Raw genomic sequence first — 57,452 nt, forward strand, 5'->3', positions numbered from 1 at the left:
TCACACTGCGATCCATTCCCTGTCCACCCGTTCAAACGCAACCCGGATCGCAGACATGCCCCTCGCACTGCTCGCCCTGACCCTGGCGGCCTTCGCCATCGGCACCACGGAATTCGTCATCGTCGGCCTGATTCCGACTATCGCGGCTGACCTTGGCGTCACTTTGCCGTCGGCCGGCCTGCTGGTCAGCCTGTATGCGCTGAGCGTCGCCATCGGCGCCCCGCTGCTGACCGCGCTCACCGGCCGGTTGCCGCGCAAGCCGCTGCTGGTCGGGCTGATGGCGCTGTTCACCGTTGGCAACCTGGTCGCCTGGCAGGCGCCCGGCTACGACACGCTGATCGTGGCGCGCGTACTGACCGGGCTGGCACACGGCGTGTTCTTTTCGGTCGGTTCGATCATCGCCACCGGGCTGGTGCCGCGCGACAAGGCCGCCAGTGCCATCGCCACCATGTTCAGCGGCATGACAGTGGCCTTCGTCACCGGCATTCCTCTCGGCACCTTCATTGGCCAGCACTTCGGCTGGCATGCCACCTTCCTTGCCGTGTCGGCGTTCGGCGTGGTGGCGCTGGTTGGTGCACTCGTGTTCGTGCCCAGCAAGATCCCGCACACCCCGCCGGCACCGCTGCTGCGGCAGGCCCGCGTGCTGCTGCAACCGCGCCTGCTGCTGGTCTACGCCATGACGGCGGTCGGCTATGGCGGCTCGCTGATCGCCTTCACGTTCCTGGCGCCGATCCTGCAGGACATCGCCGGCTTCCAGCCGGACATGGTCGGCCTGGTGTTGCTGGCCTACGGCATCTCGGTCGCGGCGGGCAATGTCTGGGGCGGGCGCCTGGCCGACCGCAAGGGCGCGGTCAGCGCGCTGAAGACGATCTTCCTGCTGCTGGCGGCGGTACTGCTGGTGCTGACCTTCACCGCGCCGAACAAATGGCTGGTGGTGTTGACCGTGCTGGCCTGGGGCGCCGTGGCCTTCGGCAACGTGCCTGGCCTGCAGGTGTACGTGGTGCAGCAGGCCGAGAAGGTCGCGCCCGACGCCATCGACGTCGCCGCCGGCTTCAACATCGCCGCGTTCAACCTCGGCGTGGCCGGCGGCGCCTGGGGCGGCGCGCTGGTGGTCGGCCACCTGGGCCTGGCGCATACGCCGTGGATCGCCGCGCTGGTGACACTGGCGGCGTTCGGTCTGACCGTGCTGTCCGGTTACCTGGACAAGCAGGCGCCGATGGCACAACCGGCCGCGGCCTGAGCCAATCCATCTGAATCCTGAATTGTCCCATCCTCTGAACCAAGGAGTCATTCCATGAGCATCCCTTCCTTCGGCGTCGGCACGTTCCGCCTGACCGGCCAGACCGTGATCGATTCGGTGCGCACCGCGCTGGACCTCGGCTATCGTGCCATCGACACCGCGCAGATCTACGGCAATGAAGCCGACGTCGGCCAGGCCATCGCCGAGAGCGGCGTGCCGCGCGGCGATCTGTTCGTCACCACCAAGATCTGGGTGGAAAACTACGCCGCCGACAAGCTGGTGCCCAGCCTGCGCGACAGCCTGGCCAAGCTGCGCACCGACTATGTCGACCTGACGCTGATCCACTGGCCGGCGCCGGGCAACGGCGTCGCGCTGCCCGAGTACATGGCCGCGCTGGCCGAGGCCAAGGCACTGGGGCTGACGCGCCAGATCGGCATCTCGAACTTCAATATCGATTTGACGCGGCAGGCCATCGCCGCGGTCGGCAAGGATGCCATTGCCACCAACCAGATCGAACTCAGCCCGTATCTGCAGAACCGCAAGCTGACTGCGTTCCTGAAGGACCAGGGCATCGCCGTGACCTCGTACATGACGCTGGCTTACGGCAAGGTGCTGAACGACCCGGTCATCGCCGAGATCGCACGCAAGCACGACGCCACGCCGGCACAGGCGGTGCTGGCCTGGGCGCTGCAGCTTGGCTATGCGGTCATCCCGTCGTCAACGAAGCGAGAGAACCTCGCCAGCAACCTGCTGGCCCGCGACCTGCGCCTGGAGGAAACCGACATGCTGAAGATCGCTGCGCTCGAACGCAACGGCCGTGAAGTGAGCCCCGAGGGCCTGGCCCCGGTGTGGGACTGACGGCGCCAACCCTTGATTCCGCCGGTGCCGCGGCACTGGCGATGGAGACCCATGATGACTGACCAAACCGCATTCGATCCCCTGTTCCAGCCGCTGCCCCTCGGCGGCCTGGCCCTGCCCAACCGTATCGTGATGCCACCGATGACGCGTTCGCGGGCCAGCCAGCCTGGCGACGTCCCGAACGCGCTGATGGCCGAGTACTATGCGCAGCGCGCCGGCGCCGGCCTGATCGTCAGCGAAGGCACGTGGATCTCGCCGCTCGGCAAAGGCTATGCGTGGACACCCGGCATCCACACCGACGAGCAGATCGCAGGGTGGCGCAAGGTCACCGAGGCCGTGCATGCCGCGGGCGGGCGCATCTTCGCGCAGTTGTGGCATGTGGGCCGCCTCAGCCACAGCAGCCTGCTTGGCGGGCAATCGCCAGTATCGTCGTCTGCGCTGCAAGCTGAAGGCGTCAACGTGTTTATCGCCGACAACGACGGCCGCCCCGGATTCGTCCAGGCATCGAAGCCGCGCGCGCTCAGCGTGGAAGAGATCCGGGAAATCCTCGGGCAGTACCGGCAGGCGGCGCGCAATGCGATGGCGGCAGGCTTCGATGGCGTCGAGCTGCACGCCGCCAACGGCTACCTGGTCAACCAGTTCATCGACTCCGGGGCCAATGACCGCACCGATGCCTATGGCGGCTCGCTGCCAAACCGCCTGCGCTTCCTCGACGAGGTGACGCGCGCGCTGATCGCGGGCACTGGCGACAGGCAGCGCGTGGGCATCAGGCTGGCACCGCTGACCACGCTTAATGGCTGCGTCGACGCGGATCCGGAGACCACCTACACCGCCGCCGCGAAACTGCTCGGCGAGATCGGCATCGGCTACCTGCACATCGCCGAAGCGGACTGGGACGACGCGCCGCACATGCCGGTCGCGTTCAAGCAGCAACTACGCGCGGCCTTTCCCGGCGTGCTGATCTACGCCGGCAAGTACACCGGCGAACGCGCGCGCACGGCTTTGGATGAAGGCTGGGCCGACATGGTCGCCTTCGGCAGGCCATTCGTCGCGAACCCCGATCTGCCTGAGCGCCTGCGGCACGGCGCACCGCTCAACATGCATGACCGCGACACGCTGTTCGGCGGCGATGCGCGCGGGTTGACCGACTATCCCACGCTGGCTGCGGCTGCCTGAGCGTCTCAACGCAACTGTCAAGTCATGACAGGGGTTGACAGGTTCTGGTGGCGCCCCGGTGCGCCAATCGCCGCGCTGCAGCGGCGCCATGCTAGTCGAGGCGCTGGCGCTGGTCCTGGCTGAAATAGGCAAGCCGGTACAACCCCCATGGTGCCTGCGCACGGTCGCGGCAATAGCCATAGCGGAAGATGTCTTCCACCGCGGGCAGGTCATAGCGCAGGTCGGTGAACCAGACGCAGGCGGCCGTTTCGCCCGGCGGCGGTGTTGCCGGCATCGCGGTCATGGCGGAAATGGCCGGATAGACTGCAAACCGCCTGAAATCGGCAAAGTCCGGCCGCGCCCAGAGCTGCCATGCGAGCGCCCGCTCAGCCCGCGCCTGCGGCAGCTGCGGCCGCTGCGTCCACGCGATGCGCGCGGGCGGCACATAGGCCCTGGCCATCGCGGGCAGGCGCCCCAGCACCCGCCATGGCGGCACCCATGCAGAATGCCCGGCCAGGTTGACGTGGGCAACATGGTAGTCCGTCCCTGCGCGGGCGATCAGCTTCCAGTTGAATGGAGAAAACGGCTGGGGGAGCGCGTTTACGCCCTGCGCCCGGATACCGGCAGCATGCAAGGATTCGTTCGCCAGTTCCAGCGCACGTTGCCTGAGCACGCCCTGGACGCCGACATAGGCGCACAGCAGCACCATGCTCGCCAGCGCTGCCCGTGCACGCCGCTGCAGCGGCAGGCAAAGTGCCAGGCCCAGGCCAGACACCACGATACCGCTCAGCAGCGGATCGAACAGGAAGGTGGTGCCGAGGCTGAAGCGCCGTTCGGAGCCGGGATAGAAGATGCGGGTGCCATAGACGGTGATTAGGTCCAGCGCGATGTGGCTGGCCACGCCGAGGCAACTGACGGCGAGCGCTTCGCGCCAGGCCTGGCGCCGGCGCGTCACCAGGCAGAACAGTCCGGCAAGCAATGCGCCCCAGGCTGGAAGCAGCAGCAGCGAATGCGTCGGCCCCTGATGCCACTGGGCCAGGAAACGCAGCGGATGGACCAGGAAGCCCAGGAAATCAGTATCCGGAAAGGCTCCGGCGGCAGCGCCAAGCAGCAGTCGATCGCAAGTGCGGAGGCGCCGGCCGGGAGCCTCGTCCATGGGGACGGCCAGCGCAACCTGCGCGCCCATCAAGGCGTGGGTGATCGTGTCCATCCGGGCCGGGCTCCGGTGTCGCCAGGACGGCGCAAGGCCAGGCGCTCGGCGCAGCGCAGCTGCCGATCGAGCCAGGCCCGCGTGCGGCCGGCATCGGGTGAATGGTCGCGCAGCCAGCAGCCGAAAGTTGAGAGGAAGATGCCGGTCAGCACGACCTCCCCCACTTCGCGGCGCCAGCCGGATTCTGGCAGGCGGGCAGCTTCCCGCAGCCACTGCACGGTGCGGCTGATATGCAGCAGGCCCTGCACCTGCAGATGCACGTGCTCCGGCTGCAGCTTGTAGCGCAGCATCTGGGCAGTGAGTCGCCGGTGCGGGGCCAGCGCCTCCAGCCAGGCGAGGATGGCCTGCTCCAGCCGCTCGCGGTGGGACAGGGCACCCCAGCCTTCACGCGCGGACGCGCGCACCAGCGCAAGGTCCGCGCGCTCGAACCACGCTTCGGCCAGGTCGTCCTTCTGCCGGTAATGCCGATGGATCTCGTCCAGGCCGATGCCCATCTCGTCGGCGACATCATGCAGATGCAGGGCGTCCCAGCCGCTGCGCTCGCCGAGCATCACAGCGGCCTCCAGGATCCGGCCGGCCAGGGCTGCATTGTCGTTCATGGCTTTGCCATCCTCGGGAATGCGTCTCCACGCTACTTTCCAGCATAGAAAGGCAGCGCGCATCCGGGCGCCGATTTCTGCGCCATGTGCGCGATGCTGCCGAACCAGGCGCAGCGAGGAGCCTGCCCGCCTGCGCACGGTTCGGCACCTGCCACGCCAATTTCGGCTGCGGCGCTATAGACACTGCAGGCGACCGACGTACCGGGCTGATGCCTATGGCGTGACGACGACGGAGCGGAATTGCTTGCGGGCAGCCGGCACGTCCTTGCATATTCGCTCGCCGTACCGCACATCGCCGTCGTCACTGAGGATGCGGACAGCCGTCGTGCCCGGCAGCTCGAACAGGCCCTCGGGCTTCATGCCGGCGATAGCGTCCGTACTGAATGCCACGGGCGCATCCGAGCTGGCGCCAGACCACCGGTACAGCGCGAACGTCCCGTCGTCGGCCACCGGCCCGGCGGCGATCACGTATTCCTTGCCCACCCGCTCGATACCACGAATGCCTCGGCCGCCGAGGTCAATCAGGATCGGCGCGCCGAAGCGCGCGGCCTTGCCCTTGATCACGGCAGCGGGGTTGTCCAGCGGCACGAGGATCGCCTTGCCGCCGACCAGCGGATTGCGGAATCCGATCAGCAGGCCGCTGTCCGCGGCGGCCAGCCCTTCGATATTGAAGCCATCACGCTGCTCGGGCGGCAGCTTCGCGGCTGCCTTCAGCCGCAGATCGTCCAGCGCCGGTGTTGCCAGCAGATCTCGCTGCAGCTTTTTGTACGGCTTGCCCACCGGCGATACCGACAGCCGTGCCGGATCGATGTCCACCGCGAAGAATCGATGGCGCCTTCCCTTTTCCTTGCCCCCGGACGTCCGCCCGTGCGAGGAGACGATGTAGACGCGGTCACCCACCACCGCTGCGGCCTCGAGGTCGGAATCGTCATCCTCGCCGGTGCCGAGGAAGGCGTGCAGCGGAAAGTCCCGAACCGGCCGCGCCTGCCCGTTCTTGTACAGGGTCAGCACGTTGTGCTCGTTGTCCACCACCACGAAGTGACTGGCACCGAGCGCAAAGCCGGCCGACGCATCGCACAACCCGGCATAGGTTTCCACGCTCGCCGCGCCGGCGCTCCCCACGCCCAGCAGCAGGCATAACATCAGACCCGCGATCTTGCGCGCACCACGCATGACGGTTCCTCCTTTACTTTGAATGTCCTATGCCCCGAGGGGCGGATGGGAAGCAATGGATGTCTTTGACAGACTAAGGATAGGAGCCTAGGCTATAGCTCAAATTACCAACTTCCCTCGTTTTAGGCCAGCATGAAACGCATCGGACTCGTGGTGTTCCCCGGCTTCCAGATCCTGGACATAGTGGCGGTCTCCGTGTTCGAGATGGCTAACCTGGCCGCACCCAAGGCGGCTTACGACATCCATGTCGTCTCCGAGTGTGGCGGTGCGGTGAAAAGCTCGATGGGCACGGCCGTTCAGACGGTTGCGCTCGATCCGAACATCTATGACACGCTCATCATGGCCGGCGCGACCACGCCGCAGCCGTCATCGCCCAGACTCCTGCGGCTGCTCGCGCGTGCGCTCGAGCCCACTCGCCGGATGGCCAGCATTTGCACCGGCGCTTTCGTCCTGGCCGAGGCCGGGATCCTGGAAGGCCGTCGCGTGACAACGCATTGGGCCCATGCGCGGGAGCTTCAGCGGCGCTATCCGTCGATCCGGGTCGAAGAAGACCGGATCTTCGTGCGCGATGGCACCGTCTGGACCTCGGCCGGGATGACCGCCTGCATCGACCTCGCGCTGGCGCTGGTGGAGGGCGACCTGGGCCATGATGTGTCGAGGGCGGTCGCAAGACAGCTGGTCGTTCACCATCGGCGCTCGGGTGGGCAGTCCCAGTTCTCGACGCTGTCGGAGCTGGAATCCAAGTCCGATCGCATCCAGGCGGCACTGACCTACGCCAAGAACCACCTGCGCGAAGACCTGTCGGTGGAGCGGCTCGCCCATGCCGTCCACATGAGCCCGCGCCACTTCAGCCGCGAGTTCCGGTTGAACACCGGTCAACCTCCCGCGCGCGCCGTCGAACGGTTGCGAGCGGAAACGGCTCGCATTCTTGTCGAGGCGGATCGACTCACGATCGAGCGCATCGCGAGTGAAACTGGCTTTTCCGACCCGGAACGAATGAGGCGGGCGTTTCTGCGCGTCTTCGGCCAACCGCCCCAGGCGTTGAAGCGAGCGGCCCGCTCGCGACATGCAGCAGATTCGTCTCTGACGTGAACGGCTGGCTGCTGGGGAATTTTGGTTTTGCTGATGGATACGGTAGTGAGGACGCGGACTAGTCAAGCGCGCGTTCACGTCCTCGTGCCCAGCCTTAATGCGAGTGCGTTTTCGCGCCCTCAGGCACGGTGAACGCCAGTGTCACCACCTGTCCGGGAAACACGTTGTGATTGGCGTCAACCAGCGAGACCTTCACCTTGTGCTGGCCGGGCGGCAGCCCCGCTATGTCGACGGTGTTGTTGTCGCTCGGATCCGCCCACCACCATGGCAGGTCGTCGACCGTGATGTGCAGATGCCCGATGCGTGGAGATACCTTGGCAGCCGCCGGCCCGAACACGGGTGCGATGCGCAAGTTCTCCACTCGGTACTGCGCCCAGAAGATGCCGTGGGCCAGCCCCTCCGGAAGCGGGGGATCCACGATCAACTTCGGGGCGGGTTCATTCTCGACCGCGACGTATGGTGAAGCGCCGCTGATGTCCTTCGCGCTCTGGGCGAAGGCGCTCGTAGCGAGCAAGGTGCCCGCCGCGACTACGGCAAGCGTCTTGATGAGCAGGGTCATTGCAGTTTCTCGTTCAAGAGTATGGATTGCGGTTGTGCGGGTCCAGGGGCGGTTCACAATGAAGACGCGGACGCGGTACGGGTTGGCGCGAGGGACGTTCGCGTCCTGCGACTCATCTCGGCGTCCTGAACGCCGCACGCTGCTTACAGAATCTCGAACTGCACGTCGACGTTGCCGCGAAGGGAGCGCGAGTATGGGCAGGTCTGGTGGGCGGTTTCCACCAGTTGCCTCTTCACGGCCGCGTCCAGGCCCGGCAAGCTGACCTTCAGCGTCACTCCGAGGGCATAGTTGGCGCCGCCGTCAGTCTTGCCCAGCGACACCTCGGCGTCGATGGCCGCGTCCTTCGGCAGCCTGACACCCAGTTGCTTGCCGGCACTTTCGACGGCAACGATGAAGCAGGCTGAATATCCGATGCCGAACAGTTGTTCGGGATTGGTACCGGGCCGGCCCGAACCGGGCGTGCTCAGCTTGACGTCGATGGCGCCGTCACTGGAACGGCCGGCGCCTTCGCGGCCGCCGGTAACGTGGGTGTGGGCCGTGTAGATTACTTGATCGAGTTGGTTAGCCATGATGATTTCCTCACATTGGTTGAGCAATGCCCCGTTTGCCGAGGCACATATATCGCTTACGTTTTAATCGTACACGATGGATGTGATAATAGGAGATCGAACTTCGGCTTGAAGGACTAACTTCCCTCGTTTTACGCCAATGTGGAATGCACGGGTTGGACTCTATCTCTGGCGCGTGGCGCACAGTAGTCCGCGGGCTGGTTGCGCCCTTTCGACCGCTGCTTCGGGATCGTCCAGATCGCATGTCTCGCGCTGCTTCTCTTGCGCGGGGACTGGGACGGGACGACACCTTGTTGGCATCCAGCAGCATTTCGCGGGCCAGGGCCGGCGAAATGCCGGCCGGCCCATAGCGGCCAGTGGTGAGCCTCTCCCGATCGCCGGTGAGACGGTAGTCGCCACCAGCCTGTTCCGCTGGGCGGCGAAAGCCCGTCGCCCGCTACCGCGACGTATTTTCTTGAAACTCAATACGTTACGACAGCTTGTCGACGGCCGGTTTCCGAGGAACCCGGCTTCACTCCCACTCGATCGTCGCCGGCGGCTTGCCCGACACGTCGTACACCACCCGGTTCAGGCCGCGCACTTCGTTGATGATGCGGTTCGAGCAACGTCCCAGCAGCGCGTACGGCAGATGCGCCCAGTGCGCGGTCATGAAGTCAGTGGTCTGCACCGCGCGCAGCGCCACGACATAGTCGTAGGTGCGGCCATCGCCCATCACCCCCACCGACTTGACCGGCAGGAACACGGCAAACGCCTGGCTGGTCAGGTCGTACCAGCTCTTGCCGACCTGAGCCGGCTCGCACAGGCCCGCGGCGGCGTCCTGTTCGGTGGCGATGGTCTTGCGCAGCTCTTCGATGAAGATGGCATCGGCACGGCGCAGCAGGTCGGCGTAGTCGCGCTTGACTTCGCCGAGGATGCGCACGCCCAGGCCCGGGCCCGGGAACGGATGCCGATAGACCATTTCCGGCGGCAGGCCCAGTTCCACGCCCAGCTCGCGCACTTCGTCCTTGAACAGGTCGCGCAGCGGTTCCAGCAGCTTCAGGCCCAGCGTTTCCGGCAGGCCGCCGACGTTGTGGTGGCTCTTGATCGTGGTGGCCTTCTTGGTCTTGGTGCCGCCCGACTCCACCACGTCCGGGTAGATCGTGCCTTGCGCCAGCCACTTGGCGTTGGTCAGTTTCCTGGCCTCGGCCTGGAACACTTCGACGAACTCGCGGCCGATGATCTTGCGCTTCTGCTCGGGGTCGGTCACGCCGGCCAGGTGGCCGAGGAACTGTTCGGAGGCATCGATATGCACGACCTTGGCGTGCAGGCGGCCCGCGAACATCTCCATCACCATCTTGCCTTCGTCCTGGCGCAGCAGGCCGTGGTCGACGAAGACGCAGGTGAGCTGGTCGCCAATGGCGCGATGGATCAGCGCCGCGGCCACGGACGAATCGACGCCGCCCGACAGGCCCAGGATCACCTCTTCGTCGCCGACCTGTTCACGGATCTTGGAGACGGCTTCCTCGATGTGGTCGCGCATGACCCAGTCAGCCTTGCAGCCGGCGATCTCCAGCACGAAGCGCTCGAGCATCTGGCGGCCCTTGACGGTATGCGTGACCTCGGGGTGGAACTGCACGGCGTAGTAGCCGCGCGCTTCGTCGGCCATGCCGGCGATCGGGCAGCTGGGGGTCGACGCCATCAGCTTGAAGCCCGGCGGCAGGCCGGTAACCTTGTCGCCGTGGCTCATCCAGACCTTGAGCATGCCGTGGCCTTCCGGCGTGCGGAAGTCCTCGATGTCCTTGAGCAGATTGGTATGGCCGTGGGCGCGCATCTCGGCATAGCCGAACTCGCGCTGGTCGCTCCACTCGACCTTGCCGCCGAGTTGCACGGCCATGGTCTGCATGCCGTAGCAGATGCCCAGCACCGGCACGCCCAGGTCCCACACCGCCTGCGGCGCGCGCAGCTGGTGGTCTTCATAGGTGCTGGCGTGGCTGCCTGACAGGATGACGGCCTTGGGCGCGTACTCGCGCACGAAGTCGTCGGAGACGTCGTTCGGGTGGATTTCGCAGTAGACGTGCGCCTCGCGGACGCGGCGGGCGATCAGCTGCGTGACCTGCGAGCCGAAATCAAGAATGAGGATTTTGTCGTGCATGATGGGCCGATGGCGTGTCTTCCGTTGCGGGGTCGGTCACGACTTCCGTGCCGGGGCCATAGCCCGGCGGCGGCGTGATGACCGGCTCGCGCCGGTATTCTGGGGTATTCGTTGAGCGCGCCGCGGGGGCGACGCCGGGTTCCTTCGTGGTTTCCTGTTCCTTCAGCGCGCGTTCCATCTTCAGCTGGCGCTCGCGCACGCGCACGCGTTTCGCCGCGGGAATCTGCACCGCGGCAAAAAACAGCAGCACCACGGCCATGGTCGGCAGCCAGATCTTGCCGGCGCCTTCGAGCGGCAGCTCCAGGAACACCATCCAGGCAATGATCAGCATCGCGCTGGCCAGGTTCACATAGCCGGCCGTGCGCGCCACCGGCACCGTCAGCTGGCCGTTGAATGCGGCCTGCCACAGCAGCACCGACAGGCCGACCAGCGCCACGCCCAGCAGTTGCCCGAACAGCGCGGGTTGCGGCTGCGGCAGTTGCAGCGCCGCGTACAGCGTGGTGAACGGGGACAGCAACAGCAGGACGCCCAGCAGCAGGTCCACCAGGGCATCCAGAAACAGCACGGCTCGCAGCAACACCTTCATTGGCGCTCCTCGTCTTGGGCCCCGCCGGTGATGCAGCCGGTGATGCAGCCGGTGGTGCGGCAGTTGGTGCGGCTGCCAGCAAGGCTCACCGGGACAGGCAACGCCGGCGTGGCGCGCGGCCGGGGGCCAGGGTCGGGGCCGGATAGGATTCCGGTCAGGCCAGGGCGGCGCTGCGTGCATCGCACCGGACCTCGCACGCCCTGGTCTCGATAATCTCGGGTAGCGCACCGCCGCCGCGGCGGACGGCGGGCGCAACCGTTGCGCGTCAGTCGATATGGTAGTTCGGCGCTTCCTTGGTGATCTGCACGTCGTGCACGTGCGACTCACGCATGCCGGCTGCCGTGATCTGGACGAACTGGGCATTCTCGTGCCAGTCGGCGATCGACTTGCTGCCGCAGTAGCCCATCGAGGCACGCACGCCACCGGTCAGCTGGTGGATGATGGCCATCACCGAGCCCTTGTAGGGCACGCGGCCTTCAATCCCCTCGGGGACCAGCTTGTCGACGTTGGCGGTGTTGTCTTCCTGGAAGTAGCGGTCGGCAGCGCCGTCCTTCATCGCACCGACGGAGCCCATGCCGCGGTAGCTCTTGAACGAGCGCCCCTGGTACAGGAACACTTCGCCCGGCGCTTCTTCGGTGCCGGAGAACATGCCGCCCATCATCACGGTGTGGGCGCCGGCCGCCAGGGCCTTGGCCACATCGCCCGAGTAACGGATACCGCCGTCTGCGATCAGCGGCACGCCGGTGCCCTTGAGCGCCTCGGCCACGTTGGAGACGGCCGTGATCTGGGGCACGCCCACGCCTGCCACGATACGGGTGGTGCAGATCGAGCCCGGGCCGATGCCGACCTTGACGCCATCGGCGCCATGCTCGACCAGCGCACGGGCGGCGTCGCCGGTGGCGATATTGCCGCCGATCACCTGCACTTGCGGGAAGTTCTGCTTGACCCAGCGCACGCGATCCAGCACGCCCTGGCTGTGGCCGTGCGCAGTATCCACCACAATCACGTCGACGCCGGCCTTCACCAGCAGTTCGACGCGCTCGTCGTTGTCCGGACCCACGCCGACTGCGGCGCCTACGCGCAGCTGGCCGTGGTCGTCCTTGCTCGCCAGCGGGTTATCGACCGCCTTCTGGATATCCTTCACCGTGATCAGGCCGCGCAGCTCGAAGGCCTGGTTGACCACCAGCACGCGCTCCAGGCGGTGGCGGTTCATCAGGCGCTTGGCTTCTTCCAGCGGTGCGCCTTCGGCCACGGTCACCAGCTTCTCGCGCGGGGTCATCTTGGCGCGCACCGGGGCGTCGAGTTCTTCCTCGAAACGCAGGTCACGGTTGGTGATGATGCCGACGACGGTCTTGCCTTCCAGCACCGGGAAGCCCGAAATGCCGTGTTGCTGCGACAGCGCGATCACATCGCGGATCTTCATGTCCGGCGAAATGGTGATCGGATCACGCAGCACGCCCGACTCGTAGCGCTTGACGCGCGACACTTCGCGGGCCTGGTCAGCGGGCTTCAGGTTCTTGTGGACGATACCGATGCCACCGGCTTGCGCCATGGAGATCGCCAGGCGTGCCTCCGTCACCGTGTCCATGGCAGCGGACACCAGCGGAATGTTCAGTTCGATCGAACGGGACAGGCGAGTGCGGAGGGAAACATCCCGGGGAAGAACGGCCGAATAGGCCGGGACGAGCAGCACGTCATCGAATGTGAGTGCTTTCTGGACAAGACGCATAGCAAATCCTCTAGGCGCAAAAGCGAATTATACAGGAATGCGCGCCACGCTGATGCACGGCAACGGTTTTCGGGAGTGCCGTCTGCTATGCTCGTCGTCTTTTTAGTCGGGCGTAGCGAAGTATGGGAATCGGCGTATTGTGCGGGCTGCTGGCGGGTGCGTTCTGGGGCATGGTCTTCATTGCGCCCAAGCTGCTGCCGGTGTTCTCGCCGTGGGAGCTGGCCATCGGGCGCTACCTGGCGTATGGCCTGGTAGCGCTTGTTGCCGCCCTGCCGCTGATGAAGCGCATCGCCCGCAAGCTGACCCGCGCCGACTGCGTGGCGCTGCTGCGCCAGGCCTTTACCGGAAACCTGCTCTACTACGTGCTGCTCGCCTTTGGCGTGCAACTGGCCGGGGTCGGACCGACTTCGCTGATCATCGGCATCCTGCCGATCACGGTCACCATCATGGGCCGGCGCGACCACGGCGCGGTGCCGCTGTCGCGGCTGCTGTGGCCGCTGCTGGTGGTGGCCGCGGGCATCGCCTGCATCAACATCGACCTGTTCGGCGGCGGCCAGAGCGCACATGCCGCCGCGGCCGGCGACGCCGTACGGCCAGTCTGGCAGAAGCTCGCCGGCGTCTGTTGCGCCGCCGGGGCACTGGTCTGCTGGACGCTCTACGCGGTCGACAACGCGCGCTACCTGCAGCGCAACCCGCACTACAGCGGCAATGAATGGTCGGCACTGTACGGGCTGTCGACCGGCGCGGTATCGGCCGTGCTGGCCGTTATCGGCTGGCTGGCAGCGGGCGACGCCCTCACTTCCGGCGACAGCGGCCGCGACTGGCGGTGGTTCTGGATGGTCAACGCCGCGGTGGCGCTGGGCGCGTCGCTGATCGGCAACAACCTGTGGAATATCGCCAGCCGGCGCCTGCCGCTGACGCTGTCGGGCCAGATGATTGTGTTCGAGACGCTGTTCGCGCTGGCCTACGGCTTTGTCTTCGATCACCGCTGGCCGCGGCCGCTGGAAATCGCCGCCATTGTGTTGCTGATGGTCGGCGTGGCCTGGTCGGTGCGCTTGCACGCCAGCGACAAGTCTGCGTAGACTAGCGGACGATGGCGCGGAGGTCACACGCGCCACATCAGAACAGAAATACCAGGGTCAACCCGGCGCCATGCTCAGGCGCCAAGCCATCGCCCGCGGCAGACGTGCCGCGGCATTGCCTCGCGCGCAGCCGGCGGCCCAGCAGTCTTCCAGCCGCATCCGTTCCTTACCAGCCACTTTGAGACGCCTCGCCATGACACGATCGTCCGTGCTGTGCCTGCTTGCCGCCGCCGTCACCGTTGCCGCCCCGGCCCCCGCCCATGCCTACTGGCAATGGCGCGATGCCAACGGCCGCATGGTCTACAGTGACGTGCCGCCGTCCGACGCGGCGGCCAGCGTGCTGCGCGCCCCTGGCCGCCCTGCCGGCGAGTACCGGCCGGCAGAGGCGGCCGGCGCGGAAAGCGCCAAGCCGCCCGTGGCCGCACCAGCCCCCACCAGGGCCTCCAGCAAGACCAAGGATGCCCCGCCGCCGACGGCGGAAGAGGCGTTCCAGAAGCGCCGCGAATCCCGCCTGAAAGCCGCCGCGGAAGAGGCACGCAAGGAAGGCGAGACCGCCGAGCGCGACGCCCGCTGCGCCCAGTTGCGCAACTATGCCAACGGCCTGCAGCAAGGGATGCGCGCGGCGGTGGCGGGTCCGGACGGCTCGCTGCAGCACCTGAACAGCGAGCAGCGCCAGGCCGAACTGGTCAAGACCAGCGCCAGCCTCGAAAAGAACTGCACTTGAGTGGAAGCAAAAACGGGGCATCCAGCCCCGTTCTTGCCGTCAGGTCGCCGCCTGGGTGCAAGCGTGGCGGCTCAGCCGTTGCCGCGCAGCCATTTCTGGCCTTCACGCGCCCCGCCCTCGCGCAGCTTCTGCACGCGCTTGCGCCGCGCCTGCTTGGGGTCGGCCGTCAGCGTCCGGTACACCTCCACGCGATCACCCTCGCGCACCACCGTTTCGGGCGTCTTGAGCTTGCCGAAGATGCCCACCCGCATGGTCGACGGATCCACTTCCGGACATGCCTGCTGCAGCCCCGAGCCGACGATGGCCGCGGCGATCGTGGTGCCCGCGGGCACGTCGATCTCCTTCAGGAATACCGCATCGGGCCGCGCATAGCACACCGCGACATGCACGGTGCCCGCGCTCTCAGTTGGCGCCATATACCACCTCGGCGCGCTTGACGAAGGCATCGACGAACGTATTGGCGATCATGCTGAACACCGGGCCGATGAGCTTTTCGAGCAGCAGGCTCGAAAACTCATAATGCAGGTGGAATTCGATCTTGCAGGCGTCCTCGCGCAGTGGCGTAAAGCGCCACGCGCCATTGAAGGTCTTGAACGGCCCATCGGCAAAGGTCATGTCGATGCGGGTCGGGCGCTCCTGCGTATTGCGGGTGTGGAAAAACTGCTGGATGCCCTTGAAATGAATGTGGATCTTGGCGTCGAGCGTGGTTTCGGTCTGCTCGAACACCTCCACGCCACCGCACCATGGCAGGAACTTGGGATAGTCCTCCACGCGCGTGACCAGGTCGTACATCTGCGCGGCGGAATAGCCGAGCAGCACGGATTTATGGACGTCTGCCATGTATTAAGAAATCTGGCCCCCGGCCATGCCCCGCGCGTATCGTGCCAGGACATCGGCCGGTGCCGGGGCTGGTTTGCTAGAATCCCGATTTTAGCCGACGCCGGTCGCTGGCGGCACCTTGCCATGCGGCACTGCAGTGATCCGGCCCGCTTTCACCCATTGTTCCCCTACCCGCACGCATGACCATTGCAGACAACAAGAAGGCCTTTTTCGACTACTTCATCGAAGAGCGATATGAGGCCGGAATGGTGCTGGAAGGCTGGGAAGTCAAGGCGATCCGCGCCAACCGCGTCCAGATCAAGGAAGGCTACGTGGTGGTGCGCGACGCCGAGATGTTCCTGATCGGCGCCCATATCAGCCCGCTGCAGAGCGCCTCCACGCACGTCACTCCCGACCCGGTGCGCACGCGCAAGCTGCTGCTCAAGGCCGACGAGATCAAGAAACTCATCGGCAAGGTCGAGCAACGCGGCTACACGCTGGTGCCGCTGAACCTGCACTACACGCGCGGCCGCGTAAAGTGCGAGATCGGCCTGGCCAAGGGCAAGAAGCAGTTCGACAAGCGCGAGACCGAAAAGCAGCGCGACTGGCAGCGCGAGAAGGCGCGCATCATGAAGGGCGACACCAAGGAGTAGCGCCGCCCCGCCCGCACCTGCCCCGATCAGGCGGCGGCTTTCTGCCCCTTCATGATCTGCAGCGCTGACGCAATCATGCTGCTCATCTCGCCCATATTCCCGGGCACGATCAGCGTATTGCCCTGCTTGGCCAGGTTGCCGAACGCGGCGACGTACTCCTCGGCCACCTTCAGGTTGACCGCATCCATGCCGCCTTCGCTGCGGATGGCGTTGCCCACCTTCTGGATCGCCTGGGCATTGGCCTCTGCCACTGCCAGGATCGCCGCCGCCTCGCCCTGCGCCTTGTTGATCGCGGCTTGCCGCTCGCCTTCCGACTTCTGGATCGCCGCTTCACGCGCGCCCGTGGCCAGGTTGATCTGTTCCTGGCGCTTGCCCTCGGACGCGGCGATCAGCGCCCGCTTCTCGCGCTCGGCGGTGATCTGCGCCTGCATGGCGTGCAGGATCTCCTTGGGTGGCGTCAGGTCCTTGATCTCATAGCGCAACACCTTGACGCCCCAGTTGGCGGCGGCTTCATCGAGCGCGTTGACCACGCTGTGGTTGATGAACTCGCGCTCCTCGAAGGTCTTGTCCAGCTCCAGCTTGCCGATCACCGAGCGCAGCGTAGTCTGCGACAGCTGCGTGATCGCCACCACGAAATTACTCGAGCCGTAGGATGCCTTCATCGGGTCGGTCACCTGGAAGTACAGCACGCCGTCCACCTGCAGCTGCGTATTGTCCTTGGTGATGCAGACCTGGCTGGGCACGTCCAGCGGGATTTCCTTGAGCACGTGCTTGTAAGCGACGCGGTCGACAAACGGCACCACGATCGACAGCCCCGGGGTCAGCGTCGCGTGGTAGCGCCCCAGTCGCTCGAGCACCCAGGCGTGCTGCTGCGGCACGATCTTGATGCCCTTGGCGATCAGCACGATCACGGCAATAAGGATGATCAGCGGCAACAGGCCAAGCTGAAAAGCGAGCATGTAACAACCCTCCGGTCAGGAAACAGCGGTACGGCGCCGCCGGAACGGCGGCAGGCGGATGGTTGCACGGCGGCCGCCGTGCAACCTTGGATACGGATCAGCGCGGCGAAACGACCAGCGTGCTGCCGCGTACTTCGACGATACGGTAGCGGCCCGGTGCCGCGGCGCAGTTCGGCGCGAGTTCGACGGTCCAGTCAGCGCCGCGGTACGGCACGCGAGCGCGGCCATTGGCATCCCAGGCGGAGACGTCGAGTTCCTGGCCGATGTCGAGATTGACGTTGGGATCGGCGGCGGCATTGCCGCGCCGCAGCTTGCCGAAACGGGTACGGCGCAGTCCGGCGATCAGCACCGCCGCGACCAGCGCCGCGGTCACGGTCTGCGCGGCGGGCGACAGGCCCAGCAAGGCGGCGACCCCGCCAGCGGCGAGACCCACGGCCACCATCAGCAGGTAAAACGTGCCGGTATTCAACTCGACGATCACCAGCACGACCGCCGCCACGAACCAGATGTAGTACGCCATCCGAACTCCCCGTCCAATCGATTTCCGAAAACGATTCCCGGAATCGATTCGATTCCCGAAAAACAAAAACCCCGCAGCGCCAGGGGCGCCTGCGGGGCCGATTCAACACCTGACGCAGGGGCCGGTGCCAGCCGGCTGCCCGAAGGCGTGCCGGCTAATTTCGTTATTGTGACGTCAAAAGCCTCAGGAAGCCAGCTTCTGCCAGGTGTCGACCACCGAATCAGGATTCAGCGAGATCGACTTGATGCCTTCCTTGGTCAGCCACTCGGCAAAATCCGGGTGGTCCGAAGGACCCTGGCCGCAAATGCCGACGTACTTGTCCAGGCGGATGCAGGCCGAAATGGCGCGCGACAGCATGAAGCACACCGCCGGATCGCGTTCGTCGAAGTCCTTGGCCAGCAGCTCCATGCCCGAGTCGCGGTCCAGGCCCAGCGTCAGCTGCGTCAGGTCGTTCGAGCCGATCGAGAAGCCGTCGAAGAACTGCAGGAACTCTTCGGCCAGGATTGCGTTGGACGGCACTTCGCACATCATGATGATGCGCAGGCCATTCTCGCCGCGCTTCAGGCCGTGCTTGGCCAGCAGCTCGATGACCTTCTCGGCCTGGCCCAGCGTACGCACGAACGGCACCATGATCTCGACGTTGGTCAGGCCCATTTCATCGCGCACGCGCTTCATGGCCTTGCATTCCATCTCGAAGGCTTCGGCGAAGTCTTCGGCGATGTAGCGCGAGGCGCCGCGGAAGCCCAGCATCGGGTTTTCCTCGTCCGGCTCGTAGCGCGAACCGCCGATCAGCTTCTTGTACTCGTTGGACTTGAAGTCCGACAGGCGCACGATCACGGGCTTCGGGTAGAAGGCCGCGCCGATGGTGGCGATGCCTTCGGCCAGCTTGTCGACGTAGAACGCACGCGGGCTGGCATGACCACGGGCCACGCTTTCCACGGCCTTCTTCAGGTCGGCATCGACTTGCGGGTAGTCGAGGATGGCCTTCGGGTGGACGCCGATGTTGTTGTTGATGATGAATTCCAGGCGCGCCAGGCCGACGCCGCAGTTCGGGATCTGCGCGAAGTCGAAGGCCAGTTGCGGGTTGCCCACGTTCATCATCAGCTTGACGTCGATTTCCGGCATCTCGCCACGCTGGACTTCGGTCACTTCGGTTTCCAGCAGGCCGTCGTAGATACGGCCTTCGTCGCCCTCGGCGCACGATACGGTGACCAGCGTGCCATCCTTCAGGATGTCGGTGGCGTCGCCGCAGCCGACCACGGCCGGCACGCCCAGTTCACGCGCGATGATGGCCGCGTGGCAGGTACGGCCGCCACGGTTGGTGACGATCGCCGAGGCACGCTTCATCACCGGCTCCCAGTTCGGGTCGGTCATGTCGGCCACCAGCACGTCACCGGGCTGCACGCGCTCCATCTCGGACGGATCGTTGATCACGCGGACCGGGCCGGTGCCGATCTTCTGGCCGATGGCGCGGCCGCTGGTCAGCACGGGGGCGGTGCCCTTCAGCTTGAAGCGCTGCTCGGCCTTGCCGGCCGACTGGCTCTTCACCGTTTCCGGGCGGGCCTGCAGGATGTAGATCTTGCCGTCCTTGCCGTCCTTGCCCCATTCGATGTCCATCGGGCGGCCATAGTGCTTCTCGATGATCATCGCGTACTTGGCCAGCTCGGTCACGTCTTCGTCGGTGATCGAGTAGCGGTTGCGCAGTTCGCCCGGCACGTCGACGGTCTTCACCCGGCCGGCTTCGCCCGGCTTGGTGAATTCCATCTTGATCAGCTTGGAGCCGATCGAGCGGCGGATGATGGGGTACTGGCCGGCTTGCAGCGTCGGCTTGAAAACGTAGAATTCGTCCGGATTGACCGCGCCCTGCACCACCGTTTCACCCAGGCCGTAGCTGGAGGTGATGAAGACCACGTCAGGGAAGCCGGATTCGGTGTCGATGGTGAACATCACGCCCGACGAAGCCAGGTCCGAACGGACCATGCGCTGGATACCGGCGGACAGCGCCACCACGTCATGGGCGAAGCCCTTGTGCACGCGGTAGGAAATGGCGCGGTCGTTGTACAGCGAGGCGAACACGTGCTTGATCTTGTCCAGCACGTCGTCGATGCCGCTGACGTTCAGGTAGGACTCCTGCTGGCCGGCGAACGAGGCGTCGGGCAGGTCTTCGGCCGTGGCCGACGAACGAACCGCGAACGAGGCCTCGGCGCCTTCGCGCGCCGACACGCGGGCATAGAACTCACGGATTTCCTGTTCCAGGCGCGGCTGGAACGGAGCGGTGGCGACCCAGTCGCGAATCTCGGCACCGGCCTCGGCCAGGGCCTTGACGTCGTCGACGTCGAGCGCCTTCAGGCGCTGCGAGATACGCTCGGTCAGGTTGTTGTGGGCGAGGAAGTCGCGGAAGGCAAGCGCGGTGGTGGCAAAACCGCCCGGAACGCGCACGCCGGCTTCCGCCAGCTGGGAGATCATCTCGCCCAGCGACGAATTCTTGCCGCCGACGATTTCCACGTCAGCCATGCGCAACTGCTCGAACGGCAACACGTAGGCGCCGTTATCTGCCTGGTTAGTCATGAGAGCCTCAAAACAAAGTAGAAAACTTGTTGCGCATGCCCGGTATGTTGTTCGTGTTCTGTTCCCGGACTGATCGCTTGGCTAAGCAACCCCGAACTGGCGCTGCTGGACCCTGGCGCTACGGCTCTCATCGCGCAGCGCACATTGTCGACAATTCCGGACCCGATTGATTGCATGGCTTGTTGCACATGCGGGCCCCTCGCGGAATTGCTTAGCGAAAAGATCGCCGCTATTCTACCGTGCTGCGCCGCACTTTTCTGCGGAAGATTGAATCTATTTATTTGCGCAACCCCATGTCCCAGCCAGAAGCGCCCGGTACAGCGGATTCCGGGACCCAGCCTGGAACGCAGCCTGCCTCCCCGTCCACCCAAGCGACCGCGGCGACGCCCGCCGCAGCGGCCCAGACCGGCGATCGTCCGCCGGTGCGTACCGTCTTTATCGTCTCGGATGGCACCGGGATTACTGCGGAAACCTTCAGCCACTCGATCCTGGCCCAGTTCGAAATGCGCTTCCGCAAGGTGCGGATGCCGTTCGTCGATACCCCGGAAAAAGCACATATCGCGGTCGGCAAGATCAACGAGGCGTTCCATAACGAGGGTGTGCCGCCCATCGTGTTCACCACGCTGGTCAACCAGGAAGCGAACAAGGCACTGCGCCGCGCCAAGGCGATGATCCTGGACATGTTCCAGACCTTCATCGAGCCCCTCGAGAAGGAACTGGGACTGAAGTCCACCCACGCCATCGGCCGCTTCCACCAGAATGCCGATACCGAGGCGTACAAGAACCGGATCGAGGCGATCAACTTCTCGCTCGCACACGATGACGGCCAGTCGCACAAGAACCTCGAAGAAGCCGATGTGATCCTGGTCGGCGTGTCGCGCAGCGGCAAGACCCCGACCAGCCTTTACCTTGCGATGCAATACGGGCTGAAGGCGGCGAATTACCCGCTGATCCCGGACGATTTCGAGCGCGGCAAGCTGCCGTCGGCGCTGTATGCGTTCAAGAGCAAGATCTTCGGGCTGTCGATCGACCCGCAGCGCCTGACCGAGATCCGCAACGAGCGCCGGCCCGGCAGCAAGTACGCGGCGGTGGAAAACTGCCGCTACGAGGTCAATGAGGCCGAGGCGATGATGCGGCGCGAAGGCATCAAGTGGTTGTCTTCGACGCACAAATCGATCGAAGAAATCGCGACCACGATCCTGCAGGAGATCAAGGTCGATCGCGACAACTACTAAGAAAAAAGCGGCCACCTGGCCGCTTTTTTTATCGCCGCTGCCGCACCGCCTCGAACAGGCAGATCGCGGTGGCAGCCGCCACGTTTAGCGATTCCAGGCCGCCCGGCTGGGGAATGCCGACCTTGCGCTTCACGTGCTGCATCCACGCGTCGCTGACGCCGGCGCCTTCATTGCCGACTACCCATGCCACCGGCTCGCGCAGGTCGGTATCGAACACTGCGGCGTCGGCATGCGAGGACGTCGCCAGCAGCGGCAACGCCAGCCGTGGCGCCAGCGACTCCACGGTGCAGTGTTCGACGATGTTCAGGTGGAAATTGGCGCCCATGCTGGCGCGCAGCGTCTTCACCGACCAGGCGAACGCACACCCCGTTGCCAGGAACGCATGGCGGATACCCGCCGCGGCGGCGCTGCGCAGGATCGAGCCGACATTGCCCGCGTCCTGCACGCCGTCGAGGATGATGCAGTCCTCTTCGATGCGCGACGGCAGGTGGCCGGCAGGCGTCTCGATCACCAGCATCAGGTCGATGCCGTTGACCACGCCGGAAATCTGCGTGAACAGCGTATCGGCCAGCACAACCAGGCGCTCCGCGTCGACGCGCGCCAGCAATGGCGCGACCTCGGCATGGCCGTAGTGACGCTCGGATACCACGCAGGTGACTGGCTGGCCCAGTGCGTCCACATAGGCCTGGGCCAGGTGCACGCCGTCGAGCAACGACTGCCCGGCCTTGCGGCGCTGGTGGGTGGAGGTGGCCAGCGCCTTCAGGTGCTTGAACAGCGCGTTGTCGCGCGAGGTGACATGCTTCACGGTGCGTCGGTTTGCAGGGTGCCTGTCGGCGCGGCCTGGATGGGGGTGGTGAATTCGCTGACTTGGTCGCTGACTTCGATGACCTTGGCAACTGCCGTCACCGCGGTAAACATCGGACGCCGTGCCAGCGCCTCGCGCACCGGCGCGAACGTGCGGCGGTGATGCGGCGTGGCGCCGAACTCGGCCAGCGCGGCCAGATGCTGCGGCGTGCCATAGCCGACATGCGAATCGAAGCCGTACTGCGGATAGCGCTCGTGCAGCACCATCAGTTCGCGGTCGCGCGCCACCTTGGCCAGGATCGACGCGGCCGAGATCGCCCTGACCAGCGCGTCGCCCTTGACGATGGCTTCCACCGGGAACGGCACCTGCGGGCAGCGGTTGCCATCGACCTGCACCAGGTCCGGCACTACGCCGCTGGCGGCCAGTCCCTGCACCGCGCGCTGCATCGCCAGCATGCTGGCGTGCAGGATGTTGATCGTATCGATTTCCTCGACCGTGGCGAAGGCGATATGCCAGCCTAGCGCGCGTTCGCAGATCTTCTCGTACAGCGCCTCGCGCCTGGCGGCGGTCAGGATCTTGGAATCGGCCAGGCCGCGGATCGGGCGTTTCGGATCGAGCACCACGGCGGCGGCATACACCGGCCCTGCCAGCGGGCCCCTGCCCGCTTCATCGACGCCGCACAGCCGCTGGATCGCAGCGGCGGCCGGCGCCAGGTCCAGGCCCATCTGCGGCGAGGCCGCATTGCGACGCGCCATCAGACGGCCCCCCGGCTGTGCATCAGGTCCACCACTACATCGGCGGCCAGTTGCGCGGTATTGCACTTGAGGGTCTCGTGCATGCGGGTGAAATGCTCGTACAGGAAGGCGGTATTGCCCTCGTCGTTGAGCTGCAGCAGCGTTTCGCGGGCCAGCGCCTCGGGCGTGGCGTCGTCCTGCAGCAGTTCGGGCACGACAAAGCGTCCTGAAAGGATATTAGGCAATCCCACGTACGGCAGGTAACCCTGGCGCTTCATGATCTGCGCGGTCAGCCAGGGCACCTTGTACGAGATCACCATCGGCTTCTTGTAGAGCGCCGCCTCCAGCGTCGCGGTACCGCTGGCCAGCAGCACCACGTCAGCCGCCTCCATGGCCTGGTGCGACTTGCCGTCGACAATGGTCAGGCGCAGTTCCGGATACTGCTGGTGCAGTTCTTCGACAATGGCGCGCAACGGCGCGCTTGCCGCCGGCAGCACGAACGCCAGGTTCGGGTCCATGCGCTGCATCTGCGCCATCGCGGCAAAGAAGGTGGCGCCAAGATTGCGCACCTCTGACTGCCGGCTGCCAGGCAGCACCGCGACCACGCGGTGGCCGGCAGGCAGCCCCAGTTCGGCGCGCGCACCGGCGACGTCAGGCACCATCGGGATCACGTCGGCCAGCGGGTGTCCTACGTAAGTGGCGGGAATGCCGGCCTTGGCGTAGATCTCGGGCTCGAACGGGAACAGGCACAGGATGTGGTCCACCGCGCGCGCGATGGTGCGGATGCGCCCGCCACGCCAGGCCCAGATCGACGGGCTGACGAAATGCACCACCGGGATGCCGGCGCGGCGCAGCGGCACTTCCAGGCCGAAATTGAAATCCGGGGCATCGACCCCGATAAAGCACTGCGGCGGCTCGGCCAGCAGCCAGTCGCGCACCTCGCGCCGGGTGCGCAGGATCTCGCGCAGCGAGCCCAGCACCTCGACATAGCCATTGACCGACAGCGTTTCCATCGGCCAGCGCGAGACAAAGCCCTGCGCCGTCATGCGCCTGCCGCCGATCCCGGCGTACGCCATGGTATCGCCCAGGCGGGCCTGCAGCCCGCCCATCATCAGCGATGCCAGCAGGTCGCCGGAGGCCTCCCCGGCCACCATGGCGATGGTGCCGCGCCTGGCGGCGGCAGAACCGTTGCCCGTGGGCAAGCCACCCCGAATCGCGGCGTCGACCATGTGCGGACCGGTCTCAGCGCACGATGCCGCGCTGGGTGGCGGCAAGGAAGTCGGCGAACGCCTGTAGCGGCGCCGCGGTGCCGGCATCTGACTGGGCCAGCAAGGCGGCGATCTCGTTGCGGGCCTCGTCAAAGCTGAGGTCGGACTTGTAGAGCAGCTTGTAGGCCTGGCGCAGCGCGGCGATCTGGCCAGCGTCGAAGCCGCGGCGGCGCAGTCCCTCGACGTTGACGCCGTGCGGCGTCGCCTTGTTGCCGCCCTTGTCGCTGGCAGCGATCACGAATGGCGGCACGTCCTGCACCAGCGCCGAAGCGCCGCCCAGCATCGCGTGGGCACCGATGCGCACGAACTGGTGCACGCCGCTCATGCCACCCAGGATGGCCCAGTCGCCCACGTCGACGTGGCCGGCGATCTGCGCGTTGCTGGAGAACACGGTGTGGTTGCCGACCGAGCAGTCATGCGCGATATGCACGTAGGCCATGATCCAGTTGTCGCTGCCGATGCTGGTCACGCCGCGGTCCTGCACCGTGCCGGTGTGGATCGTGGTGAATTCGCGGATGGTGTTGCGGTCGCCGATATCGAGCCGGGTCGGCTCGTTGCGGTACTTCATGTCCTGGGGCACGCCGCCGACCGACGCATAGGGGCCGATATTGTTGCCCTCGCCGATCGTGGTATGGCCCTCGACCGTCGTATGCGAGCCGATCCGGGTGCCGCTGCCGATCCGCACGTTGGGGCCGACGATGGAGAACGGGCCGACGGTCACGTCGGATGCCAGTTCGGCCTTCGGGTCAACCAGGGCGGTGGGGTGGATTTGCGTCATACGTCCTGTCCTGTCTGTGTCTGGTGAAGAATGGGGCCCGTGCGCAGGGCAAAGGTTCCCGTCGGTGCCGCGCGGCCGGACGGCACGCGGCGGCCGGCCTCACTCAGCCTGCTTCACGGTGCACATCAGCTCCGCCTCGCAAGCGACCTTGTCGTCCACGGTGGCGAAGGCCTTGAATTTCCAGATGCCGCGGATGTAGCGCTCGACCGTCACATTCATGTGCAGCTGGTCGCCGGGATACACCACCTGCTTGAAGCGGGCCCCGTCGATGCCGACGAAGTAGTACAGCGAGCCTTCCTTGCGCTCCATGTCGGCGCCGAAGGTCAGCAGGCCGGCCGACTGCGCGAGCGCCTCCAGGATCATCACACCCGGCATCACCGGCTGGTCCGGGAAATGGCCCTGGAAGTACGGCTCGTTGATGGTGACGTTCTTCAGCGTCTTGATCCGCTTCTGCGGTTCGAACTCCAGCACGCGGTCGACCAGCAGGATCGGGTAGCGGTGCGGCAGCAGCTTGAGGATCTTCCGAATGTCAATGTCGGCTGCGGTCATGATGATTTCTCTTAGTCTTGTGAGGTTTGGGAGCCGGCGGATTGTCCGCGCAGGCGACGTTCCAGCGCCACCACCCGTTCGCGCAGCTTGCTCAGGCCGCGCACGATGGCTGCGTTGCGCTCCCATTCGCCGTGCGGCAGGAACGGGAAGACGCTGGTGAAATGGCCCCCGGGCTTGGTAATGGATTTGGTGATCGAAGTACCGCCTGACACTGTGGTCCGGTCGGCAATGGTCAGGTGGCCGGCAAAATTGGCCGCGCCCCCGATCACGCAGAAACGGCCGATGCGCGTGCTGCCCGATACCGCGGCGCAGCCGGCTATGACCGTATGGGCCCCGACCCGCACGTTGTGCGCAATCTGGACCTGGTTGTCGATCTTGCAGCCGTCCTCGACCACGGTGTCGGCCATGGCGCCGCGGTCGATCGCCGTATTGGCGCCAACCTCGACGTCATTGCCCAGCACCGCGCGTCCAGTTTGCGGGATCTTTACGTATTCGACCCCGGTGGCGCTGATATCGGGCGCGAAACCGAAGCCATCTGCGCCGATCACCACGCCGCTGTGCAGGATGGCGCGCGCGCCGACCACGCATTGATGGTAGACCGAGACGTTGGCGTACAGCAGCGAATCGTCGCCGATCTCCGCGCCGGCACCGACGTAGCCGTTGGCCAGGATGCGGACGCGCTCACCCAGACGTGCGCCGCGCTCGATGACCACGTTCGGGCCGATGTAGCACGACGCCGGCACGACCGCGTCGGGCGACACGCTGGCGCGCGGATCGATGCCGACGCGGGGGTCGGCATTGGCCTCGCCGTCGAAGCGCTGCGCCACGCGGGCAAAGCAGACGTAGGGATTGCGCGCGACCAGCCAGTTGCGGCCGTCGGCACGGCCCTCGGCGCGAATACGCTCGAGGTCGGCCGTCGACACGATCACGGCGCCGGCCTTTGAATCCAGCGCCTGCTGCAGGTAGAGCGGATTGGACAGGAACGAGAGTTCGCCTGCCGCAGCCTGGTCGAGAGGAGCCAGGCCAACGATCGCCAGGTCGGGATCACCCACAACCTGCGCGCCGTTCTCGGTGGCGAGCTGACCCAGTGTGGGTGTCTTCATGGCAGTACTTCCTGAAAAAAACGGTACGAAAGAACAGCGGCGGCTTACTTGCTGCCGCTGTTCAGCGCCTTCATCACCTCATCGGTGATATCGATGCGCGGGTTGACGTACACCGCTTCCTGCACGATGAGGTCGTACTTGCGCTGCTCCGCCAGCTGGCGGATCACGCGGTTGGCACGCTCGAGCACCTGCGCCAGTTCTTCATTGCGACGCTGGTTCAGGTCTTCGCGGAACTCGCGCTGCTTGCGCTGGAACTCGCGATCGAGGTCGGCCACCTCGCGCTGGCGGCGCTGGCGGTCGGAATCGGCCAGCACGGCGGTGTCCTTGTCGAGCTTGTCGGCCATGCCCTTGATCTTCTGGGCCATGTCCTGCAGCTCGCGGTCGCGCTTGGAGAATTCCTGCTCCAGCTTCACCTGGGCCAGCTTGGCCGGCTGCGAATCGCGCAGGATGCGCTCGGAATTGACGGCGGCAATGCGTGCCTCCTGGGCCATTGCCGGCATCGCGGCGCAGAGCGCGGCGGTGGCGAATGCAGCGGCGCCCAGGGATTTGACCAGTTTGGATGTTGTCATCATGAAAACAGATCCTTTTACAGAATCAGAATGCCGTCCCGATCTGGAACTGGAAGCGCTGGACCTTGTCGGTTTCCTCCCGGTTGAGCGGGAAGCCCATGCTGATCTTCAGCGGGCCGATCGGCGACAGCCACGACATGCCGAAGCCGGTCGAGTACTTGAGATCGCTGAACGAAATCGGTGCGCCTTCCTGGTAGACGTTACCGAAGTCGAAGAACGTGAACAGGCGCAGCGTGCGGTCGACGCCCGAGCCCGGCAGCGGGAAGATGAATTCCACGTTACCGATCATCTTGGAGGCACCGCCCACCGGGTTGCCGTTCTGGTCCTTCGGACCCAGCGTGCTGGTCTGGTAGCCGCGCACCGAGCCGATACCACCGGCGTAGAAGTACTTGAACACCGGGAACGGCGTGTTGCCGTAGCCGTGGCCGTAGGCGACTTCACCGTTCAGCGCCAGCGTGAACGACTTCGAGATCGGGTAGAAGTACTGCTGCTGCACGCTGGCGCGGTAGTACTGCGTATCGCCGCCCGGCAGGCCGACTTCCAGGTTGGCCTGGGTGTACGGACCCTTGGTCGGGACCAGCGCACTGTCGCGGCGGTCACGTGCCCAGCCGATCGTGAACGGGAAGTTGTTGATCCCGTCGCCGCTGTTCTTGCCGATCGCGTTCAGCCACTGCGTGTACTGGCTCGGCGTGTTGACCGAGGTATAGACCTGGGTGCGCTCGTAGCCGATGCCGAAGAACACGGTATCGACTTCCGAGAACGGCACGCCGAACTTGAAGCCGCCGCCGGCGGACACGATCTTGTAGTCCTGGTCGCCCGTGTAGTACAGGGGACGCGAGGTACGGTAGTAGATATCGGTCGAGCGGCTGATGCCATCCACCGTGAAGTACGGGTCGTACTGCGTCAGCGCGATGGTACGGAACGACTTGGCGGTGTTCACGTCCACGCCCAGGCTGGTACCGGAACCGAACACGTTGTCCTGGCGCAGGCCGGCCTGCAGCACCAGCTTGTCGGTGGACGAAAAGCCCACGCCCAGGCTGATCTGGCCGGTCGGCTTCTCGGTCACGTTGACATTCACATCGACCTGGTCGGGCGCGCCGGCCACGTCCTCGGTGGTGATGTTGGTGTCGGTGAAGTAGCCGGTCCGGTTGATACGCGCCTGCGACTGCTGCAGCTTTTCGCTGTCGAACCACGAGCTTTCCATCTGGCGCATCTCGCGGCGCACCACTTCGTCGCGGGTCTTGCTGTTGCCCACCACGTTGACGCGGCGCACGTAGACGCGCCGTCCCGGGTCGACCATCAGCGTCAGCGCGACTTCACGCTTTTCCTGATCGATGTTCGGCTGCGGGTTGATCGTGGTGAAGGCGTAGCCATAGGTGCCCAGCAGGTCGGTAATGGCCTTGGTGCTGGCGGTCAGCTTTTCGGACGAGAAGATGTCGCCCTTCTTCAGCTGCAGCAGCTTTTCCATTTCCTCCTGCTTGCCCAGCAGTTCGCCGGCCAGGCGGATGTCCGACACCTTGTACTGCTCGCCTTCCTTGATGTTCAGGGTCAGGAAGATGTCCTTCTTGTCCGGCGTGATCGACACCTGGGTCGATTCGATCGCGAACTCGAGGTAGCCGCGGTTCAGGTAGTAGGAACGCAGCGCCTCCAGGTCGGCCGTCAGCTTCTGCTTCGAGTACAGGTCATTCTTGGTGTACCACGACAGCCAGTTCGGCGTAGACAGCTGCATTTCGTCGCGCAGCGTGCCTTCCTTGAACGCCTTGTTGCCGACGATATTGATCTGGCGGATCTTGGCGACCGGGCCTTCCTCGACGTTGAACACGACCGAGACGCGGTTGCGGTCCACCGGCGTGACCGTGGTCTGTACGTCGGCAGCATAGTAGCCGCGCGCGACGTACTGGCGCTTGAGCTCCTGCTCCGCCTTGTCGATCAGCGCCTTGTCGTAGTAGCGGGCTTCGGCGACACCGACCGCGCGCAGCGAACGGCGCAGCGTGTCCTTGTCGAATTCCTTGATGCCGACGAATTCCAGCTGCGAGATCGCCGGGCGTTCTTCCACCTGCACGACCAGCACGCCATCTTCGGCGCGGATCTGCACGTCCTTGAAGAAGCCGGTATTGTAGAGGGCACGGATCGCATCGGCGCCCTTGTCGTCGGTAAAGGTTTCTCCGACGCGCACGGGGAGGTAGCCAAACACCGTACCCGGCTCGACGCGTTGCAGGCCCTCAACGCGGATGTCCCTGACGACGAACGGATCGGCAGCCCAGCCCGCCGGGCTCCAGGCTGCAATAACGGCACTCGCCAGCAAGCCTAGCGAAATGCGCTTATGTCTGATCAATGTTGATCCCCTCTTTGATTCCATCCAGGATTTTCCATGCCTCGTGGGACCGCGCATGGCAATGGCGCCCCCTGGCGACGGTGTCCGACGACACGACCGCCCCCTTGCCGACATGCGTTTCTAGCCGTTCGCCAGAAACATTCGGCTGACGTCATTGAACAAAGCGAGCGAGGTCAGGAGCAAGATGCAGGCGATGCCAACCTTTTGCAGCATTGCCTGCCAGTGGTCTGGGACGGGCCGGCCAGTCAAAAATTCCACGCAATAATACAGCAAATGCCCCCCATCCAGAACCGGAATAGGTAACAAATTCAGTACACCGAGGCTAACGCTGACCAGCGCCAGGAAGCTGACAAAGGCCTGCAGGCCGAGGTTTGCGGCACGCCCGGCGTAGTCGGCCACGGTCAGCGGACCGCTCAGGTTCTGCAGCGACGCCTGCCCCACCAGCATCTTGCCGAGCAGCTTCAGCGACAGCGCGCTGGTGTCCCACACCTGGCCGAAGGCGCGGGTCAGCGCCTCGTCCGGACGGTAGCGCACCGTCTCCATCTCTACGGCCTGGCTGAGGGCCGCGCCCAGTTTGCCCGCCGGCGGGGCCGGCGCGCCGCTGGCGTCTTTTTCGCCGTCGCGCGGGGCGGCAGCATCCAGTGTCACCGGCACGTCCAGGCGCTTGCCGTCGCGCTCGATGCCGAGCGTCACGGTCTGCCCGGGCTGGCTGCGCACCGCCTTGATCAGCGCGCTGGCCTGGGTCAGCGGGGTGCCCTGCCAGGCAACGACGCGGTCGCCCTTCTTCAGCCCGGCACGCTCGGCGGCCGAATCTGCCAATACCTCGGTGATGGTGACCGGCCCGCCCTTCAGATGCAGGCCGAGCGTGCTGAGCGGATCCTGCTCCGGGTTGCCGCCGGTATTGGGCAGGCGCGCCAGCGTGACGTCCCGCTCGGCGCCGTCGGCGGCGCGCACGCGCAGCACGGCACGTGTATCGCCGAAGCCCTCGGCGAAGACCGCCATGCGCAGGTCGTTCCAGGAACGCACCGCTTCGGTATGGCCGTTGGCGGTCAGCGACAGCACCCGGTCGCCTTCGCGCACGCCGGCCTGTTGCGCCATGGTACCGGCCGCCGGTGCGGCGACGATGGGGGCGGGTTCGCGCATGCCGCCGGTGAACAGCGCGAAGTACAGCACGATCGCCAGCAGGAAATTGGCCATCGGCCCTGCCGCGACAATGATGAAGCGCTTGCCGACCGGCTGGCGGTTGAACGCGCGCGGCAGGTCGGCCGGATCGATCGGGGTGTCACGCTCGGGATCGACCTCACGCTCGTCCAGCATCTTGACGTAGCCGCCCAGCGGGATGGCCGCCACCGTCCATTCGGTGCGGTCGCGGCTCTTCGAGATCCAGCGCAGCAGCGGCCGCCCGAAACCGATCGAAAAGCGCAACACCTTCACGCCGCAGGCGCGCGCGGCGAGGTAATGCCCCATCTCGTGCACGTAGATGAGCACGCACAGGGCAACGATGAAAGCGAGTACGGTTTGCATGGCGTTGGGACGTCAGTAACAGTGGCTGGACTGGCGCGCCGGATCCGGGTGTTCCGGCATGTCCGGGGCCGCCGCAGCCGCTATTGTCGCAGATGCGGCTGGCCGGCCCGTCGGATCAGCGGCGCAGCGCCAGTCCGGCAACGGCCGCGCGCGCTGCGTCGCGCGCCACGCGGTCGGCATCAAGGATGGCGTCGAGCGTGTCCGCCGGGCCGGCCGGTGCCGCCTGGAGCACTTGGGCCACCAACCGCGCGATGTCAGTGAAGCGCACTTTTCCGCTCAGGAATGCTTCGACCGCCACCTCGTTTGCCGCATTGAGCACGGTCGGCGCCACCCCACCGGCGCCCAGGGCGTCGAAGGCGAGACCCAGGCACGGGAAGCGCTGCAGGTCCGGCTTCTCGAAATGCAGCCCGCCTGCCAGCGTCAGGTCGAGCGGCGACACGCCGGCATCGATGCGCTCGGGATAGGCCAGGCCGTAGGCGATCGGCGTGCGCATGTCCGGATTGCCCAACTGCGCCAGCACCGAGCCGTCATGGTAGGCCACCATCGAATGTACGATGCTCTGCGGGTGGATCAGCACCTCGATGCGCTCGGCCGGCGCGCCGAACAGCCAGTGCGCCTCGATTACTTCGAGGCCCTTGTTCATCATGGTGGCAGAGTCGACCGAGATCTTGCGGCCCATGACCCAGTTCGGGTGGGCGCAGGCCTCATCGGGAGAAATGTCGTGCAGCGTGTCGGGATCGCGCGTGCGGAACGGCCCGCCCGACGCGGTCAGCAGCACCCTGGCCACGCCGCGGCCATAGCGCGGATCGTCGGCCGGCAGGCACTGGAAGATGGCGTTATGCTCGCTGTCGATCGGCAGCAGCGTGGCGCCATGCTCGCGCACCGCGTCCATGAAGATGCGGCCAGACATCACCAGCGCTTCCTTGTTGGCCAGCAGCACGCGCTTGCCGGCACAGGCAGCGGCCAGCGTCGGGCGCAGGCCGGCGGCGCCGACGATCGCGGCCATCACGGCGTCAGTCTGCGCATCGGCGGCGACCGATTCCAGCTCGGCCTCGCCGTAGCTGACTTCGGTATCGACGCCGGCATCGCGCAGCAGCGTCTGCAGCTCCCCCGCCGCCTCGGCGCTGCCCACCACGGCGCGAGCCGGGCGGAACGCCATGCATTGATCGGCCAGCTTGCGCACTTGCCGGTGCGCCGTCAGCGCATGCACGGTGTAGCGGTCAGGATGGCGGCGGACGACGTCAAGCGTGCTTTCGCCGATCGAGCCGGTGGCGCCCAGGATGGTAATGCGCTGCATATCAGACCGATTCAGAGAAGGCTTCAGAGAAAAATCAGCATCAGGGCCGCCAGCGGGAACACCGGCAGCAAGGCATCGATCCGGTCCAGCACGCCGCCATGGCCTGGCAGCAGCCGGCTGCTGTCCTTCATGCCGACCTGGCGCTTGAGCAGCGACTCGAACAGGTCGCCCACCACACTCGCCGCCACCAGCAGCGTGGTCAGCCCGGCCACATAGCCCAGGCCACCGCGATCGCCCAGCACCGAGAACCAGGTGGGCGCGAAGGCATGGGTGGCAGCCAGCACCAGGGCGATGACAAGCGCCAGCAGCCAGCCGCCAATGGCGCCTTCCCAGGACTTGCCCGGGCTGATGGACGGTGCCAGCTTGCGCCGGCCAATGGCCTTGCCGGTGAAATAAGCGCCGATATCGGCCGCCCACACCAGCACCGCCGCGGTCAGCAGCACGCCAATGCCGGCGCCGCGCAGGATCATGGTGGCATGGGCAAACGCGGGCAGCATGACCAGGCCCAGGACGGCCCCCAGCACGGCAAAGCCCGGCGTCGCGGTGCGCACACCGCGCGCCAGCAGCACCAGCGCCACGCCCCAGCACACCACCGCCGCTTCCAGCAGCCAGGTAGTGGCGTGCCGCAGCGGCATGTCATGCCAGGTGATGGTGGCGATCAGGCAGGCCAGCGCATAGACGTACGGCCAGGGCCCGCGCAGCCCGATCAGGCGACCGAATTCCCAGCCCGCCAGCAGCACGATCACGCCGAGCAGACCCGCCAGGCCGGCCGGTGGCGCCAGGAACAGGATCGGAAGGATCAGCAGCAGCAGGCACAGGGCGGTGATGACGCGGGTGAGGAGCATGCGCTGCGATCCCGTGGAAGTTGTTGGAGTAGCCTGGAAGGCCAGTGTGCTCAGGCCGTGTCAGGCCGTGCCAGATAGTCCCGGCGCAACCAGTTGCGCGCTGGTGCGGCCGAAACGGCGTTCGCGCTGGCGGTACGAAGCAAAGGCCTTGTCCAGTTGGGCGGCGTCAAAATCCGGCCAGTACACGTCGGTGAAATACAGCTCGGAATACGCGAGCTGCCACAACAGGAAATTGCTGATGCGCTGTTCGCCGCCGGTGCGGATAAACAGGTCGGGCTCCGGCGCATAGGCCATGGCCAGGTGCGGCGCCAGCATGGATTCGTCGATCGACTCCGGATCGAGCATCGGCGAGCGCGCCAGCATCTTGCGCATGGCCTGCAGCAGGTCCCAGCGGCCGCCGTAGTTGGCGGCGATGGTCACGGTCAGGCCAGTATTGCCGGCGGTACGCGCCTCGGCATCCTTGATCAGCTTCTGGATGCGCGGGCTGAAGCGAGCCAGGTCGCCAACCACCCGCAGGCGGATGTTGTTGGCGTGCATCTTCACCACTTCGCGCCGCAGCGACATCATGAACAGCCGCATCAGGAACGACACCTCGTCCGCCGGACGCCGCCAGTTCTCTGAACTGAATGCGAACAGCGTCAGGTACTGCACGCCCCGCGCGGCGCTGGCTTCCACCACCGCGCGCACGGCGTCCAGTCCCCGGGAGTGCCCGGCAACGCGCGGCAGGTGCCGCTGGGTCGCCCAGCGGCCGTTGCCGTCCATGATGATGGCAACGTGACGGGGCACGTAAGAGGTATCGGGTACGTCGAGCGTTGAACTGATGTGCTGCATGATGGCAGACGGTCGCTGACTGTCCCGGCAATTGCCGGGACGGCGTCAGACCGTCATGATCTCCTTCTCTTTTTCGGCGACCATCTTGTCGATCTCGGCCACGTACTTGTCGGTCAGCTTCTGCACGTCTTCCTGGCCGCGGCGATCGTCGTCCTCGGAGATGGTCTTGTCCTTGACCAGCTTCTTGAACTGCTCGTTGGCATCGCGACGCAGGTTGCGCACCGCCACCTTGGCGCCTTCGGCCTCGCTCTTGACGACCTTGGTCAGCTCCTTGCGGCGCTCTTCGGTCAGCGCGGGCATCGGCACGCGGATCACGTCGCCCATGGTGGCCGGGTTCAGGCCCAGGTCGCAGTCGCGAATGGCCTTCTCGACCGTGCCAACCATCTTCTTTTCCCACGGCTGCACCGTGATGGTGCGGGCATCGGCCAGACCGACGCTGGCGACCTGGCTGATCGGCACCATCGAACCGTAGTAATCCACCTGAACGTGGTCGAGCAGGCCGGTGTGGGCACGGCCAGTGCGGATCTTCGCCAGATCGGCCTTGAAGGCTTCGATCGACTTCTGCATTTTCTGCTCGACGCTCTTCTTTGTGTCGGCGACGCTCATGTTAACCTCCGGAAATCAGCCAACCATGATCCCGCCAGGCGGGATCGAAAATGAATCATTCTACTCTTTGCCCGGCCAGACACCAGCGCCACGGCGCGGTATCCGGGGGCGCCTGCCTCAGACGTGGACCAGGGTGCCCTCGTCTTCGCCCAGGATCACGCGCTTGAGCGCGCCCGGCTTGACGATCGAGAACACCCGGATCGGCAGCTTCTGGTCTCGGCACAGCGCGAAGGCGGTGGCGTCCATCACCTGCAGGTTGCGCGAGATGGCCTCGTCGAAGCTGATGGTGGTGTAGCGCGTGGCGCTCGGGTCTTTCTTGGGGTCGGCAGTGTAGACGCCGTCCACCTTGGTCGCCTTGAGCACGACCTCGGCACCGATTTCCGAGCCGCGCAGCGCGGCGGCGGTGTCGGTGGTGAAGAACGGGTTGCCGGTGCCGGCGGCGAAGATCACCACCTTGCCCTCTTCCAGCTGGCGGATCGCGCGCGGGCGGATATACGGCTCGACCACCTGGTCCATGCGCAGCGCCGATTGCACGCGGCCTTCGATATTGGCGTGGCGCATCGCATCCTGCAGCGCCAGCGCGTTCATCATGGTGGCCAGCATGCCCATGTAGTCGGCCGTGGCGCGGTCCATGCCGGCCGCACCGCCCGCGACGCCGCGGAAGATATTGCCGCCGCCGATGACCACCGCGACCTGGACGCCGAGTTTCACGATCTCGGCAATGTCGTTCACCATCGCCTCGATGGTGGAGCGGTTGATGCCAAAGGCATCGTCGCCCATCAGGGCTTCACCGGACAGTTTCAGAAGGACGCGCTTGTAGGCTGGCATGTTCACCCTCGGACAGGAGCAAGTCGCTCGTTTGGGACTCAACACAAATGAGACGATTGATTTTTTGACACCGGCGGCTCGGATCGGCGCGCCACCGGAGGAAGAAAGCCGGTTTTCGGGGTCGCCCCACCCTGCTGGCAGGCGACGGGAAGACGACCGCGAAAACTGACTGCTGCAGTGCAACGTGCAATACGCCTCACTGCACTACTTATGCAGAGGGGCACCTTGCGGCGCCCCTGCGGCATTATAGGCGCCCGGACCCGCCCACAAGGGCCGGCCGGCACGCCCCGGACATCAGCCCTTCTGGGCAGCGGCCACCTGGGCGGCCACTTCAGCGGCGAAGTCGTCCTGCTTCTTCTCGATGCCTTCGCCCACGACGTACAGGGTGAAGCCCTTGACGGTCGTGTTGGCAGCCTTGAGCATCTGCTCGACAGTCTGCTTGTCGTTCTTCACGAACGGCTGGTTGAACAGCGACACTTCCTTCAGGTACTTCTGCACCGAACCCTCGACCATCTTGGCGACGATTTCGGCCGGCTTGCCCGACTCGGCAGCCTTCTGCTCGGCGATGCTGCGCTCCTTGGCGATCAGGTCGGCAGGGACCTGCTCGGCCGACAGCGACACCGGCTTCATGGCGGCCACGTGCATGGCCACGTCCTTGGCGGCGGCTTCGTCGCCGTCGAACTCGACCATCACGCCGATACGGGTGCCGTGCAGGTACGAAACCAGCTTGCCGCCGTTGGCGTAACGGACAAAGCGGCGGACCGTCAGGTTCTCGCCGATCTTGCCGATCAGGGCCGTGCGGGTGGCTTCAACGCTCACGCCGTCGATTTCCAGCGCCGACAGGGCTGCCACGTCGGCCGGGTTCTGCTTGGCGATCAGTTCGGCAACCTTGGCCGAGAAAGCCAGGAAGTCGTCGTTCTTGGAGACGAAATCGGTCTCGCAGTTCAGTTCGACCAGCACGCCGGTGGTGCCGTCGATGAACGAAGCAACCACGCCTTCGGCGGTCACGCGCGATGCGGCCTTGCTGGCCTTGTTGCCCAGCTTGACGCGCAGCAGCTCTTCGGCCTTGTTCAGGTCGCCGTCGGCCTCGGTCAGGGCCTTCTTGCATTCCATCATCGGCGCGTCGGTCTTCGCGCGCAGTTCTGCAACCATGCTTGCGGTAATTGCCGCCATTTGTCACTCCTTGAATGGTTCGCGCCGGGCCCCGGCAGTCTGCCCGCGGCACCCGGTCGGTGGGTCTACAGCGCACCCGCGGCAGATACTGCCTGCGGCGGATGACAACAATTCAAATTCGAAAAAAGGGGGCGCCAGAAGTGCCCCCTTTTTTGCCCTGCTGCCGACGTACCCCGGCTTGCGCCCTGCGCGCTGCCCGGCGTGCCGGGCGGCAAGCGATGCTTGCCTGTCGTGTGTTGACGTGCGCGCTATCGGGTTCCTTTCAGGCAGCGGGCCGGAGGCTATCAGCCTTCCTGCACTTCGACGAATTCGTCGTCGCCGCGGGCGGCTTCAACGACTTCCTGCACCGCGTTGGCACGGCCTTCCAGGATCGCGTCAGCCACGCCACGCACGTACAGGGCCACGGCCTTGCTCGAGTCGTCGTTGCCCGGGATCACGTAGTCGATGCCTTCCGGCGAGTGGTTGGTATCAACCACGCCGATCACGGGCACGCCCAGCTTGTTGGCTTCGGTCACGGCAATCTTGTGGTAGCCGACGTCGACCACGAAGATGGCGTCAGGCACGCCGCCCATGTCCTTGATGCCGCCGATCGACTTTTCCAGCTTGAGCATCTCGCGCTCGAACATCAGCGCTTCCTTCTTGCTCATGGTTTCCAGCGCGCCGGCTTCCTTGGCGGCTTCCATGTCCTTCAGGCGCTTGATGGAGATCTTGACCGTCTTGAAGTTGGTCAGCATGCCGCCGAGCCAGCGGGCGTCGACGTAAGGCATGCCGGCGCGACCGGCCTCTTCAGCCAGGATTTCGCGCGACTGGCGCTTGGTGCCCACGAAAAGGATGGTGCCGCGATTGGCTGCCAGCTGACGCACGTACTTCATGGCGTCCTGGAACATCGGCAACGTCTTTTCGAGGTTGATGATGTGGATCTTGTTGCGATGGCCGAAGATGAAGGGGGCCATCTTCGGGTTCCAGAAGCGGGTCTGGTGGCCGAAGTGGCAACCGGCTTCCAGCATTTCGCGCATGGTAACGGACATGTGATTCTCCAAAGGGTTAGGTCTGAAGCCCGCCCCGACATTCCTGAAAAGGAACACCCCGGATAGGCGGGCCAGCGATTTCCAAAAAACATCGTCGCAGCTGGATGCTGCAAACTGTCGACCTGGCCGTGCGATGTTGCACCGCAACCAGGCGAGCCCGCTATTGTAGCAACAAAAGTGCGACGCGCTCAAGCCGCCCGTCGCCCACCGGCGTTCGGCTCCACGCCTCGCGCATGTCCGCTGGGCCACCCAAATCCGCGCCGCCACAAGCTGCGATCCCGCGCCGATGGTGCGATAATCCCACATTGATCTTTCGAATTCGGCGCGGCCAGTGGCCCTGCCATCACTTTTGGCGACGCAGCATGAGCATTTACCTGAACACCGCCGAAGACATCGCCCAGATGCGCGTGGCTTGCCGCCTTGCCTCCGAAGTCCTCGACTACATCACGCCCTTCGTCCAGCCGGGCGTCACCACAGGCGAGCTGGACCGCCTGTGCCACGCCTATATGCGTGACGTGCAAGGCACCGTGCCGGCGCCGCTGAACTACGCGCCCCCCGGCTACCCGCCCTTCCCCGGCGCGATCTGCACCTCGGTCAACGACGTGATCTGCCACGGCATCCCCGGCGAGCGCGTGCTCAAGAGCGGCGACGCGATCAACCTGGACATCACCGTCATCACCAAGGAAGGCTATTACGGCGACACCAGCCGCATGTTCATCGTCGGCGAAGGCTCGATCCTGGCCAAGCGCCTGGCGCAGGTGACGTACGAATGCATGTGGAAGGGCATCTCGCAGGTGCGCAACGGCGCGCGCCTGGGCGATATCGGCCATGCCATCCAGGTGCACGCGGAAGCCGCCGGCTACAGCGTGGTGCGTGAATACTGCGGCCACGGCATCGGCAAGAACTTCCACGAAGACCCGCAGATCCTGCACTACGGCCGCGCCGGCACCGGTGCCGAGATCAAGGCCGGGATGATCTTCACCGTGGAACCGATGATCAACGCCGGCAAGCGCGATATCCGCACCATGCCCGACCAGTGGACGGTCAAGACCCGCGATCGCAGCCTGTCGGCGCAGTGGGAGCACACCGTGCTTGTCACCGAGACCGGCTTTGAGGTGCTGACGGTGTCGGCCGGCACCCCGGCGCCGCCAGCCTTCATTACGGAATCCGTCGCGGCCTGAAGTCGCACACCAGCCAGGGCGCCTGACCGGCGCCCTTATTTTTCCAGCCGTGCCCACGCACCATCCCGCCCTCTCCATGGACACCACGCCGGAACTGCTGCTTGCCGCGCGCGTGCGCGACCAGCTCAAGGCCGATAAGCAGGCGCTGTTTGCCGACTTCAACCTCAGCGCCAACGTCGGCACGTTGATCACGCGGCTGCGCCGTGCCGTCGACGCCGCGCTGGTGGAAGCGTGGCGCGGCCTGGAGATGCCTGCGGGCGCGGCGCTGGTGGCGGTGGGCGGCTACGGCCGCGGCGAACTGCTGCCCTATTCGGACGTCGACGTGCTGCTGTTGCTGCCCGCCGAGCCCGACCAGGACACCACCGGTCGGCTGGAGCGCTTCATCGGCCTGTGCTGGGACCTGGGCCTGGAGATCGGGTCGTCGGTACGCACCGTGGACGATTGCATCCGCGAGTCGCGCCAGGACGTCACCATCCAGACCTCGCTGCTCGAAGCGCGGCTGGTGACCGGCAGCCGCAAGCTGTTCGAGTCGATGCGCACGCGCTACCAGGCCGACCTGGACCCGGCCGCGTTTTTCCAGGCCAAGCTGCTGGAAATGCGCCAGCGCCACGCCAAGTACCAGGACACGCCGTACGCGCTCGAGCCCAACTGCAAGGAAAGCCCGGGCGGCCTGCGCGACCTGCAGGTGATCCTGTGGATGACCAAGGCCGCTGGCCTGGGCGACAGCTGGAAAGAACTGTTCGAGCGCGGCCTGCTGACGCAGCGCGAAGCGCAGGAGCTGGCACGCAACGAGCGCCTGCTCAAGACCATCCGCGCGCGCCTGCACCTGGTGGCGGGCCGGCGCCAGGACGTGCTGGTGTTCGACCTGCAGACCGCCCTGGCGGAGTCCTTCGGCTACCGCCAGACCACCAACAAGCGCGCCAGCGAGCAGCTGATGCGGCGCTACTACTGGGCGGCCAAGGCGGTCACGCAGCTCAACATCGTGCTGCTGCTGAACATCGAGGCAATGCTGTTCCCCAGCGAGTCGCAGGTCACGCGCGTGCTCAACGAGCGCTTTGTCGAGCGCCAGGGCATGCTGGAGATCACCAGCGACGACGTTTACGAGCGCGATCCTCACGCGATCCTGGAAACCTTCCTGCTGTACCAGCGCACGCCCGGCGTGAAGGGCCTGTCGCCGCGCACGCTGCGCGGGCTCTACAACGCGCGCACCGTGATGACCGCGGGCTGGCGCAACGATCCGGAAAACCGCCGCCTGTTCCTGGCCATCATGCAGGAACCGCAGGGCATCACCCATGCGCTGCGGCTGATGAACCAGACCAGCGTGCTGGGCCGCTACCTGATCAACTTCCGCCGCATCGTCGGGCAAATGCAGCACGACCTGTTCCACGTCTACACCGTGGACCAGCACATCCTCATGGTGGTGCGCAATATGCGCCGCTTCGCCATGTTCGAGCACACCCACGAGTTCCCGTTCTGCAGCCAGCTGATGGCGAGCTTCGACAAGCCGTGGGTGCTGTGGGTGGCGGCGCTGTTCCACGATATCGCCAAGGGCCGCGGCGGCGACCACTCCAGGCTCGGCACCGTGGACGCGCGGCGCTTCTGCAAGGCGCACGGCATTGCGCGCGACGATGCCGACCTGATCTGCTGGCTGGTCGAGCACCACCTGACCATGAGCCACGTGGCGCAGAAGCAGGACCTGACCGATCCGGACGTGGTGCATGCCTTCGCGCGCGTGGTCGGTAGCGAACGCCACCTGACTGCGCTGTACCTGCTGACCGTGGCCGATATCCGCGGCACCAGCCCCAAGGTCTGGAACGCGTGGAAGGGCAAGCTGCTGGAAGACCTGTACCGCATCACGTTGCGCGTGCTCGGCGGCGCGCGCGTGGATCCGCATTCGTTGTGGTCGCTGCGCAAGGAAGAGACCATCTCCGAGCTGCGCCTGAAAGCCTTCGACCCCGAGCTGGGCAAGCGCCTGTGGGCGCAACTGGACGTAGCGTTCTTCCTGCGGCACGATTCGCGCGACATCGCCTGGCTCACGCGCCACCTGTACGACAAGGTGGACAGCACGAACCCGGTGGTCAAGGCGCGCATCTCGCCGGCGGGCGAAGGTTTGCAGGTGGCCGTCTACGTGCAGGACCAGCCCGACCTGTTCGCGCGCATTTGCGGCTATTTCGAGCGCAAGGCGTTCTCGATCCAGGACGCCAAGATCCACACCACCCGCCACGGCTACGCGCTGGATACGTTCCAGGTCACCGATCCGGGCATGGCCAGCGACGGCAACTATCGCGGCAACTACCGCGACATCATCGCGCTGGTGGAGCACGAGCTGTGCGAAAGGCTGCGCCAGCAGGCCGCATTGCCCGAGCCCACGCAGGGACGCCTGTCGCGCCAGTCGCGCAGTTTCCCGATCAAGCCGCGCGTCGATTTGCGCCCGGATGAGCGCGGCCAGTATTACCTGCTGTCGCTGTCCGCCAACGACCGCACCGGCCTGCTGTACGCCATCGCCCGCGTACTGGCACGGCATCGCGTGTCCGTGCACACGGCACGCATCAACACCCTGGGCGAACGCGTCGAAGACGTGTTCCTGGTAGACGGCAGCCGCCTGGCCGCCGACAACCGATTGCAGATTCAGCTTGAACAGGACTTGCTCTCCGCCCTCGCGATCTGAGGCGGGCAGCATCAACGATATGACCGACAGCAATTCGCCGAAGCGCAAGACGCTAGGCATCAAGGCCGCAGGCGACACCGGCACCGCCGCGCGCAAGACCGGCAACCGTCCGGTTCGGGTTTCCGACCTGAACCGGAACCGCGTGCGGGCCGTGACCGAAGGCATCAAGCGTGCGCAGCAGAGCGACGGTGGCAAGAGTGCCGGCCGCCGCGCGCCAGGCGAAGCGCAAGCCGGCGGCGATGCCGGCCGCGGCGTGCGCAAGCCGCGTCCGCCCCGCCCCGCTGACGGCGAGCGGCAGGCACGGCCGCGCCGTGCCGAAGGCGAAGCACGGCCGCCTCGACGTTCTGGCGACGACGACAACCGTCCGCGCCGCTATGGCGACGACCGCGGCGAAGCGCGCCCGCGCCGTTTCGAGGGCAATGAATCGCGGCCGCCGCGGCGCGTTGGCGATGACGACAGTCGTCCGCGCCGCTATGGCGACGATCGCGGCGAAGCACGTCCGCGCCGTTTCGAAGGCAATGAATCGCGGCCGCCGCGACGCTTCGGCGACGACGAAAATCGTCCGCGCCGCTATGGCGACGATCGCGGCGAAGCACGTCCGCGCCGTTTCGAGGGCAATGAATCGCGGCCGCCGCGGCGCTTTGGCGACGACGACAACCGTCCGCGCCGCTATGGCGACGACCGTGGCGAAGCGCGTCCGCGCCGCTTCGAAGGCAATGAATCGCGGCCGCCGCGACGCGTTGGCGACGACGACAACCGTCCGCGCCGCTATGGCGACGATCGCGGCGAAGCACGTCCGCGCCGTTTCGAGGGGAATGAGTCGCGGCCGCCGCGGCGCTTTGGCGATGACGAAAATCGTCCGCGCCGCTATGGCGACGATCGCGGCGAAGCACGTCCGCGCCGTTTCGAGGGGAATGAGTCGCGGCCGCCGCGGCGCTTTGGCGATGACGACAACCGTCCGCGCCGCTATGGCGACGATCGCGGCGAAGCGCGTCCACGCCGTTTCGAGGGGAATGAGTCGCGGCCGCCGCGGCGCTTTGGCGATGACGAAAATCGTCCGCGCCGCTTCGAAGGCAGCGAGTCGCGGCCGCCACGACGCTCCGGTGACGACGACAACCGTCCGCGGCGCCCTGCCCCCACCGGCGACCGCCGCCGCGAAGGCTCCGCGCCGGCGCGCCGCTTCAGCGATGCCGCCGGCACGTCCCGGCCGCAGGCACCGGCCCCGCGCCCGCAGAAGCCGGCTCGCGACGATGCCGCGCCTGAAACCACCCATGACGACGGCCTGGTGCGCCTGTCCAAGCGCATGTCCGAACTCGGCCTGTGCTCGCGCCGCGAAGCCGATGAATGGATTCCGCGCGGCTGGGTGCTGGTCGACGGCAAGCCGGTGACCGAGCTGGGCAGCCGCATCCGCCCGGATGCCGAGATCGAGATCCTGCAGGAAGCGCGCTCCGAACAGGGCGAGCGCGTTACCGTGCTGCTGAATAAGCCGGTGGGATACGTATCCGGCCAGGCCGAAGACGGCTATGAGCCGGCCGCGGTGCTGTTCACCGCCGAGAACCAGTGGGAGGGCGACGCCACGCGCAAGCGCTTCGCGCCGTGGCAGCGCAAGAGCCTGGCGCCGGCCGGCCGCCTCGATATCGACTCCACCGGCCTGCTGGTGCTGACGCAGGATGGCCGCGTCGCGCGCGCGCTGATCGGCGAGGACTCGAACGTCGAGAAGGAGTACCTGGTACGGGTGGTCTGGCATGGCCCGCAAGGCGTGGTCGAGCGCAATGTCAGCGAGGCGTTCCCCGCCGACCAGCTCGAACTGCTGCGCCATGGCCTGTCCCTGGATGGCGTGCTGCTCAAGCCGGCCAAGGTCAGCTGGCAGAACGAAGAGCAGCTGCGCTTCGTGCTGCGCGAAGGCCGCAAGCGCCAGATCCGCCGGATGTGCGAACAGGTGGGGCTGGAAGTCGTTGGCCTGAAGCGCGTGCGCATGGGCCGCGTGGTGCTGGGCGACCTGCCGCCGGGCATGTGGCGGTTCCTGGGGCAGTTCGAGAAATTCTGACGACGAGTCTGGACTGACCATGGAAAAAGCGGCCGCAATGGCCGCTTTTTTTGTCTCGCCTGTAGCGCCTGATTCAATCGTCGCTATTGGCCGGCAGGTCCGGGAACAGGATCTCGGTAAACCCGAACTTTGTAAAATCCTTGATCCGCATCGGATAAAGAATCCCCTGCAGGTGGTCGCACTCATGCTGCACCACGCGCGCATGGAAGCCATCGGCGATCCGCTCGATCCGATTGCCCATCAGGTCATGGCCGCTGTATTTCAGCCGCACATGCCGCGGCACCACCCCGCGCAGGCCGGGCACCGACAGGCACCCTTCCCAGCCGTCTTCCTGCTCATCCGACAGCATCTCCAGCACGGGGTTGATCAGCACCGTCTTGGGCACCATCGGCGCATCCGGATAGCGCGGATTGCGGTCGAAGCCGAAGATCACCACTTGCAGGTCGACGCCGATCTGCGGCGCGGCCAGGCCTGCGCCGTTGGCGTGGTCCATGGTGTCGAACATGTCTTCGATCAGCGTGCGCAACTCCGGTGTATTGAACCGCTCCACCTTGCGCGCCACCTGCAGCAGGCGCGGATCGCCCATCTTGAGAATCTCGCGGATCATGGCTGTTTCCCCGGTTTATTCCTGCGCGGGCGCAGCGCCCGCTTCAGCCAGCAATGCCAGCATGCCGCCCTCGTCCAGCACCGGCACGCCCAGCGCCTCGGCCTTGTCGAGCTTGCTGCCGGCTTCGGCCCCCGCCACCACGTAGTCGGTCTTCTTCGACACCGAGCCTGCCACCTTGGCGCCCGCGGCTTCGAGCAATTCCTTGGCGTCCTCGCGCGACATGGTCGGCAGCGTGCCGGTCAGCACAAAGGTCTTGCCCGACAGCGGCGCCGGTGCTGCCCTCGCCACCGGCTCGCTTTCCGGCCAGTGTACCCCTGCGGCGCGAAGTTGTTCGATGACCTCGACGTTATGCGGCTCGCCAAGGAAGTGCGCGATCGACTGCGCCACCACCGGGCCGACGTCATTGACCTCCAGCAGCGCGGCTTCGTCGGCGGCCATCAGTCCGTCGAGCTTGCCGAAATGCCTGGCGAGATCCTTGGCAGTGGCTTCGCCCACGTGGCGGATGCCGAGCGCGAAGATAAAGCGGTTCATGGTGGTCTCGCGCGACTTTTCGATCGCCGCGACGAGGTTGGTGGCCGACTTGTCGGCCATGCGCTCAAGCGCCGCCAGCTTGGCCACGCCCAGCTTGTACAGGTCCGCCGGCGTGCGCACGATGCCCTGGTCGACCAGTTGCTCCACCACCTTGTCGCCCAGCCCCTCGATATCCATGGCACGGCGCTGCGCGAAGTGCAGCAGCGCCTGCTTGCGCTGCGCCGCGCAGATCAGGCCGCCGGTGCAGCGCGCGATCGCCTCGTCTTCCAGGCGCTCGATATGCGAACCGCACACCGGGCAAGCGGTGGGCATCACAAAGGCGCGCGCGTCCGCCGGCCGGCGCTCGGCCACCACCGCCACCACCTCCGGGATCACGTCGCCGGCGCGGCGCACGATCACGGTGTCGCCGATATGGACGTCCTTGCGGCGGATCTCGTCCTCGTTATGCAGCGTGGCATTGGTCACGGTCACGCCGCCGACGAACACCGGCTGCAGCCGCGCCACCGGCGTGATCGCGCCAGTGCGGCCGACCTGCACCTCGATATCCTCGACGATGGTGGTCATTTCCTGCGCCGGGAACTTGTGCGCCAGCGCAAAGCGCGGCGCGCGCGAGACAAAGCCCAGCCGTTCCTGCTCGGCCAGCGCATTGACCTTGTAGACCACGCCGTCGATGTCGTACGGCAGGTCGTCGCGGCGCTTGCCGATATCCGAGTAGAAATCCAGCAGCCCCTGCGCCCCCTTGACCACCGCGCGTTCCTTGCACACCGGCAGTCCCAACGCATCAAAGCCGTCGAGCATGGCGCTGTGCGTGGCCGGGCGATCCACGCCCTGCAGTTCGCCCAGGCCATAGGCGAAGAACGACAGCGGCCGCTTCGCGGTAATGCGCGGATCGAGCTGGCGCAGGCTGCCGGCAGCGGCATTGCGCGGATTGACGAAGGTCTTTTCGCCGGCTTCCGCCTGGCGTGCGTTGAGCTTGTCGAAGTCGCGGCGATACATGAAGACTTCGCCGCGCACCTCCAGCACCGCTGGCGCCTGGCCGCGCAGCTTCAGGGGGATCGCCTTGATGGTGCGCACGTTGACGGTCACGTCCTCGCCGGTTTCGCCGTCACCGCGGGTGGCGGCCTGCACGAGCCGGCCGTCTTCATAGCGCAGCGACATGGCCAGCCCGTCGAACTTCAGCTCGCAGGAGTACTCGACCGCGTCCGCCGCGCTGAACAGGTCGGCCTCGCCCGCCGCGGGTGCGGTGCGGCCCAGCCCCTGCGCGCAGCGGCGGTCGAAGTTGAGCACGTCGTCGTCCTCAAAGCCGTTGTTCAGCGACAGCATCGGCACCCGGTGGCGCACCGTGTCGAACGCGGCCAGCGCCTCACCGCCGACGCGCTGCGTGGGCGAATCCGGCGACTGCAGCTCGGGATGCTCCAGCTCGAGCGCAACCAGCTCGCTGAACAGCGCGTCGTACTCGGCATCCGGGATGGTAGGCGCGTCCAGCACGTAGTACTGGTAGCTGTGGCGGTCGAGCTCATCGTGCAGCCAGGCGACACGCGTGGCTGCGGCTTCGGGCGGCAAGCCGCCGGCGGGCGCGGAGGCTTCTGCCTGCGCGCCGCGTGGTTTTGCGGTCATGGCAGGCTCCGGCTATACGCTGAACAGCCGCAATGCGACCGGCGAGCCGGCGGGCATGCCGCGCGCTTCCAGCTTCTGGTACAGCGTATCCAGCTGGGTGAAGATGGCGATGAACGAGGCTTCGGTCAGCGGGCGCATATTGTCGTCGACCAACTGCGCGCCCATGCGCTGGGCCAGCGTGTGGCCATATTCGCATACCGTCTTGAACGGCTTTGCGCCCTGGTCTGCCAGCGGCACGTCGAGCAGCAGCGTGATCTGGCGCCCGGACTTGACCGTCAGGTCATCGCGCAGGAAGTTGGTATCGCCGAACTGCAGCGTGAACAGCGGGCGCTGTACGCCTTCGGCGTTGGCCTGGTAGCGGATAAAGCGCGTGCCGTCGCGGGACAGCACCAGCCCGTCCTGCGTCGCCACGTTCTGCACGTAGGCGGCCGACCACGGCGCGCCGTCGGAGATCACGTTGACACCAAGCTGCACGTCGCTGCCCGCGGCAAAGCCATCGAGCTCGCGCGCATTGGCCACGGTCTCGCTCATGTCCGGCAGGTCGGCGGAGGCGTCGAGCGCTTCAGCGAGCGATTCCACCGCGGTGATGAACTCGGAGAACTCCAGCGCATTGAGCGGGCCGCTGCGGTTGGCCAGTTGCACGCCGACCTGCAGGTTCTCGTACTGGTGGCCGGCCGTAACCGGCTCCCATGCATTGGCTTCGGCGCGCAAGCCCTCGATATGGACCTGCTTGGTGCCGGCGCGGCGCAGCCGACCGGTCAGCGGCAGGATGCGGTCGCCAGACGCCTTGCGCTCCAGGTGCAGCGGCACGATGCAGTCGATCAGCGGATCGACCACGGCCGGCGCGGGCTGGCCATCCGGAACGGCGGCGACCGGTGCAGGCGCGGGGGCGGGAGCAGGCACAGGGGCGGCTGCGGGAGCCGGAGCGGCCTCGGCCTCGGGCAACTCGGCTTCCGCGCCTGCGTCCGCCTGTACCACGCCGGCGGCAACCGCGACTTCTTCCATCACGGCTTCGTCGGCATCGGCGGTGCTGGCCGCCGCAGCAGCCGCGGCGGCAACATGGTTGGGCTGCGTGGCGGCAGCCGGTGCGGGCTGTGCTGCGTTTGCCGCGCTTGCCGTGTTTGCCGCGTGTGCCGAAGCCAGCGTCGGCTCGCGCCGCTCAGCTTGCTCCGATGCCGTCTCGTGCAGCCGCGCCGCGGTTTCCGGCGCAGTGGCCTGGCCGACCACCGGTTCGCGCATCGGCGGCAGGTCGTCCTCGGGGCTCAGTTCGCGGGGACGGCGCGCCTTGCGGATCTGCCACTGGTTGTAGCCGAACAGCAGCGCCAGGAATACCAAACCCGCGACGATCAGCGCGGTCTGCAGGTCCATGTTCAGCTTCATGCTGCAATCTCCAAAGCGCCCATATTGGTCACAGCATTGTGGTGTCGGTTGCGCGCAGCATTCGCGAACGTGCGCCGCCCCGCTGCGCGGGGCCCCTGCTTACTGCTCATGCTGCCTCCGCCATCGAAACCGCCGCGTCCATATCCACGGCCACGATCCGCGAAACGCCCTGCTCCTGCATGGTCACGCCAATGAGTTGATGAGCCATTTCCATGGCGATCTTGTTATGTGAGATGAAAACGAACTGGGTCTTGCTCGACATGCGCGCCACCATGTTGGCGTAGCGTTCGGTGTTGGCGTCGTCCAGCGGCGCGTCCACCTCGTCCAGCAGGCAGAATGGTGCCGGGTTGAGCTGGAACATCGCAAACACCAGCGCGATCGCGGTCAACGCCTTCTCGCCGCCCGACAGCAGGTGGATGGTCGAGTTCTTCTTGCCCGGGGGCTGTGCCATCACCTGCACGCCGGCGTCGAGGATTTCCTCGCCGGTCATGATCAGGCGCGCCTGGCCGCCGCCGAACAGCGACGGGAACAGTTCGCCGAAATGGTGGTTGACCTGGTCGAAGGTGCCCTGCAGCAGCGCACGGGTTTCCTGGTCGATCTTGGCGATCGCGTCTTCCAGCGTGCTGATGGCGTCGTTCAGGTCGGCCGACTGCGCGTCGAGGAAGGTCTTGCGCTCGCGTGCCGCCGCCAGTTCGTCGAGCGCGGCCATGTTGACCGGGCCCAGCGCGTTGATGGCGTTGTTGATGCGCGTGACTTCACCCTGCAGGTACGACGGCTTCAGGTCGCCGGTGAGCTTGTGCGCCAGCCCTTCTTCGTCAACCTTGGCTTCGGTCAGTTGCTCGCTGAACTGCTCCTGGTTCAGGCGCGCGGCCTGCTCCTTGAGCTGCAGTTCGGTGATGCGGTCGCGCAGCGGCTGCAGGCTGCGCTCGGCGGCGAGGCGCTGTTCGTCGAACTGGCGCAGTTGCGCCGACAGCGCATCGAGCTCGGTGCGCGCGACGGTGAGCTTTTCTTCTTTCTCGGCGCGCAGTTCCAGCGCATCCTGCAGGCCGGTATGCGCGGTCTGCTCGTTGATGGTTTCGAGCTCGGCGCGGGCGTTTTCCAGCGACTCGGCAATGCGCTCGGCCTGGTCGGCCGCCACCTGGATATTGCGGCGCAGCTCGTCGATGCGGCTCGACAGGTTGCGCTCGGCAAAGAGCGCTTCCTGTGCGGCACGCTCGAAGTCGCGCAGCTGGTGGCGCGCGCCCGAGAGCTTGCTGTCCAGCGCCTCGAAGGCCATCTGCTGGTCTTCGTGCGAGGCCTGCATCTCGGCCAGCGCGGCATCGTGCTGTTCGAAGCTGGCTTCGGATTCGGCGCGGATCGCGCGCTGCTCTTCGATCTGCGCGTGGATTTCGTCCAGTTCTTCGCGGATCTGGCCGCTGCGGGCGGAGTAACGCTCCATCGCCTGCGACAGCTTGAGCACGTCCATCTGCAGCGCATGCACGCGGCGCGTGGCCTGCTCGGCGCGCGTGCGGGCTTCGCCCAGCGCCTGGCTGGACTGGGTATAGGCGGCCTCGGCGCGCACTGCCTGGGTCCTGGCTTCGTCCGACAGCAGTGCCTGCGCGCGCGCCTGCTTCTGCAGGTTTTCGATTTCCTGCTCGCGCGCCAGCATGCCGGCCTGCTCGGAATCAGCGGCGTAGATCTGGATCGCGTTGCGGCCAACCAGGTGGCCCTCGGCGACCACGAACGACGCCCCTTCGGGCAGCGTGCCGCGCGCGGCCAATGCCTGCGTCATGTCGGTGGCGACGAAGATGTCGGCCAGCCAGTCCTGCATCACCGCACGGATGCCCGGCTCGGTAATCTGCACCAGCGACATCAGCGGACGCAGCCCCGCCGGCGTTTCCAGCGGACGGGCCGCAGCCGGCGGCGAGTAGAACGCCAGCTTGGCCGGCGGCGCATCCGTCAGGAAGGCCTTGACCCAGTCAAGGTTGGACACCTCCAGCGCGTTCAGCTTCTCGCGCAGCACGGATTCGAGCGCGTTTTCCCAGCCAGGCTCGATATGGACCTTCTTCCACAGGCGCGGCAGTTCGGCCAGCTCATGCTTGGCCAGCCAGGGCTGCACCTTGCCGTCGGTCTGCACGTTCTCCTGCAGCTGGCGCAGCGCATGCAGGCGTGCTTCCAGCGAGGCAATCGCGCCAGCTTCGCTATGCACGCGCGCCTGCGCGGCGCGGCGCTCTTCGTCCAGGCGCGGCACAGTCTCTTCGGCGTCGGCCAGCACGGCCTGCGCTTCCTCGACGACGGCTTCCTGCTCGGCCAGTTCGGCGCGGCCCTGTTCCAGCCGGGTTTCGTCCGGACGGTCCAGGCCCTTTTCCTCCGCGGACAGACGTTCGCGGCGCTGTTCCAGCTGCTGCAGCATCTGGTCGGCGCTGCGCTGCTGCGCGGCTTCGAGCTTGAGCGCCTGCTCCGCCTGCATGATGCCGGCGCGCTGCTCGTTGAGCAGTTGCTGGGCATCGCGCCACTGGCCTTCCAGCGTCGGCAGCTCGTCGTTCTTGTGCGCGACGGCCTCTTGCGCCTCGACCGTGCGGCCTTCGGCCACGGCGAGGTTTTCCTCGGCCTGCGCGAGTTCGTCGGTAGCCTGCTCGGCCTTGCCCTGCCACTGCTCGCGCTGCGTCGTCAGCGCGGCGATCTGGGCCTGCACGCGATTGCGCGACTCCACCACGTAGCGGATCTCGGCCTCGAGCTTGCTGACCTCGGCATTGGCTTCGTACAGCGCACCCTGCGCGGCGTGCATGCCATCCGATGCGGCGTAATGCGCGGCGCGCATGGTTTCCAGCTCGGCCTCGACATGGCGCAGCTGCGCGGTCTGCGCTTCCAGGTCGATCTGGGCCTGCTCGATGGCGCGCTGGTGGCGTTCCTGCTCGACCTGTGCCTCGCGCTTGCGCAGCAGCCACAGCAGGTGCTGCTTTTCCTCACCATCGGACTGCAGCGTCTTGAAGCGCTGCGCGACTTCGGCCTGGCCTTCGAGCTTTTCCAGGTTGCTGCCAAGCTCGCGCAGGATGTCTTCGACACGGGTCAGGTTCTCGCGCGTGTCGGACAGGCGGTTTTCGGTCTCGCGGCGGCGCTCCTTGTACTTGGACACGCCCGCGGCTTCTTCCAGGAAGATGCGCATGTCATCGGGCTTGGCCTCGATGATGCGCGAGATCATGCCCTGCCCGATGATGGCGTAGGCGCGCGGGCCCAGGCCCGTGCCCAGGAAGATGTCCTGGATATCGCGCCGGCGCACCGGCTGGTTGTTGATGTAGTAGGACGAGGTGCCGTCGCGGGTCAGCACCCGCTTGACCGCCACTTCGGCGTACTGGCTCCACTGGCCGGCGGCCCGGCCTTCGGCATTGTCGAACACCAGTTCGACGCTGGCCCGTCCGGCCTGCTTGCGCGCCGTGGAGCCGTTAAAGATCACGTCCTGCATCGACTCGCCGCGCAGCTCGGAAGCGCGTGACTCGCCCAGCACCCAGCGCACTGCGTCGATGATGTTGGATTTGCCGCAGCCGTTCGGACCGACGATGCCGACCAGTTGGCCAGGCACCTGGAAATTGGTGGGATCGACAAATGACTTGAAGCCCGCCAGCTTGATCGAGGATAGTCGCACGGTTTCTCGTGTGGTATCGGCCGCCGGCGGTACCGGTGTTGCGGTACCGCCCGCAGCCTGGTATCGGGGCTATAGCAATGTTCAGAAGCCGGGCTGCGCGGGAGCCGGCGCGGCGTGCCGCCTGCGCCTCAAAATACCCCCCGGGCCCGAGAATTGGGGCTAATCATACCATCGCAGATGCCTTCGCCGGCCCGTTTGGAGGTTGCCCGGGCGCCATATGCCTCCGCCGTTTTCCTTTGCTTTTCCGTCCGTTACAGGCGATTCCGCAAGCACTTTGGCATCCGCGCCCTACGCGCTCAGCCGACTCCCATGGGAAGTTGGCGCGAAGCTACAGGGTAAATACCAAGCTCCAGGCGTGATCCCGGAAACGCTCCGGGCATCGCGCACCACGAAAGCGCCCCCGAAGCCCCCGCCGATCGAAATAACAGTGGGTTGCTGATTCACCCGCTCCCCTGCGGCGGTGCTGCGGGTGATGCTGCATTAAGCGCATTGCCGCTACGAGCGGCCGCGGCATCACGCGCATCGCACAAAATGTCAGTTGCGCTTTGCTTCGACCTGCGTGCGTACTATGCTTCAGCGACAACCAATAGTGCCCTGCTGCACCTTGAAACTGTCCGGGGGGACTCAGAAGTTGAGCGCGCACGGTGCGCTCGGGAGCGGGAAACATCATGTGTTTCTTTCTTCGCAAAGCTTGCTGCATGCCACTGGCAGTGCTCAGCCTGTTCAGCGTTTCCGCCTTCGCCTATGAAGTCGCCCCGGTCAGCGGCGGTGGCAAGATCGAAGGCAAGGTCACCTTCCAGGGCACCGTCCCCATCCGCAAGATCATCCCCACCAAGGACCGTGAAGTCTGCGGCGGCCCGCGCGACGAGCCACAGATCCGCGTGGGCGCCGGCAAGGGCGTCCAGGATGCGGTCGTGTACCTGAAGGAAGTCCCTAAAGGCAAGGCCTGGGGCGCGCCCGACAAGGTCCCGGTGCTCGACCAGGAACACTGCATTTTCAAGCCTGCCGTGCAGGTGGTCCGCCCCGGCAAGCTTGAAGTGACCAGCTCCGATCCGGTGCTGCACAACACCCACGGCTTCTACGGACAGCGCACCGCATTCAACCTTGCGCTACCCGAGAAAGGGGTCAGGATCACGCGCGAACTGCCACGTCCCGGGCTGGTCCGGGTCGAGTGCGACGCGCACGGCTGGATGCTGGCCCACATCTATGTCGCCGATAGCCCGTACTACGCGCTGACCGCAGAAGACGGCAGTTTCCGCATCGACGACGTTCCACCCGGCAGTTACACCCTGGTCGCCACGCAGTACTACACCGGCGACACCGAGACGCCAGTCACGGTAACCGGAGGCCAGACCGCGAAACTCTCGATCGAACTCAAAAAGAAATAGAACGATCGGTTTTGCCGCTGCCTTTTCATCATCCCCCGGGGGGCGGAGGACCGCCAGATGAACGCATTCGAACTCGAACGACGCGAGCTGCACCGGACCCTGACCGGTTCGGACGATCGCCCGGAAGGCGCCGCAGTATGGACGCGCCGCACTTTCCTGCACCAGGCGCTGCTCAAAGGCGTTGCAGGTGCCGCCGCATGCGGGTTCTTCCCGCTTCTGAACACGCTTGACGTGGCCTACGGTCAAACCGGCCAGAACTTCCGCTTTGCCTGGGTCTCCGACACGCACCTCTATCCCAGGGAGCTCAACTCCCGCTTCGTGGAAAAGACGGTGCGCGCCTTCAAGGAAGTGCAGGCCATGAATCCGCCAGCCGACTTCATGATCTTCGGCGGCGACCTGGCGCAGCTGGGCGACCCCGTCGAGCTGCAGCTCGGCGCCGAACTGCTGAAGGAAGTGAAGATCCGCAAGGTCTTCATCCCGGGCGAGCACGACTGGTACCTCGACATGGGGTCGACGTGGAACAAGACCTTCGGCAACACGCCCTGGACCTTCGACCACAAGGGCGTGCGCGTGATCGGCCTGAACACGATCGCAGGCGCACCGGACTTCTGGACGGCACGCAAGATGACACCGAAAGACCGCATGGGACATATGGCCACGCTCGACGGCACGCTGGGCGGCGCCTGGTCCGTCATCGGCGAAAAGCAATTGCGCTGGCTCAACAGCACGCTGTCGAACTGGCCCAAGAGCAGCCCGGTCATCCTGTTCACGCATACGCCGCTGTACGAGTACTACCCGCCGTGGAATTTCTGGATCCGCGACTGGCGCGAGGCGCATGAAATCCTCAAGCCCTATGCCAACGTCACCAATGTCCACGGGCATACGCACCAGGTGCTCTACAACGAGATCGGCAAGTTGCGCTCGATCGGCATGCTGGCCACGTCGTGGCCATGGCCCTACGCGCCGGAAGGCGTGCCGCTTCTGACCAAGCCGATGATTCGCGCCGACCCGGGCGATCACTTCGACGGCGTTGGCTGGAGCACGCTGACCATGACCCCGCAGGGACGGGTGGAAAACGAATACAAGATGTGGCGCAAGACGGTCTTCGCAGACCAGCCGGCGGATTCCGGCACCGAGGACAACCGCAACCAGGTCCTCAGCCCGCGCATCGCCGACCGGATCTAGACCGGCCAGCACCCCTGATCCGGCGCAGCAATGCGTGAGGAGCGAATGATGAAGAACGACATATGGCACGCCCGTGCCCTGACGGCAGGGGTAGCCGTGTTGCTGCTGCTCGGCTACGACAGCGACCAGCCGATGGCACACAAGGAACCCCACACGGCAGACCAGCTGAAAGCGTTTGAAGACGTGTTCATGGAGCAGGTGAAGGTCGGCGACCAGCTGTTCCACGGCGATCCCGGCGCGCAGAAGCAGCTGAACGTCAAGCTCTCGAACACCGGCGTGGCCTGCGCCATGTGCCACCCGTACGCGTCCGACACTCACCCGCATGAGTTTCCCAAGTTCCAGGAGCAGATGAACGAGTTCGCCACGCTGCGCGACATGATCAACTGGTGCATCGAGAAGCCCAATGAAGGCGAGAAGATCGACCCCAACGGGCCCGCCATGAAAGCGCTCGAGGCCTATATCTACTACTCGAACCGCAACAGCAAGCTCGATCCGGGCAGGCACTGAGCGATGGGCCGGCCGTGAACACCAACGGAGCTAGAAGCATATGACTGCCGCCCGCGCGACATCGGACCCATCCGAAGCATTTCCCGACCTGGATTCGCTGATCGACCGCGGGCTTATTCTCAAGTGGCTCTATTGGGGACTGTTCTGGCTGATGTTCACGCCCAGCATCGGCGTGACCATCTCCAGCCTGTTCAACTTCCCCGACTACCTGGGAACCTCGCAATACCTGACCTTCGGCCGCTTGCGGCCGATGCACGTCAATGGCGTGATCTTCGGCGCCTTCTCCACGCTGTTCATCGGCCTGTGCTACTACCTGCTGCCGCGCCTGTGCGGCGTGCCGGTCTGGAAAGGCCGGTGGGGACACTGGCTGGTATGGGTGTGGAACCTGGGCCTGGTTGCCGGCATGGCATCGCTGATGCTCGGCTACAACCAGGGCCTGGAGGCCGGCGAATTCCCGCTTGCGATCGACGCCATCATCTTCGTCGTGGTAACGGTCATCACCGTCCAGTTCCTGATGACGATCGCGCACCGGCGCGAGCCGCAGCTTTACGTGGCGGTGTGGTACCTGATCGGCGCCTTTGTCTGGACCGTGATGAACCTCGTGCTCGGCAGCTTTATCCTGCCGTACACCTTCACCGGCATCAACAGCGCCGCCTTCCACGGCCTGTTCATCCACTACATCGTGGGGCTGTGGATCACGCCTGCCGGCTACGTGCTGATCTACTACTTCCTGCCGGCGAGCGTGCAGAACCCGGTCTACAGCCACAAGCTGTCGCTGGTGGGGTTCTGGTCGCTGGCGCTGTTCTACCCCTTCGTCGGCATCCACCACTATCTGTACAGCCCCATCGCCGACTGGGCCGAGACGCTGGCGATCATCACCTCGATGCTGCTGATCGTGCCGGTCTGGACGGTATTGCAGAACTTCTTCGGCACCATGATGGGCCGCTGGCACACCTTCACCCAGAACCTGACCGCCAAATTCCTGATCATGGGTTCGCTGATGTACCTGGCGGGGTGCTTCCAGGGCTCGACCGAAGCCCTGCGCGCGATCCAGCAGCCGACGCACTTCAGCGATTTCGTCATCTCGCATTCGCACCTGACGGTGTTCGGCACCTTCGTGGTGTGGGCCATCGGCGGCACGGTCTATGTGATACCCCGGCTGGTGGCGCGCCCGCTGTGGTCGCCACGGCTCGGCAACTGGTCGTTCTGGCTGATCACCTTCGGCATCAGCCTGATGGGACTGGACCTGACCATGGCCGGCCTGCAGCAGGGCTACATGCTGATGGCGGGCGTGGAATGGCTGGACTCGCTGGTGGCCATCCGCCCCTACTGGCTGGTGCGCACGACCGCCGGCATCTCGATGGACATCGGCATGTCGCTGCTGGTCTATAACCTGATGCGCACCGTGCTGTCGGCCGAGCCCGCCACGGCACCCAGCGCCGCGGGCGCCGTACGCGGGGCGTCGACATGACCCCGCGCCGACCCGATGGCCGCTATGGCCTGCGTTTCTATGCGCTGGTCGCGGGGTTCGGCTGCCTCTCGCTGGCCGCCTTCGTGCAGGGCGTACTGCCGATGCTGGAGCCACAGTCGCGCACCGACAAGGTTACCCAGGTGGTGCGCACCGACCTGGGCGAACTCAAGTGGATGGAAGCACGCGCCACCGACTACACGCCGCTGCAGCTGCGCGGCCGCGAGGTGTATACGCGCGAAGGCTGCTGGTACTGCCACTCGCAGTTCGTGCGCCCGGTCACCGGTGAAACCCGCCGCTGGGGCCCGGTCTCCCAGGCCGGCGAATACGCGTTCGACCTGCCGCACCTGTTCTCGACTCGGCGCATCGGCCCCGATCTCTCGCGCGTTGGCCTGAAGTTCAGCGACGCCTGGCACCTGGCGCACTTCTGGGATCCGCGCATGTTGTCGCCCGACTCGATCATGCCGCGCTTCTCCGCGCTGTTTTCCGAGCCGCACACCGCAAGGCTGGTGACCGACCAGCAGGGCCGCCGCACCATCGAGAACACGCCCGCGACGCGGCAGCTGTTCGATTTCGGCAGCAGCGAGACCATCGCGCTGACGCCCAACCAGGCCGGCCTGCTCTATGTCCCGGAGCGCGGGAAGTACCCCGTGATCCTGACCCCCAACAAGGAATTCACCGGCGAGACCGTGATCCTGATCACCGATACGGAAGACCTGCGCGCACTGGTGGCCTACCTGCAGAAGCTCGGCACCAACCGAGGCAAGTGGCGCGACCGCTTTGAACCGCAGCAGATGGAGGCCTCGCAGACGAGCATCCCGCGCTCCGAGGAATGGATCGCGCACGGCAAGAACGTCTATGAGCGTCGCTGCCTTGGCTGCCATGGGGTCAAGGGCGACGGCAACGGACCGGCCGCCGCGTTCATGCAGAAAGACCGCCCGCGCAATTTCACGCTGGGGGTGTTCAAGTTCCGCCTTACGCCGTCGGGATCCATGCCGGATGACGGCGACCTGCTGCGAACCATCACGCGCGGCGTGCGCGGCACCGCGATGCCAAGCTGGCACGAACTGCCGGAAAAAGACCGGCTGGCCGTGATCCAGTACATCAAGTACGTGCTGGCGGCCGACCGCAGCAAGCCCGACAAGCCCTACTTCTACTTCCTCGAAGAACCGCCGCTCGCGCCGATCTTTATCGGCGTGCCGCCCAAGCCCTCGGCCGAACTCATCCTGCGCGGCAAGCAGGCGTGGGACCGCGCCAAATGCTGGGAATGCCACGGGCGCACCGGCAAGGGCGACGGCGAAAAAGCGGCCGGACTCGAGGACGATTTCGGCTTCCCGATCCCGCCGGCCAACCTGACCACCGGGCAGTTCAAGTCCGGGGCATCGGTGAAGGACATCTTCCGCACCGTGAGCACCGGGCTGTCCGGCACGCCGATGCCGTCGTTCAGCGACACGGTGTCCGAGGACGACCGCTGGGCGCTGGCCTACTTCGTCCTGTCGCTGTCCGCCTACACCGAC

At 65.9% G+C, this 57,452-nt stretch carries 49 protein-coding genes (1 of these 49 running past the window's edge); 16 read left to right on the forward strand and 33 right to left on the reverse strand.

The window, feature by feature from the left end; all coding sequences use genetic code 11:
* The first annotated feature begins 55 nt into the window (after positions 1–55).
* The 3 genes from LPA45_RS08870 to LPA45_RS08880 are packed head-to-tail and all read left to right on the forward strand — an operon-like array spanning position 56 to position 3,274.
* Positions 56–1,240: an MFS transporter gene (locus LPA45_RS08870; RefSeq protein ID WP_317919621.1), complete on the forward strand. Its 1,185-nt coding sequence runs from the start codon at positions 56–58 to the stop codon at positions 1,238–1,240.
* Positions 1,241–1,294: 54 nt separating this feature from the next.
* Positions 1,295–2,098 carry a 2,5-didehydrogluconate reductase DkgB gene (gene dkgB / locus LPA45_RS08875; protein WP_317919620.1) on the forward strand — a complete coding sequence of 268 codons (804 nt, stop codon included), beginning with the start codon at positions 1,295–1,297 and terminating at the stop codon, positions 2,096–2,098.
* A gap of 54 nt (positions 2,099–2,152) precedes the next feature.
* On the forward strand, positions 2,153–3,274 hold the full coding sequence (locus LPA45_RS08880) for an alkene reductase (protein WP_376790644.1): 1,122 nt from the start codon (positions 2,153–2,155) through the stop codon (positions 3,272–3,274).
* A gap of 91 nt (positions 3,275–3,365) precedes the next feature.
* Here the strand turns inward: LPA45_RS08880 and LPA45_RS08885 are convergent, their stop codons facing one another.
* From LPA45_RS08885 to LPA45_RS08895, 3 genes are all read right to left on the reverse strand, one after another.
* A complete protein-coding gene (locus LPA45_RS08885) occupies positions 3,366–4,463 on the reverse strand; it encodes a metal-dependent hydrolase (protein ID WP_317919617.1) in 1,098 nt (365 codons plus the stop codon).
* Entirely contained in the window at positions 4,439–5,062 is a 624-nt protein-coding gene (locus LPA45_RS08890; protein ID WP_317919615.1) for a TetR/AcrR family transcriptional regulator, read from the reverse strand. The genes LPA45_RS08885 and LPA45_RS08890 overlap by 25 nt, the downstream gene beginning before the upstream one ends.
* A 213-nt stretch (positions 5,063–5,275) precedes the next feature.
* On the reverse strand, positions 5,276–6,235 hold the full coding sequence (locus tag LPA45_RS08895; protein WP_317919613.1) for a DUF3616 domain-containing protein: 960 nt from the start codon (positions 6,233–6,235) through the stop codon (positions 5,276–5,278).
* A gap of 132 nt (positions 6,236–6,367) precedes the next feature.
* Between LPA45_RS08895 and LPA45_RS08900 the strand changes: the two genes are divergently transcribed.
* Positions 6,368–7,327 (forward strand): GlxA family transcriptional regulator, encoded by a 960-nt coding sequence (locus LPA45_RS08900; protein WP_317919611.1) that lies wholly within the window; start codon positions 6,368–6,370, stop codon positions 7,325–7,327.
* Positions 7,328–7,421: 94 nt separating this feature from the next.
* Here the strand turns inward: LPA45_RS08900 and LPA45_RS08905 are convergent, their stop codons facing one another.
* From LPA45_RS08905 to guaB, 5 genes are all read right to left on the reverse strand, one after another.
* Entirely contained in the window at positions 7,422–7,886 is a 465-nt protein-coding gene (locus LPA45_RS08905) for a DUF6130 family protein (protein ID WP_317919610.1), read from the reverse strand.
* A gap of 143 nt (positions 7,887–8,029) precedes the next feature.
* A complete protein-coding gene (locus tag LPA45_RS08910) occupies positions 8,030–8,455 on the reverse strand; it encodes an organic hydroperoxide resistance protein (protein WP_116320669.1) in 426 nt (141 codons plus the stop codon).
* A gap of 511 nt (positions 8,456–8,966) precedes the next feature.
* Complete coding sequence (gene guaA, locus LPA45_RS08915) at positions 8,967–10,586, reverse strand: glutamine-hydrolyzing GMP synthase (protein ID WP_116320668.1); 1,620 nt, start codon at positions 10,584–10,586, stop codon at positions 8,967–8,969.
* Positions 10,561–11,172 carry a hypothetical protein gene (locus LPA45_RS08920; protein WP_317919607.1) on the reverse strand — a complete coding sequence of 204 codons (612 nt, stop codon included), beginning with the start codon at positions 11,170–11,172 and terminating at the stop codon, positions 10,561–10,563. The genes guaA and LPA45_RS08920 overlap by 26 nt, the downstream gene beginning before the upstream one ends.
* Positions 11,173–11,437: 265 nt before the next feature.
* Positions 11,438–12,901, reverse strand: a complete 1,464-nt coding sequence (gene guaB, locus LPA45_RS08925) for an IMP dehydrogenase (RefSeq protein ID WP_116320666.1) — start codon at positions 12,899–12,901, stop codon at positions 11,438–11,440.
* A 122-nt stretch (positions 12,902–13,023) separates the two neighbouring features.
* On the opposite strand from guaB, the gene LPA45_RS08930 reads away from it, so the two are divergent.
* On the forward strand, positions 13,024–13,983 hold the full coding sequence (locus tag LPA45_RS08930; RefSeq protein WP_116320665.1) for a DMT family transporter: 960 nt from the start codon (positions 13,024–13,026) through the stop codon (positions 13,981–13,983).
* 193 nt (positions 13,984–14,176) lie between these two features.
* Positions 14,177–14,707 carry a DUF4124 domain-containing protein gene (locus LPA45_RS08935; protein ID WP_317919604.1) on the forward strand — a complete coding sequence of 177 codons (531 nt, stop codon included), beginning with the start codon at positions 14,177–14,179 and terminating at the stop codon, positions 14,705–14,707.
* A 71-nt stretch (positions 14,708–14,778) separates the two neighbouring features.
* On the opposite strand, the gene LPA45_RS08940 is transcribed toward LPA45_RS08935, so the two are convergent.
* Both LPA45_RS08940 and LPA45_RS08945 read right to left on the reverse strand, forming a co-directional pair.
* On the reverse strand, positions 14,779–15,123 hold the full coding sequence (locus tag LPA45_RS08940) for an RnfH family protein (RefSeq protein ID WP_116320663.1): 345 nt from the start codon (positions 15,121–15,123) through the stop codon (positions 14,779–14,781).
* On the reverse strand, positions 15,110–15,547 hold the full coding sequence (locus LPA45_RS08945) for a type II toxin-antitoxin system RatA family toxin (protein ID WP_116320662.1): 438 nt from the start codon (positions 15,545–15,547) through the stop codon (positions 15,110–15,112). Before LPA45_RS08945 ends, LPA45_RS08940 begins: the two co-directional genes overlap by 14 nt.
* Before the next feature lie 179 nt (positions 15,548–15,726).
* Here LPA45_RS08945 and smpB point away from each other — a divergent pair, with 179 nt between their 5' ends.
* Positions 15,727–16,179, forward strand: coding sequence for an SsrA-binding protein SmpB (gene smpB / locus LPA45_RS08950; protein ID WP_116320661.1), 453 nt, complete (start codon positions 15,727–15,729; stop codon positions 16,177–16,179).
* A gap of 26 nt (positions 16,180–16,205) precedes the next feature.
* Here the strand turns inward: smpB and LPA45_RS08955 are convergent, their stop codons facing one another.
* The 3 genes from LPA45_RS08955 to ppsA form a co-directional block, all read right to left on the reverse strand.
* Positions 16,206–17,138, reverse strand: a complete 933-nt coding sequence (locus tag LPA45_RS08955; RefSeq protein ID WP_317919603.1) for an SPFH domain-containing protein — start codon at positions 17,136–17,138, stop codon at positions 16,206–16,208.
* Between the two features lie 97 nt (positions 17,139–17,235).
* On the reverse strand, positions 17,236–17,658 hold the full coding sequence (locus tag LPA45_RS08960) for an NfeD family protein (protein ID WP_116320659.1): 423 nt from the start codon (positions 17,656–17,658) through the stop codon (positions 17,236–17,238).
* Positions 17,659–17,841: 183 nt separating this feature from the next.
* A complete protein-coding gene (gene ppsA, locus LPA45_RS08965) occupies positions 17,842–20,226 on the reverse strand; it encodes a phosphoenolpyruvate synthase (RefSeq protein WP_116320658.1) in 2,385 nt (794 codons plus the stop codon).
* A gap of 293 nt (positions 20,227–20,519) precedes the next feature.
* Here ppsA and LPA45_RS08970 point away from each other — a divergent pair, with 293 nt between their 5' ends.
* The gene (locus tag LPA45_RS08970; protein WP_376790602.1) at positions 20,520–21,461 is read left to right on the forward strand and encodes a pyruvate, water dikinase regulatory protein; all 942 of its coding nucleotides are present in this window, start codon (positions 20,520–20,522) and stop codon (positions 21,459–21,461) included.
* Between the two features lie 28 nt (positions 21,462–21,489).
* Here the strand turns inward: LPA45_RS08970 and LPA45_RS08975 are convergent, their stop codons facing one another.
* The 16 genes from LPA45_RS08975 to rpsB form a co-directional block, all read right to left on the reverse strand.
* Entirely contained in the window at positions 21,490–22,266 is a 777-nt protein-coding gene (locus tag LPA45_RS08975) for an RNA methyltransferase (protein WP_116320657.1), read from the reverse strand.
* Positions 22,263–22,991 carry a ribonuclease HII gene (gene rnhB / locus LPA45_RS08980; protein WP_233528193.1) on the reverse strand — a complete coding sequence of 243 codons (729 nt, stop codon included), beginning with the start codon at positions 22,989–22,991 and terminating at the stop codon, positions 22,263–22,265. The genes LPA45_RS08975 and rnhB overlap by 4 nt, the downstream gene beginning before the upstream one ends.
* A 29-nt stretch (positions 22,992–23,020) precedes the next feature.
* Positions 23,021–24,229 carry a lipid-A-disaccharide synthase gene (gene lpxB, locus LPA45_RS08985; protein WP_317919599.1) on the reverse strand — a complete coding sequence of 403 codons (1,209 nt, stop codon included), beginning with the start codon at positions 24,227–24,229 and terminating at the stop codon, positions 23,021–23,023.
* 13 nt (positions 24,230–24,242) lie between these two features.
* The gene (gene lpxA / locus LPA45_RS08990; RefSeq protein WP_317919598.1) at positions 24,243–25,046 is read right to left on the reverse strand and encodes an acyl-ACP--UDP-N-acetylglucosamine O-acyltransferase; all 804 of its coding nucleotides are present in this window, start codon (positions 25,044–25,046) and stop codon (positions 24,243–24,245) included.
* Between the two features lie 99 nt (positions 25,047–25,145).
* A complete protein-coding gene (gene fabZ, locus LPA45_RS08995) occupies positions 25,146–25,595 on the reverse strand; it encodes a 3-hydroxyacyl-ACP dehydratase FabZ (RefSeq protein WP_116320654.1) in 450 nt (149 codons plus the stop codon).
* Positions 25,596–25,606: 11 nt separating this feature from the next.
* Positions 25,607–26,698 carry a UDP-3-O-(3-hydroxymyristoyl)glucosamine N-acyltransferase gene (lpxD, locus tag LPA45_RS09000; protein WP_317919597.1) on the reverse strand — a complete coding sequence of 364 codons (1,092 nt, stop codon included), beginning with the start codon at positions 26,696–26,698 and terminating at the stop codon, positions 25,607–25,609.
* 44 nt (positions 26,699–26,742) lie between these two features.
* Complete coding sequence (locus tag LPA45_RS09005; RefSeq protein WP_116320652.1) at positions 26,743–27,270, reverse strand: OmpH family outer membrane protein; 528 nt, start codon at positions 27,268–27,270, stop codon at positions 26,743–26,745.
* A gap of 22 nt (positions 27,271–27,292) precedes the next feature.
* Complete coding sequence (bamA, locus tag LPA45_RS09010) at positions 27,293–29,602, reverse strand: outer membrane protein assembly factor BamA (protein ID WP_116320651.1); 2,310 nt, start codon at positions 29,600–29,602, stop codon at positions 27,293–27,295.
* Between the two features lie 120 nt (positions 29,603–29,722).
* Positions 29,723–31,126 (reverse strand): RIP metalloprotease RseP, encoded by a 1,404-nt coding sequence (rseP, locus tag LPA45_RS09015; RefSeq protein ID WP_116320650.1) that lies wholly within the window; start codon positions 31,124–31,126, stop codon positions 29,723–29,725.
* Between the two features lie 115 nt (positions 31,127–31,241).
* Entirely contained in the window at positions 31,242–32,423 is a 1,182-nt protein-coding gene (gene ispC / locus LPA45_RS09020) for a 1-deoxy-D-xylulose-5-phosphate reductoisomerase (RefSeq protein WP_116320649.1), read from the reverse strand.
* 23 nt (positions 32,424–32,446) lie between these two features.
* Complete coding sequence (locus LPA45_RS09025) at positions 32,447–33,268, reverse strand: phosphatidate cytidylyltransferase (RefSeq protein WP_116320648.1); 822 nt, start codon at positions 33,266–33,268, stop codon at positions 32,447–32,449.
* A 60-nt stretch (positions 33,269–33,328) separates the two neighbouring features.
* Entirely contained in the window at positions 33,329–34,099 is a 771-nt protein-coding gene (locus tag LPA45_RS09030) for an isoprenyl transferase (protein ID WP_116320647.1), read from the reverse strand.
* 45 nt (positions 34,100–34,144) lie between these two features.
* Entirely contained in the window at positions 34,145–34,705 is a 561-nt protein-coding gene (gene frr / locus LPA45_RS09035) for a ribosome recycling factor (protein ID WP_116320646.1), read from the reverse strand.
* Between the two features lie 117 nt (positions 34,706–34,822).
* Entirely contained in the window at positions 34,823–35,533 is a 711-nt protein-coding gene (gene pyrH / locus LPA45_RS09040) for a UMP kinase (RefSeq protein ID WP_317919594.1), read from the reverse strand.
* Positions 35,534–35,827: 294 nt separating this feature from the next.
* The gene (gene tsf / locus LPA45_RS09045; RefSeq protein ID WP_116320645.1) at positions 35,828–36,706 is read right to left on the reverse strand and encodes a translation elongation factor Ts; all 879 of its coding nucleotides are present in this window, start codon (positions 36,704–36,706) and stop codon (positions 35,828–35,830) included.
* Between the two features lie 284 nt (positions 36,707–36,990).
* Positions 36,991–37,734, reverse strand: coding sequence for a 30S ribosomal protein S2 (rpsB, locus tag LPA45_RS09050; RefSeq protein ID WP_078196561.1), 744 nt, complete (start codon positions 37,732–37,734; stop codon positions 36,991–36,993).
* A 362-nt stretch (positions 37,735–38,096) separates the two neighbouring features.
* Between rpsB and map the strand changes: the two genes are divergently transcribed.
* The 3 genes from map (at position 38,097) to LPA45_RS09065 (ending at position 43,630) form a co-directional block, all read left to right on the forward strand.
* A complete protein-coding gene (gene map, locus LPA45_RS09055; protein WP_116320644.1) occupies positions 38,097–38,915 on the forward strand; it encodes a type I methionyl aminopeptidase in 819 nt (272 codons plus the stop codon).
* A gap of 76 nt (positions 38,916–38,991) precedes the next feature.
* Positions 38,992–41,583 carry a [protein-PII] uridylyltransferase gene (locus LPA45_RS09060; protein WP_116320643.1) on the forward strand — a complete coding sequence of 864 codons (2,592 nt, stop codon included), beginning with the start codon at positions 38,992–38,994 and terminating at the stop codon, positions 41,581–41,583.
* 19 nt (positions 41,584–41,602) lie between these two features.
* A complete protein-coding gene (locus LPA45_RS09065) occupies positions 41,603–43,630 on the forward strand; it encodes a pseudouridine synthase (RefSeq protein ID WP_367394498.1) in 2,028 nt (675 codons plus the stop codon).
* Positions 43,631–43,703: 73 nt separating this feature from the next.
* Here LPA45_RS09065 and def read toward each other — a convergent pair whose 3' ends face one another.
* The 4 genes from def to smc all read right to left on the reverse strand — a co-directional run bounded on the left by def (position 43,704) and on the right by smc (position 51,387).
* Positions 43,704–44,237: a peptide deformylase gene (gene def / locus LPA45_RS09070; RefSeq protein WP_116320641.1), complete on the reverse strand. Its 534-nt coding sequence runs from the start codon at positions 44,235–44,237 to the stop codon at positions 43,704–43,706.
* 15 nt (positions 44,238–44,252) lie between these two features.
* Positions 44,253–46,385 carry an NAD-dependent DNA ligase LigA gene (gene ligA / locus LPA45_RS09075; protein ID WP_116320640.1) on the reverse strand — a complete coding sequence of 711 codons (2,133 nt, stop codon included), beginning with the start codon at positions 46,383–46,385 and terminating at the stop codon, positions 44,253–44,255.
* A gap of 12 nt (positions 46,386–46,397) precedes the next feature.
* On the reverse strand, positions 46,398–47,765 hold the full coding sequence (locus LPA45_RS09080; protein WP_317920188.1) for a cell division protein ZipA C-terminal FtsZ-binding domain-containing protein: 1,368 nt from the start codon (positions 47,763–47,765) through the stop codon (positions 46,398–46,400).
* A 106-nt stretch (positions 47,766–47,871) separates the two neighbouring features.
* Complete coding sequence (gene smc, locus LPA45_RS09085) at positions 47,872–51,387, reverse strand: chromosome segregation protein SMC (RefSeq protein WP_116320638.1); 3,516 nt, start codon at positions 51,385–51,387, stop codon at positions 47,872–47,874.
* A gap of 698 nt (positions 51,388–52,085) precedes the next feature.
* Here smc and LPA45_RS09090 point away from each other — a divergent pair.
* The 5 genes in view from LPA45_RS09090 to LPA45_RS09110 are tightly spaced (at most 57 nt apart) and all read left to right on the forward strand, a layout consistent with a single transcriptional unit that may run on beyond the window.
* Positions 52,086–52,775 carry a carboxypeptidase regulatory-like domain-containing protein gene (locus LPA45_RS09090; RefSeq protein ID WP_116320637.1) on the forward strand — a complete coding sequence of 230 codons (690 nt, stop codon included), beginning with the start codon at positions 52,086–52,088 and terminating at the stop codon, positions 52,773–52,775.
* Between the two features lie 57 nt (positions 52,776–52,832).
* On the forward strand, positions 52,833–53,960 hold the full coding sequence (locus tag LPA45_RS09095) for a metallophosphoesterase (protein WP_116320636.1): 1,128 nt from the start codon (positions 52,833–52,835) through the stop codon (positions 53,958–53,960).
* A gap of 45 nt (positions 53,961–54,005) precedes the next feature.
* On the forward strand, positions 54,006–54,467 hold the full coding sequence (locus LPA45_RS09100) for a hypothetical protein (protein ID WP_367394499.1): 462 nt from the start codon (positions 54,006–54,008) through the stop codon (positions 54,465–54,467).
* 40 nt (positions 54,468–54,507) lie between these two features.
* Positions 54,508–55,938 (forward strand): cbb3-type cytochrome c oxidase subunit I, encoded by a 1,431-nt coding sequence (locus LPA45_RS09105; protein ID WP_317920190.1) that lies wholly within the window; start codon positions 54,508–54,510, stop codon positions 55,936–55,938.
* Positions 55,935–57,452 carry the 5' portion of a cbb3-type cytochrome c oxidase subunit II gene (locus tag LPA45_RS09110; protein ID WP_116320633.1) on the forward strand. 195 nt of this gene lie beyond the right edge of the window, so 1,518 of the gene's 1,713 nt are visible here — the first part of the coding sequence; its start codon is at positions 55,935–55,937; its stop codon lies beyond the right edge, outside the window. Before LPA45_RS09105 ends, LPA45_RS09110 begins: the two co-directional genes overlap by 4 nt.

Origin of the sequence: Cupriavidus sp. Agwp_2 (genome assembly GCF_040784895.1) — a bacterium.
In the GTDB taxonomy this organism is placed as follows: Bacteria; Pseudomonadota; Gammaproteobacteria; order Burkholderiales; family Burkholderiaceae; genus Cupriavidus.

Bases quoted from the DNA above. Each gene is read 5' to 3' on its own strand.
- LPA45_RS08870 (WP_317919621.1), top strand. From the start codon at position 56: ATGCCCCTCGCACTGCTCGCCCTGACCCTGGCGGCCTTCGCCATCGGC.
- dkgB (WP_317919620.1), top strand. From the start codon at position 1,295: ATGAGCATCCCTTCCTTCGGCGTCGGCACGTTCCGCCTGACCGGCCAG.
- LPA45_RS08880 (WP_376790644.1), top strand. From the start codon at position 2,153: ATGACTGACCAAACCGCATTCGATCCCCTGTTCCAGCCGCTGCCCCTC.
- LPA45_RS08885 (WP_317919617.1), bottom strand. From the start codon at position 4,463: ATGGACACGATCACCCACGCCTTGATGGGCGCGCAGGTTGCGCTGGCC.
- LPA45_RS08890 (WP_317919615.1), bottom strand. From the start codon at position 5,062: ATGAACGACAATGCAGCCCTGGCCGGCCGGATCCTGGAGGCCGCTGTG.
- LPA45_RS08895 (WP_317919613.1), bottom strand. From the start codon at position 6,235: ATGCGTGGTGCGCGCAAGATCGCGGGTCTGATGTTATGCCTGCTGCTG.
- LPA45_RS08900 (WP_317919611.1), top strand. From the start codon at position 6,368: ATGAAACGCATCGGACTCGTGGTGTTCCCCGGCTTCCAGATCCTGGAC.
- LPA45_RS08905 (WP_317919610.1), bottom strand. From the start codon at position 7,886: ATGACCCTGCTCATCAAGACGCTTGCCGTAGTCGCGGCGGGCACCTTG.
- LPA45_RS08910 (WP_116320669.1), bottom strand. From the start codon at position 8,455: ATGGCTAACCAACTCGATCAAGTAATCTACACGGCCCACACCCACGTT.
- guaA (WP_116320668.1), bottom strand. From the start codon at position 10,586: ATGCACGACAAAATCCTCATTCTTGATTTCGGCTCGCAGGTCACGCAG.
- LPA45_RS08920 (WP_317919607.1), bottom strand. From the start codon at position 11,172: ATGAAGGTGTTGCTGCGAGCCGTGCTGTTTCTGGATGCCCTGGTGGAC.
- guaB (WP_116320666.1), bottom strand. From the start codon at position 12,901: ATGCGTCTTGTCCAGAAAGCACTCACATTCGATGACGTGCTGCTCGTC.
- LPA45_RS08930 (WP_116320665.1), top strand. From the start codon at position 13,024: ATGGGAATCGGCGTATTGTGCGGGCTGCTGGCGGGTGCGTTCTGGGGC.
- LPA45_RS08935 (WP_317919604.1), top strand. From the start codon at position 14,177: ATGACACGATCGTCCGTGCTGTGCCTGCTTGCCGCCGCCGTCACCGTT.
- LPA45_RS08940 (WP_116320663.1), bottom strand. From the start codon at position 15,123: ATGGCGCCAACTGAGAGCGCGGGCACCGTGCATGTCGCGGTGTGCTAT.
- LPA45_RS08945 (WP_116320662.1), bottom strand. From the start codon at position 15,547: ATGGCAGACGTCCATAAATCCGTGCTGCTCGGCTATTCCGCCGCGCAG.
- smpB (WP_116320661.1), top strand. From the start codon at position 15,727: ATGACCATTGCAGACAACAAGAAGGCCTTTTTCGACTACTTCATCGAA.
- LPA45_RS08955 (WP_317919603.1), bottom strand. From the start codon at position 17,138: ATGCTCGCTTTTCAGCTTGGCCTGTTGCCGCTGATCATCCTTATTGCC.
- LPA45_RS08960 (WP_116320659.1), bottom strand. From the start codon at position 17,658: ATGGCGTACTACATCTGGTTCGTGGCGGCGGTCGTGCTGGTGATCGTC.
- ppsA (WP_116320658.1), bottom strand. From the start codon at position 20,226: ATGACTAACCAGGCAGATAACGGCGCCTACGTGTTGCCGTTCGAGCAG.
- LPA45_RS08970 (WP_376790602.1), top strand. From the start codon at position 20,520: ATGTCCCAGCCAGAAGCGCCCGGTACAGCGGATTCCGGGACCCAGCCT.
- rnhB (WP_233528193.1), bottom strand. From the start codon at position 22,991: ATGGGCCTGGACCTGGCGCCGGCCGCCGCTGCGATCCAGCGGCTGTGC.
- lpxB (WP_317919599.1), bottom strand. From the start codon at position 24,229: ATGGTCGACGCCGCGATTCGGGGTGGCTTGCCCACGGGCAACGGTTCT.
- lpxA (WP_317919598.1), bottom strand. From the start codon at position 25,046: ATGACGCAAATCCACCCCACCGCCCTGGTTGACCCGAAGGCCGAACTG.
- fabZ (WP_116320654.1), bottom strand. From the start codon at position 25,595: ATGACCGCAGCCGACATTGACATTCGGAAGATCCTCAAGCTGCTGCCG.
- lpxD (WP_317919597.1), bottom strand. From the start codon at position 26,698: ATGAAGACACCCACACTGGGTCAGCTCGCCACCGAGAACGGCGCGCAG.
- LPA45_RS09005 (WP_116320652.1), bottom strand. From the start codon at position 27,270: ATGATGACAACATCCAAACTGGTCAAATCCCTGGGCGCCGCTGCATTC.
- rseP (WP_116320650.1), bottom strand. From the start codon at position 31,126: ATGCAAACCGTACTCGCTTTCATCGTTGCCCTGTGCGTGCTCATCTAC.
- ispC (WP_116320649.1), bottom strand. From the start codon at position 32,423: ATGCAGCGCATTACCATCCTGGGCGCCACCGGCTCGATCGGCGAAAGC.
- LPA45_RS09025 (WP_116320648.1), bottom strand. From the start codon at position 33,268: ATGCTCCTCACCCGCGTCATCACCGCCCTGTGCCTGCTGCTGCTGATC.
- LPA45_RS09030 (WP_116320647.1), bottom strand. From the start codon at position 34,099: ATGCAGCACATCAGTTCAACGCTCGACGTACCCGATACCTCTTACGTG.
- frr (WP_116320646.1), bottom strand. From the start codon at position 34,705: ATGAGCGTCGCCGACACAAAGAAGAGCGTCGAGCAGAAAATGCAGAAG.
- pyrH (WP_317919594.1), bottom strand. From the start codon at position 35,533: ATGCCAGCCTACAAGCGCGTCCTTCTGAAACTGTCCGGTGAAGCCCTG.
- tsf (WP_116320645.1), bottom strand. From the start codon at position 36,706: ATGGCGGCAATTACCGCAAGCATGGTTGCAGAACTGCGCGCGAAGACC.
- rpsB (WP_078196561.1), bottom strand. From the start codon at position 37,734: ATGTCCGTTACCATGCGCGAAATGCTGGAAGCCGGTTGCCACTTCGGC.
- map (WP_116320644.1), top strand. From the start codon at position 38,097: ATGAGCATTTACCTGAACACCGCCGAAGACATCGCCCAGATGCGCGTG.
- LPA45_RS09060 (WP_116320643.1), top strand. From the start codon at position 38,992: ATGGACACCACGCCGGAACTGCTGCTTGCCGCGCGCGTGCGCGACCAG.
- LPA45_RS09065 (WP_367394498.1), top strand. From the start codon at position 41,603: ATGACCGACAGCAATTCGCCGAAGCGCAAGACGCTAGGCATCAAGGCC.
- def (WP_116320641.1), bottom strand. From the start codon at position 44,237: ATGATCCGCGAGATTCTCAAGATGGGCGATCCGCGCCTGCTGCAGGTG.
- ligA (WP_116320640.1), bottom strand. From the start codon at position 46,385: ATGACCGCAAAACCACGCGGCGCGCAGGCAGAAGCCTCCGCGCCCGCC.
- LPA45_RS09080 (WP_317920188.1), bottom strand. From the start codon at position 47,765: ATGAAGCTGAACATGGACCTGCAGACCGCGCTGATCGTCGCGGGTTTG.
- LPA45_RS09090 (WP_116320637.1), top strand. From the start codon at position 52,086: ATGCCACTGGCAGTGCTCAGCCTGTTCAGCGTTTCCGCCTTCGCCTAT.
- LPA45_RS09095 (WP_116320636.1), top strand. From the start codon at position 52,833: ATGAACGCATTCGAACTCGAACGACGCGAGCTGCACCGGACCCTGACC.
- LPA45_RS09100 (WP_367394499.1), top strand. From the start codon at position 54,006: ATGATGAAGAACGACATATGGCACGCCCGTGCCCTGACGGCAGGGGTA.
- LPA45_RS09105 (WP_317920190.1), top strand. From the start codon at position 54,508: ATGACTGCCGCCCGCGCGACATCGGACCCATCCGAAGCATTTCCCGAC.